Annotated in this window: 55 protein-coding genes and 1 tRNA gene (2 of these 56 running past the window's edge); 38 read left to right on the forward strand and 18 right to left on the reverse strand. The window is 70.7% G+C overall.

Going from position 1 to position 55,102, the window contains the following annotated elements; translation table 11 throughout:
* The 12 genes in view from ACLBWJ_RS10085 to ACLBWJ_RS10140 are tightly spaced (at most 53 nt apart) and all read left to right on the forward strand, a layout consistent with a single transcriptional unit that may run on beyond the window.
* On the forward strand, positions 1-208 hold the end of the coding sequence (locus tag ACLBWJ_RS10085; RefSeq protein WP_112617626.1) for an ATP-binding cassette domain-containing protein. It extends 683 nt beyond the left edge of the window; the window shows 208 of its 891 coding nt (coding positions 684-891); the start codon falls outside the window, past its left edge; it ends in the stop codon at positions 206-208.
* Positions 205-1,494, forward strand: a complete 1,290-nt coding sequence (locus tag ACLBWJ_RS10090) for an alpha/beta fold hydrolase (RefSeq protein ID WP_274179469.1) — start codon at positions 205-207, stop codon at positions 1,492-1,494. The genes ACLBWJ_RS10085 and ACLBWJ_RS10090 overlap by 4 nt, the downstream gene beginning before the upstream one ends.
* Positions 1,491-2,933, forward strand: a complete 1,443-nt coding sequence (locus tag ACLBWJ_RS10095; protein ID WP_447660236.1) for an aminopeptidase P family protein — start codon at positions 1,491-1,493, stop codon at positions 2,931-2,933. Before ACLBWJ_RS10090 ends, ACLBWJ_RS10095 begins: the two co-directional genes overlap by 4 nt.
* A complete protein-coding gene (locus tag ACLBWJ_RS10100; protein ID WP_404568517.1) occupies positions 2,930-5,683 on the forward strand; it encodes a beta-L-arabinofuranosidase domain-containing protein in 2,754 nt (917 codons plus the stop codon). Before ACLBWJ_RS10095 ends, ACLBWJ_RS10100 begins: the two co-directional genes overlap by 4 nt.
* Complete coding sequence (locus ACLBWJ_RS10105; RefSeq protein WP_112617629.1) at positions 5,680-6,582, forward strand: dihydrodipicolinate synthase family protein; 903 nt, start codon at positions 5,680-5,682, stop codon at positions 6,580-6,582. The genes ACLBWJ_RS10100 and ACLBWJ_RS10105 overlap by 4 nt, the downstream gene beginning before the upstream one ends.
* Before the next feature lie 53 nt (positions 6,583-6,635).
* A complete protein-coding gene (locus tag ACLBWJ_RS10110) occupies positions 6,636-7,637 on the forward strand; it encodes a proline racemase family protein (RefSeq protein WP_274179465.1) in 1,002 nt (333 codons plus the stop codon).
* Positions 7,634-8,611, forward strand: coding sequence for an ornithine cyclodeaminase family protein (locus ACLBWJ_RS10115; RefSeq protein ID WP_282501663.1), 978 nt, complete (start codon positions 7,634-7,636; stop codon positions 8,609-8,611). Before ACLBWJ_RS10110 ends, ACLBWJ_RS10115 begins: the two co-directional genes overlap by 4 nt.
* Positions 8,608-9,318 carry a GntR family transcriptional regulator gene (locus ACLBWJ_RS10120; protein ID WP_112617632.1) on the forward strand — a complete coding sequence of 237 codons (711 nt, stop codon included), beginning with the start codon at positions 8,608-8,610 and terminating at the stop codon, positions 9,316-9,318. Before ACLBWJ_RS10115 ends, ACLBWJ_RS10120 begins: the two co-directional genes overlap by 4 nt.
* Complete coding sequence (locus ACLBWJ_RS10125; RefSeq protein ID WP_404568518.1) at positions 9,315-10,481, forward strand: NAD(P)/FAD-dependent oxidoreductase; 1,167 nt, start codon at positions 9,315-9,317, stop codon at positions 10,479-10,481. The genes ACLBWJ_RS10120 and ACLBWJ_RS10125 overlap by 4 nt, the downstream gene beginning before the upstream one ends.
* On the forward strand, positions 10,478-10,786 hold the full coding sequence (locus ACLBWJ_RS10130) for a (2Fe-2S)-binding protein (RefSeq protein WP_404568519.1): 309 nt from the start codon (positions 10,478-10,480) through the stop codon (positions 10,784-10,786). Before ACLBWJ_RS10125 ends, ACLBWJ_RS10130 begins: the two co-directional genes overlap by 4 nt.
* Entirely contained in the window at positions 10,783-12,390 is a 1,608-nt protein-coding gene (locus ACLBWJ_RS10135; protein ID WP_404568520.1) for an FAD-dependent oxidoreductase, read from the forward strand. The genes ACLBWJ_RS10130 and ACLBWJ_RS10135 overlap by 4 nt, the downstream gene beginning before the upstream one ends.
* Positions 12,387-13,880, forward strand: a complete 1,494-nt coding sequence (locus tag ACLBWJ_RS10140; protein WP_404568521.1) for an aldehyde dehydrogenase (NADP(+)) — start codon at positions 12,387-12,389, stop codon at positions 13,878-13,880. Before ACLBWJ_RS10135 ends, ACLBWJ_RS10140 begins: the two co-directional genes overlap by 4 nt.
* A 96-nt stretch (positions 13,881-13,976) precedes the next feature.
* Here the strand turns inward: ACLBWJ_RS10140 and ACLBWJ_RS10145 are convergent, their stop codons facing one another.
* Positions 13,977-14,846, reverse strand: coding sequence for a MurR/RpiR family transcriptional regulator (locus tag ACLBWJ_RS10145; protein WP_274179459.1), 870 nt, complete (start codon positions 14,844-14,846; stop codon positions 13,977-13,979).
* 126 nt (positions 14,847-14,972) lie between these two features.
* On the opposite strand from ACLBWJ_RS10145, the gene murQ reads away from it, so the two are divergent.
* From murQ to ACLBWJ_RS10165, 4 genes are all read left to right on the forward strand, one after another.
* A complete protein-coding gene (gene murQ, locus ACLBWJ_RS10150) occupies positions 14,973-15,878 on the forward strand; it encodes an N-acetylmuramic acid 6-phosphate etherase (protein ID WP_404568522.1) in 906 nt (301 codons plus the stop codon).
* Between the two features lie 69 nt (positions 15,879-15,947).
* On the forward strand, positions 15,948-17,483 hold the full coding sequence (locus tag ACLBWJ_RS10155; protein WP_114588747.1) for a PTS transporter subunit EIIC: 1,536 nt from the start codon (positions 15,948-15,950) through the stop codon (positions 17,481-17,483).
* 15 nt (positions 17,484-17,498) lie between these two features.
* Positions 17,499-18,581: a MupG family TIM beta-alpha barrel fold protein gene (locus tag ACLBWJ_RS10160; protein WP_404568524.1), complete on the forward strand. Its 1,083-nt coding sequence runs from the start codon at positions 17,499-17,501 to the stop codon at positions 18,579-18,581.
* Between the two features lie 121 nt (positions 18,582-18,702).
* Positions 18,703-19,701 carry a LacI family DNA-binding transcriptional regulator gene (locus ACLBWJ_RS10165; RefSeq protein WP_447660237.1) on the forward strand — a complete coding sequence of 333 codons (999 nt, stop codon included), beginning with the start codon at positions 18,703-18,705 and terminating at the stop codon, positions 19,699-19,701.
* Positions 19,702-19,769: 68 nt separating this feature from the next.
* Here the strand turns inward: ACLBWJ_RS10165 and ACLBWJ_RS10170 are convergent, their stop codons facing one another.
* A complete protein-coding gene (locus ACLBWJ_RS10170; RefSeq protein ID WP_447660238.1) occupies positions 19,770-20,924 on the reverse strand; it encodes a DUF4232 domain-containing protein in 1,155 nt (384 codons plus the stop codon).
* Entirely contained in the window at positions 20,921-22,435 is a 1,515-nt protein-coding gene (locus ACLBWJ_RS10175) for an alanine/glycine:cation symporter family protein (protein ID WP_447660239.1), read from the reverse strand. Before ACLBWJ_RS10175 ends, ACLBWJ_RS10170 begins: the two co-directional genes overlap by 4 nt.
* Positions 22,436-22,705: 270 nt before the next feature.
* Between ACLBWJ_RS10175 and mbhE the strand changes: the two genes are divergently transcribed.
* The 7 genes from mbhE (at position 22,706) to ACLBWJ_RS10210 (ending at position 28,944) form a co-directional block, all read left to right on the forward strand.
* On the forward strand, positions 22,706-25,483 hold the full coding sequence (gene mbhE / locus ACLBWJ_RS10180) for a hydrogen gas-evolving membrane-bound hydrogenase subunit E (protein ID WP_447660240.1): 2,778 nt from the start codon (positions 22,706-22,708) through the stop codon (positions 25,481-25,483).
* The gene (locus ACLBWJ_RS10185; RefSeq protein ID WP_447660241.1) at positions 25,480-25,869 is read left to right on the forward strand and encodes a sodium:proton antiporter; all 390 of its coding nucleotides are present in this window, start codon (positions 25,480-25,482) and stop codon (positions 25,867-25,869) included. The genes mbhE and ACLBWJ_RS10185 overlap by 4 nt, the downstream gene beginning before the upstream one ends.
* Positions 25,866-27,386 (forward strand): monovalent cation/H+ antiporter subunit D family protein, encoded by a 1,521-nt coding sequence (locus ACLBWJ_RS10190; RefSeq protein ID WP_447660242.1) that lies wholly within the window; start codon positions 25,866-25,868, stop codon positions 27,384-27,386. Before ACLBWJ_RS10185 ends, ACLBWJ_RS10190 begins: the two co-directional genes overlap by 4 nt.
* Positions 27,383-27,745 (forward strand): Na+/H+ antiporter subunit E, encoded by a 363-nt coding sequence (locus ACLBWJ_RS10195; protein ID WP_282501651.1) that lies wholly within the window; start codon positions 27,383-27,385, stop codon positions 27,743-27,745. Before ACLBWJ_RS10190 ends, ACLBWJ_RS10195 begins: the two co-directional genes overlap by 4 nt.
* A complete protein-coding gene (locus ACLBWJ_RS10200) occupies positions 27,742-27,999 on the forward strand; it encodes a monovalent cation/H+ antiporter complex subunit F (RefSeq protein WP_023953776.1) in 258 nt (85 codons plus the stop codon). Before ACLBWJ_RS10195 ends, ACLBWJ_RS10200 begins: the two co-directional genes overlap by 4 nt.
* Positions 27,996-28,325 (forward strand): cation:proton antiporter, encoded by a 330-nt coding sequence (locus ACLBWJ_RS10205; protein ID WP_282501650.1) that lies wholly within the window; start codon positions 27,996-27,998, stop codon positions 28,323-28,325. Before ACLBWJ_RS10200 ends, ACLBWJ_RS10205 begins: the two co-directional genes overlap by 4 nt.
* 169 nt (positions 28,326-28,494) lie before the next feature.
* On the forward strand, positions 28,495-28,944 hold the full coding sequence (locus tag ACLBWJ_RS10210; protein WP_447660243.1) for a hypothetical protein: 450 nt from the start codon (positions 28,495-28,497) through the stop codon (positions 28,942-28,944).
* A gap of 92 nt (positions 28,945-29,036) precedes the next feature.
* On the opposite strand, the gene ACLBWJ_RS10215 is transcribed toward ACLBWJ_RS10210, so the two are convergent.
* Both ACLBWJ_RS10215 and ACLBWJ_RS10220 read right to left on the reverse strand, forming a co-directional pair.
* A complete protein-coding gene (locus tag ACLBWJ_RS10215; RefSeq protein ID WP_282501648.1) occupies positions 29,037-29,444 on the reverse strand; it encodes a GNAT family N-acetyltransferase in 408 nt (135 codons plus the stop codon).
* The gene (locus ACLBWJ_RS10220) at positions 29,441-30,004 is read right to left on the reverse strand and encodes a pyridoxamine 5'-phosphate oxidase family protein (protein WP_282501647.1); all 564 of its coding nucleotides are present in this window, start codon (positions 30,002-30,004) and stop codon (positions 29,441-29,443) included. Before ACLBWJ_RS10220 ends, ACLBWJ_RS10215 begins: the two co-directional genes overlap by 4 nt.
* Before the next feature lie 152 nt (positions 30,005-30,156).
* Here ACLBWJ_RS10220 and ACLBWJ_RS10225 point away from each other — a divergent pair, with 152 nt between their 5' ends.
* Positions 30,157-30,558 carry an arsenate reductase ArsC gene (locus ACLBWJ_RS10225; protein WP_447660244.1) on the forward strand — a complete coding sequence of 134 codons (402 nt, stop codon included), beginning with the start codon at positions 30,157-30,159 and terminating at the stop codon, positions 30,556-30,558.
* Positions 30,559-30,654: 96 nt separating this feature from the next.
* Here ACLBWJ_RS10225 and ACLBWJ_RS10230 read toward each other — a convergent pair whose 3' ends face one another.
* Entirely contained in the window at positions 30,655-31,170 is a 516-nt protein-coding gene (locus ACLBWJ_RS10230; protein ID WP_447660245.1) for a septum formation family protein, read from the reverse strand.
* 86 nt (positions 31,171-31,256) lie between these two features.
* Positions 31,257-31,640 (reverse strand): DUF4406 domain-containing protein, encoded by a 384-nt coding sequence (locus ACLBWJ_RS10235; RefSeq protein ID WP_447660246.1) that lies wholly within the window; start codon positions 31,638-31,640, stop codon positions 31,257-31,259.
* 45 nt (positions 31,641-31,685) lie between these two features.
* On the opposite strand from ACLBWJ_RS10235, the gene ACLBWJ_RS10240 reads away from it, so the two are divergent.
* From ACLBWJ_RS10240 to ACLBWJ_RS10250, 3 genes are all read left to right on the forward strand, one after another.
* Positions 31,686-32,441: a DeoR/GlpR family DNA-binding transcription regulator gene (locus tag ACLBWJ_RS10240; protein WP_447660247.1), complete on the forward strand. Its 756-nt coding sequence runs from the start codon at positions 31,686-31,688 to the stop codon at positions 32,439-32,441.
* A 116-nt stretch (positions 32,442-32,557) separates the two neighbouring features.
* Positions 32,558-33,442, forward strand: a complete 885-nt coding sequence (locus tag ACLBWJ_RS10245; RefSeq protein ID WP_447660248.1) for an SDR family oxidoreductase — start codon at positions 32,558-32,560, stop codon at positions 33,440-33,442.
* Between the two features lie 105 nt (positions 33,443-33,547).
* Positions 33,548-34,048 (forward strand): DUF1269 domain-containing protein, encoded by a 501-nt coding sequence (locus ACLBWJ_RS10250; RefSeq protein WP_404568528.1) that lies wholly within the window; start codon positions 33,548-33,550, stop codon positions 34,046-34,048.
* A gap of 46 nt (positions 34,049-34,094) precedes the next feature.
* Here the strand turns inward: ACLBWJ_RS10250 and ACLBWJ_RS10255 are convergent, their stop codons facing one another.
* Genes ACLBWJ_RS10255 through ACLBWJ_RS10270 form a run of 4 tightly spaced genes read right to left on the reverse strand, consistent with a single transcriptional unit; the run spans position 34,095 to position 36,347 of the window.
* Positions 34,095-34,325 (reverse strand): helix-turn-helix domain-containing protein, encoded by a 231-nt coding sequence (locus ACLBWJ_RS10255; protein ID WP_323986791.1) that lies wholly within the window; start codon positions 34,323-34,325, stop codon positions 34,095-34,097.
* The gene (locus tag ACLBWJ_RS10260) at positions 34,322-34,936 is read right to left on the reverse strand and encodes a hypothetical protein (RefSeq protein WP_447660249.1); all 615 of its coding nucleotides are present in this window, start codon (positions 34,934-34,936) and stop codon (positions 34,322-34,324) included. The genes ACLBWJ_RS10255 and ACLBWJ_RS10260 overlap by 4 nt, the downstream gene beginning before the upstream one ends.
* Positions 34,936-35,586: a hypothetical protein gene (locus ACLBWJ_RS10265; RefSeq protein ID WP_447660250.1), complete on the reverse strand. Its 651-nt coding sequence runs from the start codon at positions 35,584-35,586 to the stop codon at positions 34,936-34,938. Before ACLBWJ_RS10265 ends, ACLBWJ_RS10260 begins: the two co-directional genes overlap by 1 nt.
* Positions 35,586-36,347 carry a hypothetical protein gene (locus ACLBWJ_RS10270; RefSeq protein WP_447660251.1) on the reverse strand — a complete coding sequence of 254 codons (762 nt, stop codon included), beginning with the start codon at positions 36,345-36,347 and terminating at the stop codon, positions 35,586-35,588. The genes ACLBWJ_RS10265 and ACLBWJ_RS10270 overlap by 1 nt, the downstream gene beginning before the upstream one ends.
* A gap of 174 nt (positions 36,348-36,521) precedes the next feature.
* Between ACLBWJ_RS10270 and ACLBWJ_RS10275 the strand changes: the two genes are divergently transcribed.
* Entirely contained in the window at positions 36,522-39,047 is a 2,526-nt protein-coding gene (locus ACLBWJ_RS10275) for an ATP-dependent Clp protease ATP-binding subunit (protein ID WP_112617660.1), read from the forward strand.
* A gap of 168 nt (positions 39,048-39,215) precedes the next feature.
* The gene (locus tag ACLBWJ_RS10280) at positions 39,216-39,965 is read left to right on the forward strand and encodes a gamma-glutamyl-gamma-aminobutyrate hydrolase family protein (RefSeq protein WP_282501641.1); all 750 of its coding nucleotides are present in this window, start codon (positions 39,216-39,218) and stop codon (positions 39,963-39,965) included.
* A gap of 149 nt (positions 39,966-40,114) precedes the next feature.
* On the opposite strand, the gene ACLBWJ_RS10285 is transcribed toward ACLBWJ_RS10280, so the two are convergent.
* Entirely contained in the window at positions 40,115-40,999 is an 885-nt protein-coding gene (locus tag ACLBWJ_RS10285; protein ID WP_282501640.1) for a transglutaminase family protein, read from the reverse strand.
* A complete protein-coding gene (locus ACLBWJ_RS10290) occupies positions 40,996-43,515 on the reverse strand; it encodes a circularly permuted type 2 ATP-grasp protein (protein ID WP_447660252.1) in 2,520 nt (839 codons plus the stop codon). The genes ACLBWJ_RS10285 and ACLBWJ_RS10290 overlap by 4 nt, the downstream gene beginning before the upstream one ends.
* Before the next feature lie 68 nt (positions 43,516-43,583).
* Here ACLBWJ_RS10290 and ACLBWJ_RS10295 point away from each other — a divergent pair, with 68 nt between their 5' ends.
* From ACLBWJ_RS10295 to ACLBWJ_RS10305, 3 genes are all read left to right on the forward strand, one after another.
* Positions 43,584-44,096 carry an amino-acid N-acetyltransferase gene (locus ACLBWJ_RS10295; RefSeq protein ID WP_269268250.1) on the forward strand — a complete coding sequence of 171 codons (513 nt, stop codon included), beginning with the start codon at positions 43,584-43,586 and terminating at the stop codon, positions 44,094-44,096.
* 45 nt (positions 44,097-44,141) lie between these two features.
* Positions 44,142-44,810: a hypothetical protein gene (locus ACLBWJ_RS10300; RefSeq protein WP_282501638.1), complete on the forward strand. Its 669-nt coding sequence runs from the start codon at positions 44,142-44,144 to the stop codon at positions 44,808-44,810.
* 235 nt (positions 44,811-45,045) lie between these two features.
* Positions 45,046-45,453: a dehydrogenase gene (locus ACLBWJ_RS10305; RefSeq protein ID WP_323986785.1), complete on the forward strand. Its 408-nt coding sequence runs from the start codon at positions 45,046-45,048 to the stop codon at positions 45,451-45,453.
* 218 nt (positions 45,454-45,671) lie between these two features.
* Here ACLBWJ_RS10305 and radA read toward each other — a convergent pair whose 3' ends face one another.
* The 3 genes from radA to ACLBWJ_RS10320 all read right to left on the reverse strand — a co-directional run bounded on the left by radA (position 45,672) and on the right by ACLBWJ_RS10320 (position 48,967).
* A complete protein-coding gene (gene radA, locus ACLBWJ_RS10310) occupies positions 45,672-47,036 on the reverse strand; it encodes a DNA repair protein RadA (RefSeq protein WP_112617666.1) in 1,365 nt (454 codons plus the stop codon).
* Positions 47,037-47,198: 162 nt separating this feature from the next.
* A complete protein-coding gene (locus ACLBWJ_RS10315; protein WP_114588768.1) occupies positions 47,199-48,155 on the reverse strand; it encodes an L-lactate dehydrogenase in 957 nt (318 codons plus the stop codon).
* A gap of 32 nt (positions 48,156-48,187) precedes the next feature.
* Complete coding sequence (locus tag ACLBWJ_RS10320) at positions 48,188-48,967, reverse strand: SDR family oxidoreductase (protein ID WP_447660253.1); 780 nt, start codon at positions 48,965-48,967, stop codon at positions 48,188-48,190.
* A gap of 100 nt (positions 48,968-49,067) precedes the next feature.
* Here ACLBWJ_RS10320 and ACLBWJ_RS10325 point away from each other — a divergent pair, with 100 nt between their 5' ends.
* Positions 49,068-49,919: a helix-turn-helix transcriptional regulator gene (locus ACLBWJ_RS10325; protein WP_447660254.1), complete on the forward strand. Its 852-nt coding sequence runs from the start codon at positions 49,068-49,070 to the stop codon at positions 49,917-49,919.
* Positions 49,920-49,922: 3 nt separating this feature from the next.
* Here ACLBWJ_RS10325 and ACLBWJ_RS10330 read toward each other — a convergent pair whose 3' ends face one another.
* The gene (locus ACLBWJ_RS10330) at positions 49,923-51,311 is read right to left on the reverse strand and encodes an MFS transporter (RefSeq protein WP_447660255.1); all 1,389 of its coding nucleotides are present in this window, start codon (positions 51,309-51,311) and stop codon (positions 49,923-49,925) included.
* A gap of 71 nt (positions 51,312-51,382) precedes the next feature.
* Here ACLBWJ_RS10330 and ACLBWJ_RS10335 point away from each other — a divergent pair.
* Positions 51,383-51,473: transfer RNA gene (locus ACLBWJ_RS10335), tRNA-Ser, on the forward strand.
* A gap of 72 nt (positions 51,474-51,545) precedes the next feature.
* Here ACLBWJ_RS10335 and ACLBWJ_RS10340 read toward each other — a convergent pair.
* Positions 51,546-51,983 carry a hypothetical protein gene (locus ACLBWJ_RS10340; protein ID WP_323986727.1) on the reverse strand — a complete coding sequence of 146 codons (438 nt, stop codon included), beginning with the start codon at positions 51,981-51,983 and terminating at the stop codon, positions 51,546-51,548.
* 476 nt (positions 51,984-52,459) lie between these two features.
* Between ACLBWJ_RS10340 and ACLBWJ_RS10345 the strand changes: the two genes are divergently transcribed.
* The 4 genes from ACLBWJ_RS10345 to ACLBWJ_RS10360 all read left to right on the forward strand — a co-directional run.
* Positions 52,460-52,729, forward strand: coding sequence for a hypothetical protein (locus ACLBWJ_RS10345; RefSeq protein WP_282501629.1), 270 nt, complete (start codon positions 52,460-52,462; stop codon positions 52,727-52,729).
* On the forward strand, positions 52,729-54,477 hold the full coding sequence (locus tag ACLBWJ_RS10350) for a WXG100-like domain-containing protein (RefSeq protein WP_447660256.1): 1,749 nt from the start codon (positions 52,729-52,731) through the stop codon (positions 54,475-54,477). The genes ACLBWJ_RS10345 and ACLBWJ_RS10350 overlap by 1 nt, the downstream gene beginning before the upstream one ends.
* A gap of 77 nt (positions 54,478-54,554) precedes the next feature.
* A complete protein-coding gene (locus ACLBWJ_RS10355) occupies positions 54,555-54,935 on the forward strand; it encodes a hypothetical protein (protein ID WP_274179305.1) in 381 nt (126 codons plus the stop codon).
* Between the two features lie 38 nt (positions 54,936-54,973).
* On the forward strand, positions 54,974-55,102 hold the 5' end (the start) of the coding sequence (locus ACLBWJ_RS10360; protein ID WP_282501627.1) for a hypothetical protein. 336 nt of this gene lie beyond the right edge of the window; the window shows 129 of its 465 coding nt (coding positions 1-129); the start codon lies at positions 54,974-54,976; the stop codon falls past the right edge of the window.

A 55,102-nucleotide genomic window follows, 5' to 3' on the forward strand; every position in this document is an offset into this window, starting at 1 on the left:
CATCGCCGTGATGAGCCGCGGTTCCATCGTGGAGACGGGGGAGCGCGACCGCGTCTTCGAGAGCCCTCAGCACGAGTACACCCGTACGCTGCTCGCGGCGGTGCCCCGCATCAACCCCGAGTGGGACCGCCGCCGGCGCGCCGCCGAGAAGGCCCGCCGGGCCCGCGCGGCAGCCGCGGCATCCGATACCCAGACGGAGGCGTCATGACGAACGAGTACCACCTGCCCGGCATCCGCGTCGCGGAGCGTCGCATCGACGTCCCGCTCGACTGGAGCGGCGGCACAGCAGCGGCCGGCACGATCGAGCTGCTCGTCCGCGAGCTCGTCGATCCCGACCGCGCGCGCGACGACCTCCCGCTGCTCGCGTTCCTGCAGGGCGGGCCCGGCGGGGCGAACCCGCGGCCGCTGCGCCGAGACGGATGGATCGACGAGGCGCTGCGGGACTATCGCGTGGTGCTCGTCGACCAGCGCGGCACCGGGGGCAGCACGCCCCTCGAAGCCGTCGACGTGGCGGGGCTCGACGCCGCGGCCGGCGCTGACCTCCTCGCCCTCCACCGGGCCGACTCGATCGTCCGCGACCTCGAGCACGTGCGCGAGACGCTCTTCGGCGGTCGGCGATGGGCCACTCTCGGACAGAGCTACGGCGGCTTCCTGACCCTCACCTATCTGTCGCTCGCGCCCCAGGCGCTGACGGCCTGTTACGTCTGCGGCGGCATCCCCGGCACCCCGCCGCGCGCGGCCGAGGTCTATGCCCGCACTTTCGACCGCGTCGCGGCGAAGACGGCTGAGCTGTACCGGCGATTCCCCGAGGACGCCACGGCGATCGCGCGCATCGCCGACCGGCTCGCCGAGGGCGACGTGAGGCTCCCGGACGGTGACGTGCTGACCGTGCGCCGCTTCCAGTCGCTCGGGATCGACCTCGGGATGAAGCCCGGCCACGAGCGCCTGCACTGGCTCGTCGAGAAGGCGTTCGCCCGGCCGGGGCGGCTGTCGGAGGCGTTCCTCGCCGACGTGCAGTCGCTCAGCTCCAGCGCCGGCAACCCGCTGTTCTGGACCCTGCAGGAATCGATTTACGGCGACCCGGCCAGCGGGCCGACCGCGTGGGCGGCGCAGGCCGAGCGCGACCGTCGTCCCGAGTTCGACGAGGACCGGCGGCCGCTGCTGTTCACGGGCGAGATGGCCTTCCCCTGGATGTTCGACGAGGTGCGTCTGCTGCGGGGATTCCGGGATGCTGTCCACGCGCTGGCCGGCCGTGCCTCCTGGACGCCGCTGTACGACCTCGACCGGCTCGCCGCGAACGACGTGCCGCTCGCGGCGGCGGTGTACTTCGACGACATGTACGTCGATGCCGGGCTGCAGCTCGACACGCTGTCGCGCATCGGCAACGCCCAGTCGTGGGTGACGAACGAGTTCGAGCACGACGGCATCGGCTCCGGTCGCACGTTCACGCGACTGCGCGAGCTGGTCCGAGACCGCGGAGGAGAGAAGCGATGACTGCTGCCGACACCACCCGTCCCCCCTACGCCGGCACACGATACCCGCGCCTCGCGCAGGTACCGGCGTTCACCGAGTTCGTCTCGCGCGACTGGGCCGACGTGCCGACCAGACCGCACCTGCCCGCGGGCGCCGCGGCCGCGGCATCCGCTCATCGCGATCGCCTCAGCGCCGCCCTTCCCGGGCACGTGATCGTCGCTGCGGCGGGGCACGCGCCTGTCCGCAACGACGACGCGCACTACGGCTTCCGCGCCGACAGCGGCTTCGTCTGGCTGACGGCGTGCCAGGTCGAGGGCGCCGTGATCGTGCTGTGGCCCGCCGCCGGCGGACACGACGCCGTGCTGTACCTGCCGCCGCCGTTCCGCCCCGGCGATGCCGGGTTCTTCTCGGATGCGAACCACGGCGAACTCTGGGTCGGCCCGTCTGCCGGTCTGCCGGAGTGGGCCGACGCGCTGGGGATGACCGTCGAGCCTCTCGCTGCGCTGGAGCGCCGCCACTCCGAGCTGCGGGGCGCCTCGGCCGCGCGTTCGGCCGCCGCGCTCGCCGCCGAGGTCGGCGCGGAGGTGTCGGCCGAGCTCGAACGTGCGCTCGCCCGCCTGCGCATGGTGAAGGACGAGTGGGAGATCGGGCAGCTCCGCGCGGCCGTCGACGCCACGGTCGCCGGGTTCGGTGCGGTCGTGGCCGAGGTGCCGCGAGCCATCGCCGACGGCCTCGGCGAGCGGTGGCTGCAGGGGACGTTCGACCGGCACGCCCGCACGTTCGGGAACGGGCCCGGCTACTCCACGATCGTCGGGTCGGGAGCGCACGCGCCGATCCTGCACTGGGTGCGATGCGACGGCGACGTCGTGCCGGATGCCGCGCTGCTGCTCGACATGGGCGTCGAGGCCCGGTCGCTCTACACCGCCGACGTGACCCGCACGGTTCCCGCGAGCGGTACGTTCTCGGAGACCCAGCGTGCGGTGCACGACCTGGTCGAGAAGGCGCACCGCGCGGGACTCGACCGCATCCGCCCGGGCGTGGCGTATCTCGATTTCCACTTCGCCGCGATGGAGGTCGTCGCGCAGGGCCTGCACGACTGGGGGCTGCTGCCGGTCTCGGTCGACGAGGCCCTGTCGCCCGAGGGCCAGCAGCACCGGCGATACCTCGCCTGCGGGATCGGCCATCACCTCGGTCTCGACGTGCACGACTGCAGTCAGGCGCACTACGAGGACTACATGGGCGCGGCGCTCGAGCCGGGCGTCGTCATGACCGTCGAGCCGGGCCTGTACTTCCACGCGCATGACCTCACGCTGCCGCCCGAGCTGCGCGGCATCGGCGTGCGCCTCGAAGACGACGTGCTCGTGACCGACTCGGGCTCGGAGGTGCTGTCGGCGGCGCTCCCGATCTCCGCCGCCGAGGTCGAGGCGTGGACGCGCGCGCAGTGGACGGGCGAGCGATGACGGATGCCGCACCCCGCGCGCTGCCGTTTCCCTACGGGGCGGTGCGACTGCAGCCGACGAGCGCGTTCGCGCCGGCCCGTGACCGCATGCTGCACCTCGCCCGGGTCTACCCGATCGACCGGCTCCTCGCGGTGTTCCGGGCGGGTGCCGGGCTCGACACCCGCGGCGCGGAGCCCCCGGGCGCGTGGGAGGGTTTCGGCCATCCGGCGGAGGAGCCGTGGGGTGAGTACGACTATCCCGGTCGTGAGACCGCGCAGACGGCGAACCTGCTGCGCGGCCATTACGCGGGCCATTTCCTCTCGATGCTCGCGCTGGCCGCCGCGGGCGAGGACGACGACGAGCTGCGCTCGCGGGTCGACGAGCTCGTGGGCGGTCTCGCCGAGGTGCAGCAGGCGCTCGCCGCCACCGGGCGATATTCGCACCCGGGGCTGCTCTTCGCCTCGGGGGAGTGGCAGTTCGCGCGGCTGGAGCACTTCGCCCCCTACGGCGAGATCTGGGCGCCGTACTACACCTGTCACAAGCTCATGGCGGGGCTGCTCGACGCGTACGAGCTCGCGGGCAACAAGCAGGCGCTCGAGGTCGTCACGGGCATGGCGCACTGGATCTCGGGGCGACTCGAGAAGCTCGATCACGACCACCGCCAGCGCATGTGGTCGCTCTACATCGCGGGCGAGTTCGGCGGCATGAACGAGACCCTCGCGCGGCTCAGCGCCATCGTCGACGAGCCGCGCTTCCTCGCGGCGGCGCGAGCGTTCGATCAGGGAGACCTGCTCGAGGCGGGGTCGTCGGGCCACGACATCCTCGACGGCATGCACGCCAACCAGCACCTGCCTCAGCTCGTCGGCTACGTGCGCGAGTACGAACTGACCGGCGAACGCCGATATCTCGCCGCCGCGATCGGCGTCTTCGACCAGGTCGTGCCGGGGCGGATGTACGCGCACGGCGGCACCGGGGAGAACGAGCTCTGGGGCCCGCCGCGCACGGTCGCCGGCGACATCGGCCGGCGCAACGCGGAGACGTGCGCGACCTACAACCTCGTCAAGCTCGCCGAGGCGCTGTTCACTCATACGCTCGCGCCGCGCTTCCTCGACTACGCCGAGCGGGCGCGGCAGAACCACATCCTCGGCTCGCGGCGCGCGGTCGACTCCGACGACAGCCCCGAGGTGACGTACATGTTCCCGGTGCACGCCGGGGCGCTGCCCGAGTACGACAACGTCGGCACGTGCTGCGGCGGAACCGGGCTCGAGAACCACGTGGGTCACCAGACCGGGATCTTCTTCCGCGACACCGGCGCGGAGCCCGCGCTGTGGGTCGCCCGTTACACGCCCGCCGAGCTTCGCTGGGACGAGCGCGGCGTGAGCGTCGAGGTCGACCAGGAGCATCCCTTCGCTGATCGCGTCACCCTCCGGGTGCAGACGACGGCCGGCCGTCCCGTGCGGCTCGCGGTGCATCTTCGTGTCCCGGACTGGGTGGCCGGCGGGGCCGAGGTCGCCGTCGACGGACATCGGGTCGACGTCGATGCCGCGCCGGGCGGCTTCGTCACCATCGACCGGACCTGGCGGGGCGATGAGCGCATCGAGCTGACCCTGCCCGCCGTGCTTCGGTCCGAGCCGGCGATCGACGACCCGGGGCTGCGCAGCCTGAGGTACGGGCCGCATGCGCTCGTCGCCCGCGACGAGTCGACGACCCCGATCGAGCGAGCGTGGGATGCGCGTCGGATGCCGGGAGGCGCGACCCGAGCCGACCTCGACGATGTCTCCGCGGCGCTCGCCGCGACCGGCGCGGTATCGATCGCCGGGCTTCGCCACGAACCGGTCTGGAACGGCTCCGACGAGCGGTACCACCTGTACTCGCGAGCCGACGACCGCACGATCGGATTCGCCGGCGTCGAGACGGGGGTCCCTGCTCGGCGGCGCGCCGACGGGACCACACTGATCGACGCCCTGTGGGCCGAGCCCGCGCCGCAGGACGACGCCGAGCTGCTCGACCGCCTCGTCGCGGTGTGCCGCATCGGGATGGCGGACTCGCTCGTGAGTGCTTCCGAGGCGCGGGCCGTCATCGGCGCGGGGCTCGACGCCGGCCTCGGGATCGGCGGCGCGTCGGCCGCGACCGCGGATGCCGCGCGCCGCGCCCGGGACTTCGTCGGGGCGCTCACCACGACGCCGGATGCCGTCATGCCGCCGACCGTCGACATCGTGGTCTCACCCGCGCCGGCGGCCTCGGGCTGGTTCACCGCCCCGCCGACCGTCGAGGTGCGGGCCGCCGGCGTGACCAGCGACCGGTTGCGCCTCGAACTGCGCATCGACGACGGCCCCTGGCGCGCGGTCGACGGTCCCGTCGTCGTCGATCGCGAGGGTGTGGTGCGCCTCGCGGCGCGCGCGGTCGATGCCGACGGGCGGTCGAGTGCCGTACGACGCGAACTCGCGATCGACACCGAGCCGCCGCGGAGCGAGGCTCGGGTGAAGCAGCTCGGCGCCGCCGTCGAGATCACCCTCATCGCGGCCGACGACGTCTCCGGCGTCGATGCCATCCGCTGGGAAGGCGAGGGCACCTTCTGGGCGACGTTCCAGGAGGCCTTCGTGCGAGCGCTCACCGACCACGAGCAGGTGATCGAGTTCGCCGCGACCGACCGCGCCGGGAATGAGGAGGCCCGTCGCCGGATCACGCTTCCGCCCGCCTCGAAAATGGATACCATTGCAATTGCACTGAAATCGGCGCCTGATATCGCCAGATCGGAGAACGACTCATGACCGACCGCAAGCCCTGGCACGGCGTCAACCTCGCGACCACGCTGCCGTTCCACGACGACCTGTCCGTCGATTACGACGCCTACGCCGAGCTCGTGCGCTTCACGACGCAGAACGGCGTGACCGGCATCATCCCCAACGGCTCGCTCGGCGAGTATCAGACGCTCACTGAGGAGGAGCGCAAGCGCGTCTTCCTCACCGCCGTCGAGGCCGCGCCCGACGCCGCCGTCATCCCGGGCGTCGGAGCCTACGGCGCGCTCGAGAGCGTGCGCTTCGCCGAGCACGCCGCCGAGAACGGCGCGCCGGCCGTCATGCTGCTGCCGCCCAACGCCTACCGGGCGAGCGACGACGAGGTTGTCGACCACTATCGCCGGGTCGCCGCGGTCGGCCTGCCGATCCTCGCGTACAACAACCCGATCGACACGAAGGTCGACCTGCGTCCCGACCTGCTCGCGCGGCTGTTCGCCGAGGGGCTCATCGTCTCGGTCAAGGAGTTCTCGGGCGACGTCCGTCACGCCTACGAGATCCGCGAGCTCGCGCCCGGCCTCGACATCTCGATCGGGTCGGATGACGTCGTGTTCGAGCTGGGCCTCAACGGCGCCGTGGGCTGGGTCGCCGGTTACCCCAACGCGATCCCCGCGTCGACGGTCGAGCTCTACACGCTCTCCACCTCCGACGATCCGCAGGACTGGGTGCGGGCGCGCGAGATCTACCGCGACCTGCACCCGCTACTGCGCTGGGACTCGAAGACCTGGTTCGTCCAGGCGATCAAGCTCTCGCAGCAGGTCGCCGGCGTGCTGACGAGCACGACGACGCGTCCGCCGCGGCTGGCTCTGCCCGACGAGGTGGCCGCGCGTATCATCGCCGACACCGAGGCCGTGCTGAGCAAGGGCTACCGCTGACCCGCGGCATCCGCGCCCGCTGAACCCGCCGCCGACGATCGAAAGGCTCCTTCATGCGCACGAAGCGCGTCTTCCACGCCGTGGACTCCCATACCGAGGGGATGCCGACACGGGTGATCGTCGGCGGCGTCGGCACCCTGCCCGGCGCCACGATGGAGGAGCGGCGGCAGCGGTTCATGGCCGAGAACGACGGGCTGCGACGCCTGCTCATGAACGAGCCGCGGGGCCACAGCGCGATGAGCGGTGCGATCCTGCAGCCGCCCACCCGGCCGGATGCCGACTTCGGCGTGCTCTACATCGAGGTGTCGGGATGCCTGCCGATGTGCGGCCACGGCACGATCGGGGTCGCCACCGTGCTGGTGGAGACCGGCATGGTGCCCGTCGTCGAGCCCGTCACGACGATCCGGCTCGACACCCCCGCGGGACTCGTCGTCGCCGAGGTGGCGGTGTCGGACGGCCATGCCGAGCGGGTCACCATCCGCAACGTGCCCTCGTTCGCCGTCGGGCTCGGCCGCACGGTCGACGTCCCGGGGTTCGGTGCGGTGACCTATGACCTCGCGTTCGGCGGCAACTTCTACGCGATCGTGCGCCTCGACGACCTCGGTCTGCCGTTCGACCGGTCGCGCAAGGACGACCTGCTGCGCGCGGGGCTGGCGATCATGGCGGCGGTCGACGAGGCCGACAGCCCCGTTCATCCGGTCGACGGCACCATCCGCGGCTGCCATCACGTCTATCTCGAAGCGCCCGGATCGACCGCGCGGCACTCGCGGCACGCGATGGCCATCCACCCGGGCTGGTTCGACCGGTCGCCCTGCGGAACCGGCACCAGCGCGCGCATGGCGCAGCTCCACGCCCGCGGCGAGCTTCCGCTGCACACCGACTTCGTCAACGAGTCGTACATCGGCACCGCCTTCACGGGTCGCCTCGTCGAGCAGACCGAGGTCGCCGGCATCCCGGCGGTGATCCCGACGATCACCGGCCGCGCGTGGGTCACCGGCACGGCGCAGTACATGCTCGACCCGAGCGATCCGTTCCCCGAGGGGTTCGTCCTGTGAGCGCGGGATCGGTCGGCGTGCCCGTCGTCTCGGCGGCCGACATCGAGCGCGCGATGACGCCGGCCGCGGCCGTCGAGGCGATCGATGCGGCGCTGCGATCGGGGCTCGACGTCGAGGCCGACCACGAACGGATCTTCGCGCCGCTGACGGCGGGCGACTTCCTGCTGATGCCGTCGGAGTCACCGGATGCCGTCGGCATCAAGGTGGCGACGATCGCGCCCGGCAACACCCGGCTCGGGCTGCCGAAGATCAGTGCCTGGTACCTGGTGTTCGATCGCGAGACCTTGCAGCCTGCGGCGATCGTCGACGGCACGCGGCTGACGACGCTGCGGACGCCCGCGGTCACCGCCGTCGCCGTCCGCGACCTGCTCGCCGCCGACCCGCGCGGTGCCCGGCGGCGGATCGACCGTCTCGCGGTGCTGGGGTCGGGTCCCCAGGCGATCGAGCACGCGACGACGCTCGCGGCGATCCTGCCGGTCGGCGACGTGACGATCATCGGGCGGACGCCCGAACGGGTGGAGGATGCCGTCGTGACCCTTCGCGAGCGGGGTATCGATGCCCACGCCGGGACGCTCGCGGCTGCACGGGACGCGGATGTCGTCGTCACCGCGACCTCCTCGAGCACGCCGGTCGTCGATCTGGGAGACATCGCGCCGAGCGCCGTCGTCGCCGCCGTCGGGGCGCACGGGCTCGATCACCGTGAGCTCGGCGCCGACCTCGTGCGGGCCGCCGATGTCGTCGTCGAGGCCCGTGCCTCGGCCCGGCGCGAGAGCGGCAACCTCGCGGGCGCGGCTGGCGGCGCGCCGCTCGCCGAGCCCGCCAACCTCGCCGAGCTGGTCTCGGGCCGCGTCTCACGCCGGCCCGGAGCGCCCGCCGTGTACACCGGCGTCGGCATGGCCTGGGAAGACCTCGCCGTCGTGCAGGGGATCATGGAGGTCATGCGGCGGGGGTCCGCATCGGAGGAGACGACATGAGCACGCCCGAGTTCCGCAACGTGGTCCGGCTGGACAAGCAGCCCAGCATCCGCTCGACCGTCACGCGTGCGCTCCGCGCCGCTGTCATCAGCGGCGAGCTGCAGCCCGGCCGGGTGTACTCGGCGCCGAGCCTCGGTGAGCAGTTCGGCGTCTCGGCCACGCCCATCCGCGAGGCGATGCTCGACCTCGCCCGCGAGGGTCTCGTCGTCACGATCCCCAATCGCGGCTTCCAGATCACCGAGGTGTCCGAGCGCGACCTCCGCGAGGTGACCGAACTGCGCCTCATGCTCGAGCCGCCCGCCATGGAGCGCGCGACCCCGCTCATCCCGGCCTCGGCGCTGCCGGACCTCCGGCGCAAGGCCGCCGACATCGTCGCGGGCGCCCAATCGGGTGACCTGGTGGAATACCTCGCCGCCGACAGCGACTTCCACCTCGCGCTGCTGCAGTACGCCGGTAATGCCCGGCTCGTCGACCTCGTCGCGGGGCTCCGCTCGCAGACGCGCCTGTTCGGTCTGGCGAACCTGCACGAGCAGGGGCGGCTCGTCGCCTCGGCCCACGAGCACGACCTGATGCTCGACGCGATCGAGGCGGGCGATGCCGCGGGCGCTCGCGACCTCGTCCACCGCCACATCGAGCACGTGCTGACCGACTGGTCGGGCGAAGCCCCCGCACGCTCGGATGTCGCGGACGGCGGTGTCGGCACGTGACGGAACGTCCCGGGAATCCCGACGTCCTCGTCATCGGCGCGGGCATCGTCGGCGCGGCGGTCGCCCGTGCGGCGGCGGAGGCCGGGTTCTCGGTGACCGTCGTCGAGCGAGGAACGATCGCGGCCGGCACGACGAGCCGGTGCGAGGGCAACCTCCTCGTCTCCGACAAGGAGGTCGGACCCGAGCTCGAACTCGCTCTCCACTCGCAGCGCATCTGGCGCGGCGAGCTCGCCGAACACGCGTCGCGGTGGGAGTTCGAGGCCAAAGGCGGACTCGTCGTCGCGGCGAGCGAGGGCGGCAAGACGGCCCTCGACGCGCTCGCCGAACATCAGCGCTCGCTCGGCATTCGGGCCGACGACGTGCCCGACATCGCGGCGCTGCACGACATCGAGCCGTACCTGAACCCCGCGATGGCCGGTGGCGTCTACTACCCCGACGACGCCCAGGTGCAGCCCGTGCTCGCCGCGCATCATCTGCTGCGGCTCGCCCGCGACCGCGGCGCCCGATTGCTGACCGGCGTCACGGTCACCGGCATCCGCACCCGCGCCGGACGTGCGATCGGCATCGATTCCTCCGCGGGCGCGATGGACGCGGGTGTCGTCGTCAACTGCGCCGGGCCATGGGCGGGCGAGATCGCCGCGCTCGCCGGGCTCGAGCTGCCCGTCCTGCCCCGGCGCGGCTTCGTGCTCGTGACCGAGCCCGTCCCCGTGACCGTGCGACACAAGGTGTACGCGGCCGAGTACGTGCAGAACGTCGCGTCGTCGGATGCGGGGCTCCAGGTCTCTTCGGTCGTCGAGGGGACGCCGAGCGGCACGATCCTCATGGGGGCGAGCCGCGAACGCGTCGGCTTCGACACGTCGTTCTCGGCCGAAGCCGTCGGACGCGTCGCGCGCGCGGGCGCCGAGCTGTTCCCGGTGCTCGCCGACGTGCAGATCCTTCGCACGTACTCGGGTTTCCGGCCGTACTGCCCCGACCACCTGCCGGTCATCGGTCCCGACGCCCGGCTTCCGGGTCTCTGGCACGCCGCGGGGCACGAGGGCGCGGGCATCGGACTCTCCGTCGGCACGGCCGCCCTCATCGTGCAGGCGCTTCGCGGCGAGCCGACCGACCTGCCGCTCGACGCCTTCCGGCCCGAGCGCTTCGCGGAGCGGGTCGCGGCATGAGCGCGGACATCACGAGCAACGAGACCTTCCGCTTCGACGGGGCGCCGGTGCCGTTCCGCCCCGGCCAGACCGTGGGTGGCGCGCTCGCGGCATCCGGCGTCGTCTCGTGGCGGGCCACGCGGGGGAGCGGCGAGCCCCGCGGGCTCTTCTGCGGCATCGGCGTCTGCTACGACTGCCTGCTGAGCGTCGATGGACAGCGCTCGCAGCGCGCCTGCGTCACGCCCGCACGGGCCGGGCAGGACGTCCGCAGCGACAATCCGGACGCGCCCCTGCCGCTGCCCGCGCCGGAGGGGGCTGAGCCGTGAGCGTCGAGAATCGCGCCGACCTCGCCGTCGTCGGGGCCGGACCGGCGGGCCTGTCGGCGGCCGTCACTGCGGCCGAGGCCGGGTTGCGGGTCGTCCTCGTCGACGCGGGCACGCAAACGGGCGGCCAGTACTGGCGGCATCCCGACGAACGGCACCTCGATGCCTTCGCCGATCCCGAGCACACGGGGCACCACCACTGGGAGCACTATCGCGGGCTGCGCGATCGGCTGCGGCGTCAGGTCGAGACCGGAGGCGTCGTCCACCGCGCCGGCCGGCAGGTGTGGCGGATCGACCGCGAGGCGGCCGGCGGGTTCCTGATGCGGACGACCGCCGTGACCGGGGTGGATGCCGCGGCAGCGGCCGATCGCGCGATCCGCGCTGCGCGCGTGGTGCTCGCGCCCGGAGCCTACGACCGTCAGCTGCCCGTGCCGGGCTGGACGCTGCCCGGCGTCATGGCCGCCGGCGGCGTGCAGGCGATGCTGAAAGCGAACCAGGTCGCGGCCGGCCGTCGCGCCGTCGTCGCGGGAACCGGGCCGTTCCTCCTGTCGGTGGCGGCGGGACTCGCGCGAGCGGGCGTCGAGGTCGTGGCCGTCTGCGAGGCGAACGCGCTGTCGCGCTGGGCCGCGACGCCGCTGCGGGCGCTGCAGGAGCCGGGCAAGCTCATCGAAGGGGTCGGCTATGCGACGACCTTCGTCCGCGAACGCATCCCGCTCCGCACCCGCACGATCGTGACGTCCGTCGCGGGGGAGGGGCGAGTGACCGGCGCGACGGTCGCCCGGGTGGATGCCGCCGGGCGCGTGCGTCCGGGGACGGAGCGCACCCTCGACGTCGATCTCGTCGCCTTCGGCTGGGGCTTCACCCCGCAGATCGAGCTCGTGGTCGGTGCCGGGGCGGAGACCCGGATCGACGTCGACGGGTCGCTCGTCGCGGTCGTCGACGGCGACCAGCGCACGAGTGTTCCCGGTCTTTACGCAGCCGGCGAGGCGACCGGCATCGGCGGCGCCGTGCAGTCGTGCGCCGAGGGTGAGCTGGCAGCCCTCGCGGCGGCCGTCGACGCGGGTCTCGCGGTGCCGATGGCATCGGCCCGGCGTCTGCGGAGGCGGATCGCGCGCGGTCGGAGCTTCGCGGTCGGGATGCATCGGGCGAGCCCCGTGCCCGAGCAGTGGGCGACCTGGCTCCGCGACGACACCCTCGTCTGCCGGTGTGAGGAGGTGCCGGTCTCGGCCGTCCGCGACACGGTGACCGACCTCGCCGCCGACGACGCCCGGGATGTGCGCGTGACCGCGCGCCCCGGAATGGGGATGTGCCAGGGGCGCGTGTGCGGCTTCGCGCTCTCGTGCCTCGTCGGCCAGGAGACCGGACGTCCCCGGCGGGCCGCCGATGTCGAGCCCCTCGTGCGCCGGCCGATCGGTACGCCCCTCCGCGTCGCAGATCTCGCCGAGCTGGCCGAGCCCGCGGCGCAGGCCGAGCCCCCGGGTTCCGCCGACCTCGCGGGCTTCGCCGGTCCCGCCGGGTTCACCGCCGCCGCCGACCCCGCAGACGTCACCGACCCCGCAGACCTCCCCGACTCCGCAGACCTCTCTCCCCGGAAGGAACGCTCATGACCACCGCAGCATCCCCCGCCACGGCGACGCCCGTCGCCGACACCCCGATCGCCGAGGTCGACGCGTTCGTCGGGCTCGCCGCCGAGGCGTCATCGGCCTGGCGAGCGGCGTCGATCGCCGTCCGGGGCGAGGCGCTGCGCGCGGTGGCCGACGGGCTCGACGCGCGTGCCGACGACCTCGTGCTCCTCGCCGGCCGTGAGACGCATCTCGCCGAGGCGCGGCTGCGCGGCGAGCTGAAGCGCACGACGTTCCAGCTGCGCCTGTTCGCCGAGGTGCTCGCCGAGGGCTCCTGGCTCGATGCGCGCATCGACCACGCGGTCGCCGACTATCCGATGGGGGCACCGCGCCCCGACATCCGGCGTCAGCTCGAGGGCATCGGCACGGTGCTGGTGTTCGCGGCGAGCAACTTCCCCTTCGCGTTCTCCGTCGCCGGCGGCGACACCGCCAGCGCGCTCGCGGCGGGGAACGCCGTCGTGCTCAAGGCGCACCCGGGCCACCCGCACCTGTCGCAGCTGACCGGCGAGATCGTCACGGCGGCCCTCTCGGCGGCGGGCGCGCCCGCGGGTATCTTCACGGTCATCCACGGGACGGATGCCGGGGTGCACGCGCTGCGGCATCCCGAGGTCCGTGCCGCCGCCTTCACCGGGTCGATCGCCGGCGGCCGCGCGCTGTTCGACATCGCGATGTCGCGGCCCGAGCCGATCCCGTTCTACGGCGAGCTCGGCAGCGTGAACCCCGCGTTCGTCACGCGCGGTGCCGCCGAGTCGCGGCCGGCGGAGATCGCCGAGCAGTTCGTCGCCTCGGTCGTCGGCAGCGCGGGGCAGCTGTGTACGAAGCCCGGCCTGCTGCTCGTGCCCGCCGGGTCGGGAGTCGTCGACGCGCTCGCCTCGATCGTGCTGCCGGGGCCTGCGCCGCTGCTCAACGATTCGATCGCGTCGGGCTTCCGCCGGGCGTTCGACGGCGCCGCGCAGCACGACGGGGTCGACGTGCTCGTCGGGGCTCCCTCGTCGGACAGCGACACGCCGCCCGCGCCCGCCCTGCTGCGGACGACCGCCGCCGCGGTGATCGCCGACCCCGACGCCCTCGTGTCGGAGATGTTCGGGCCGGCGGCCCTCGTCGCCGAGTACGACGACGATGCCCAGCTCGTTGCGGTCGCGAAGCTGCTCGAGGGTCAGTTGACCGCGACGATCGTCGCCGAGGAGGGCGACGCGGTGGCGGCCGAGCTGCTGCCGGTGCTCGCGACGAAGGCCGGCCGCGTGCTGTGGAACCAGTGGCCGACCGGTGTCTCCGTGACGTGGGCGCAGCAGCACGGCGGCCCGTACCCCGCCACGACAGCGGTCGGGACGACGTCGGTCGGAACCGCCGCGATCACCCGCTTCCTGCGGCCGGTCGCGTATCAGAACGTGCCCGAGGCGCTGCTGCCCGCCGCCTTGCAGGAGGCCAACCCGCTCGGCATCCCCCGCCGCGTCGACGGCATCCTGCAGCCCTGAACCGCCCCTGCTCTTCCACGTCGAGTCGCCAGGGAATGCGGATGCTGGCATCCTCGCATCCGCACTCTTTGGCGACTCGACGGGGATGGGCCCGGGTCACCGGGTCAGGTGCTGGGTGCCGACGGCGGCGCGGGTGGCACTGAGGGCGGCGTCGAGGTCGGGGTAGCGCAGCTGGGCGACCCGGATGAAGACGAAGTCCGCGACGGCGAGCTGCGCCATCCGGCTCGCGAGCGCTGCAGCGCGCAGGGTCGCCTCTCGAGCGGGGGTGCGCAGGGTGGCGGATGCCGCAGCGGCGAGGGGCGAGTCGGTGTCGTTGGTGATCGCGACCGTGAACGCTCCGGCGTTCGAGGCGATCTCGACGGCGCGCAGTACATCGATCGTGCCGCCGCTGAACGAGAACGCGATCGCGGTGGTGCGTTCGTCGGCGAGCGCGGCGTGCACGAGCTGAACGTGCGTGTCGTGGGAGCTCAGGCACATGATGCCGATGCGCTGCAGCTTCTGCGCGAGGTCGGCCGCGGCGAGGCCCGACGCGCCGACGCCGAAGGTGACGACCCGCTCGCTGTCGGCGATCGCTCGGGCGATGCGTTCGAGGGCGTCGAGATCGAGCATCCGGCCGGTCTGCTCGATCGTCCGCGCCTCGTGGAACGCGACCTTCGCGACCATCTCGGCGGGGGAGTCCGACGGGTTCAGCTCGCCCTCAGCGATGTTCGAGCGCTCGAGCTCGATCGCTCGCCGTGAGACCTCCTGGGCGAGCTCGACGCGGAACGAGGGATACCCCGCGAATCCGAGGCTCTTCGCGAAGCGGACGACCGACGCCTGCGAGACCGACGCGCGCTCGGCGAGTGTCGTGACGGTCGCGGTCACGGCGAAAGCGGGGTCGTCGAGCACCGCGCGAGCCACCTGCACCTCGGCCGGGCGCAGACGGGGGATGATCGCGCGGGTCGCTTCGAGGACGTCGCCGTCCATGTGCCTCCTCGGGAAGTCGGTTCAGTCTTCCACAAATCTTGACAAAAGTTGCCGCCAAGAGCACCCTGTGTGAAACAAAGTGCCACGCGCCCATCGGCGTGCGCCGCACCCCGACGAGGAGCATCCGTGACCACCCCGCACCCGACCCCCGCCACCGAGACGCCCAACCCGCTGACGGGCGAGCTCGACGCGATGTCCGTCGATGAGATCCTCCGCGTCATGAACGACGAGGATGCCGGGGTGGCCGGGGCCGTCGCGGCCGCGATCCCCGCGATCGCCCGAGCCGTCGATCTCGCCGTCGCCGCGCTCTCGTCCGGCGGGCGCCTCGTCTACCAGGGGGCGGGCACGAGCGGCCGTCTCGGCGTCCTCGACGCGGCGGAGTGTCCGCCGACGTTCGGCACCGACCCCGCCCAGGTCGTCGGCCTGCTCGCCGGCGGTAACGAGGCGATGTTCCGCGCGATCGAAGGTGCGGAGGACTCCCGCGAGCTCGGCGCTGACGACCTGACCGGCATCGGACTCACCGAGCGCGACGTCGTCGTCGGCATCGCGGCATCCGGTCGCACGCCCTACGTCATCGGCGGACTCGACGAAGCCCGTCGAGTCGGCGCCGCGACGGTGGCGATCTCGTGCAGCCCGAACGCCGAGATCAGCGCCCACGCCGACGTCGCGATCGAGGTCGACAACGGTCCCGAGGTGCTCACCGGCTCGACCCGGCTCAAGGCGGGCACGAGTCAGAAGCTCGTCCTCAACATGATCTCGACGGCGACGATGGTGCGTCTCGGCAAGGTCTACGGCAACCTCATGGTCGACGTGCGCCCGAGCAACGAGAAGCTCGTCGCCCGCGCCGTCCGCATCGTCCAGGCCGCGACCGATTGCGATACCGCCACCGCCCGCCGCGCGCTCGACGAGGCCGATGGTCACGCCAAGACGGCGATCGTCGCGATCCTCTGCGACGTCGACGCGGCGACCGCCCGTGAGCGGCTCAGCGCGGGCGCGGGCTTCGTCCGCGAAGCCGTGCGCGGCCGCGCCTGACGCGCCGCCCGCCCGTACCCCCGAACCCAGCACCCGACACCCGAACCCCGTCCGCCGGAAGGAATCACCGTGGATTACCCCGAACTCAGCGAGGAGATCCTGCCGCTCGTCGGCGGCTCGCAGAACATCGCCTCGTACACGAACTGCATGACGCGCCTGCGGCTGAACCTGCACGACCCGTCGAAGGCGGATGTCGCGGCGCTCCGGCGCCTCGACGGCGTCATGGGCGTCGTCGACGGCCCGCAGCTGCAGGTCGTCGTCGGTCCCGGTCACGCGCAGCGCCTGCGCGACGCCTTCGCCGAGGTCGTCGACGCTCCCGCCGAGGCTCCTGTCGACGATCCCGCGGACGAGGTCGCCGACATCGCGGCGGCCGCGGCGGGGAGCCGGGCCGCGGGCGCGCGAGCAGCCGGCGGCGGCGAGCCCGTCGACGCGGCGACCGACCTGCGCACGCTGCAGCAGCAGAACACGCAGAAGGTGAAGTCGCGGCACACCTCGCGGGTGCACGGGCTGTTCCGCCACATCGCGAACATCTTCGTGCCGATCATCCCCGGGTTCATCGCCTGCGGACTCGTCGTGGCGATCGGCAACATCTGGAAGCTCATCGACCCGAGCGTCACCGCCAACCCGTGGTTCCTGGTGTTCGCGGCCCTCGGCACGATCGTCGTCACCTCGCTCAACCTCATCGTGGGGCTCAACACGGCGAAGGAGTTCGGCGGCACCCCCGTGCTCGGCCTCATCGCCGGCGCCATCTCATACCTCCCCGCGCTCGCCGGCATCGCCGCGACGACGGCCGCCGACGGCACGGTCACTCCGGCTCAGCCGCTCGTGCTCCCGCTGTTCGGCGAACTCAAGCCCGCGCTCGGCGGCATCATCGGCGTCATGGTCACGGCGTGGCTGTTCACGGTCATCGAGAAGTGGATCCGCAAGCGCGTTCCCGCCTGGGCCGACCTCTTCGTCGTGCCGGTCGTGACGCTTCTCATCGGCGCCGTCATCTGCATCTTCGTGATCATGCCGATCTCGGGTCTGCTCATGCAGGGCATCAACTGGCTGCTCATCGACTTCGCCCTCGAGCGGGGCGGCGTCATCGGCGGATACCTGCTGTCATCGCTGTTCCTCCCGCTCGTCATGCTCGGCATCCACCAGGGCCTGACGCCGATCCACGCGCAGCTCATCACCGACCACGGCTTCACGGAGCTGCTGCCGGTTCTGGCGATGGCGGGGGCGGGCGAGGTCGGCATGGCGATCGCGATCTTCCTGAAGACCAAGAGCACCCGGCTTAAGAACATCATCCGTGCGGCGCTGCCCATCGGCGTGCTCGGTGTCGGGGAACCGCTCATCTACGGCGTCTCGCTGCCCCTCTTCTACCCCCTCATCACGGCCTGCCTCGGCGGTGGCTTCGGCGGCGCGTTCGTGGCCTTCGGCATTCAGGCCAGCGGCGGGTTCGGCGCCGGTGCCCTCGGGCTCTCGGGCGTGCTCATGACCGCCGTCATCACCAACGGCGCGTGGCTCTGGTACGTCGGCGGCCTCGTGATCTCGTACATCATGGGCTTCGTGCTGACCTGGTTCTTCGGCTTCAAGGAGCACATGGTCGAGCGGCTCGGCTGAGACAGGAGCGCCCCGATGCTGTTCTCCATCTACCCCACGGATGCCGCCGAGACGCGGCGGACCGTCATCGATCAGGTGCTCGCGACGGCGCCGTCGTCCTCGCCGGCGCCCGGCGCGTCCGGCGACTCCGGCGATGAGCGGATGCTGTTCACCTCGCTGCACATGGTCGACACCGGCGAGCTCGCCGCGTTCGGCGAGGTGCTGCGCGCGGCGCACGACGATGACGGCGTGACCTTCTGCGCCGACGTCTCGCCCGTCGCGCTCGAGTACGTCGTGGCCGGCGACGAGGGGTGGGGCTGGCTCGCGCGCCGCGGCATCACGATGCTGCGACTCGACTACGGCTTCGACGCCGATGAGATCGGCCGGGTCGCCGAGGCGTCGGGATGCCGCATCGCCGTCAACGCCAGCACGGTCGACGTGGCGTTCCTCGACGAGCTGGCGGGGCTGCCCGTCGTGGGCTGGCACAACTTCTACCCGCGGCCCGAGACGGGCCTGACGGCGTCGTTCCTCGTGGCGCAGTCGCGGCTGTTCCTCGACCGGGGGATGCCGGTGCTCGCGTTCATCCCCGGCGAACGGGAGCTGCGTGCGCCGCTGCACCTCGGCCTGCCGACGCTCGAGGTGCAGCGGCACCACAACGCCTGGCGTTCGTACCTTCAGCTGCGGCGGCTCGTTCCCGAGGCGGTCGTCGTCTGCGCCGAGGGCGCTGTGGCCGATGACCACGCCGCCTGGATCGCGGAGTTCGAGGCGACCGGCACGGTCACGCTGCCGGTCGTGGGACTGGATGCCGCGGCATCCGTGCTGCTGGAGCGGCCCTGGCGGCTGCGGGTCGAGGAGGCGGCGGCATCCTTCCGGCTGGACGAGACGCGCGGCGGCATCCGCCCCTCCCGCATCCGCAACGCCGATGCGCGTGAGCGCGGCAGCCTGCAGGTCGACCTCGACGCCTACGGGCGGTATCGGGGCGAGGTGCACCTCATGCGGGCCGATCGCCCGCTCGATGCAGGCCAGGCGCGCATCGGCGAGGTCGCCGCGCCGTACCGCGGCATCGTCGACGACCTCCGCCCCGGGCAGACCGTCCGCCTGATCCCGCTGCCTTCCTGACCCCTGCGACGGGGGCGGGGAGAGGGACCGATTCTTGCTACGTACTACTAATACGTAGTATCAATCGCAGGAGGCCGTCCGTGGGGAAGGCCGGTAAAGTCACATGCCAAGAAAGGCAGTCATGGGGAAACGGCCCACGAGCCGCGACGTCGCCGCCCGCGCGGGGGTCTCGCAATCGACGGTCTCGCAGGTGTTCACGGGGCGCGCGGGTATCTCCGCGGCCACCCGGGAACGGGTCTTGGAGGCCGCGCGCGAGATCGATTACCGGCCGAACCTGGCCGCCCGCTCGATGCGCACGACGCGAACGGGCCGTCTCGCCGCAGTGCTGCCGATCACCGCGTTCCACTCGGCTCCGCTGATCGCCGGCACGATCGAACGGGCCCGTGCCGCCGGGTACGAGGTCGAGGTTCAGAGCATTCCCAACGCGCCGGACCAGCGTCGACCGCGACTGCTCGAGATGATCGATTCCCGTCAGTTCGAGGGCATCCTCTGTTACGCACCCGTCCCCGGTGGCGACCTCGCGCGGGTCGACCCGAACGTGCCGGTGCTGACGCTCGAGGAGTTCGACGACGACATGCGCGTCTCGGGCGAAATGCTCGACGTCCACCCACTCGAGAGCATGGTCGAGCGGCTCGCCGAGCTCGGGCACCGGAGGTTCCTGCACATCACCGGCGCGCGCAGCTACCCATCGGCGGATGCACGACGTCGTGCCTATGAAGCGACGGTCGCTCGCTTAGGCGTGCAGTCCGTCGGCGTCGTCGAGGGCGATTGGAGCGCGCAGTCGGGCCTCGACGCCATCCGTTCGCTCGATGGCGACTCACTGCCGCTCGCCGTCATCGCGGCGAACGACTTCATCGCGACGGGCGTCGTCCGGGGCGCGCTCGAGCGAGGCTGGACCGTGCCGGGGGATGTCAGCGTGACCGGGTGGGACGATTCGCCGACGAGTGCGTTCCAGGTGCCGTCGCTCACGAGCGTGTCGATGGACTACGTCGAGCTCGGCCGCCGCACCGCCGACCGGCTCATCGCCCTCATGCGGGGCGAGCAGGCGCCGTCTCCCACCGAGCCGCTGCAGCACGTGGTCTGGCGGGAGTCGACCGCCGCTCCCGCCTCCGCCTCCTGACGTCGAGTCGCCACGATCTGCGGGTCCCGGGCCCCGGCATCCGCGTTCCCTGGCGAGTCGACCGCCGGCTACTCCTGGCCGGTCGGGGTGGTATCCAGCTCCCAGGCGGTGACGGCCACGGTGGAGCCCTCGACGATGTCGAGCTCGATCGGCCACGAGCCGCGCGTCATGCCCGGGCTTGCAGCGGCGTAGACCCGCTTCGTGACGAGCGCTCCGTGAGTCGAGGCGCCGTCCCAGCCGAGGAACGCCACGGCGTACCCGCCCGCCGGCACCTCGATGCGTTCTGGCCCCGGATCCTGCGCCATGAAGGAACTGCCAGGGGTGAGCTCGACCGTCAGCAGATGCTCGTTCTGGTCGCCGAACGCGACGTCGGGGTATCCCTCGATCACGCACGATTCCTCTGAGAAGTTCATCAGCCGGATGGGCATCCCGCGGTGACCGGTGGCGGCATCCGGTTCGCCCTTCAGGACCATGGCCCGGTCTTCCGTGCACCATCGCGGATCGGTCGGCGCGGAGGTCCCGGATGTCTCGGGTACCGGCACCCCAGGCGCGGCGGGATCGGGCATCGCCCCGAACGTCACGGCGGCCTCCGCCTCTTGCTGAGCGGCGACTTCGTCGTTGACGGCGGCGGTTCGTGCAGCATCGCTTCCCGCGCCGAGGCCGGCCGCCGCAATGGTGGCGACCGCGGCGGCGGAGCCGATCCACAGCAGGGGCCGCGATCGCGGTGTTGCGACGTCTGCCGGCATGCGTGCGTCCGGCATGCGAGTGTCCCGAGTGCGGGCGACGAGGCCGGGCAGCCACCCGACCGCGAGCCCCCACAGAGCGCCGGATGCCGAGGCCGCGCCGAACTCGCCCACGACGAGCCCCCGCGGGCCGAACATCGCGAGCGAGCTCCACGCGGCACCGAGGTCGAGCGCGAGTCCGACCAGCGCCCCTGCCGCGACCGCCGCGAACCACGCCGCGAGGAGCAGGCTGCTGCGCGTGTGCATGAGGGTCGTGACCCAGAGGAACACGAGCCCGACGGCGACCGCGCCGATGGCGACGCTCAGGACCAGCCACGGACCGCTGTCGCCCCACATCAGACCCGCGGGCACGACGGGGGGCACGAGGTTCGCGAGTTGCGCGGCTCCGCTCGGGATTCGCGAGAAGCCCCAGCGGGTCAGCGCGACGGCCGCCCAGAGCGCCGCGGCGAGCCCGCCGGCGGCGACGAGTCGCCGGGTCATCGGCGGTCGTGCAGGTGGTCGCGGTGCTTGGCGGCCTGGCGTGCACGCACGGGCAGGTCGATGGGGCCGGTGACGGTGAGCTCGTCCTCCCAGCACTCGATGCCGCGCACGTCGGGCAGCCGTTCCCGCGTGAACACGGGGTCGAGCCCGGCGCGTCGCTGCTCGGTGTAGTCCTTGAGAAGGCGGAACGCGATGCCCGACAGCAACGCGATCGCGATGAGGTTCGTCAGCGCCATCAGCCCCATCACGCCGTCGGCGAAGTTCCACACGAGGTCGGCTCCGACGACCGATCCGCCGAGGACGGCGGCGACGACGAGCACGCGGTACCCCGTCAGCACGGCGCGGTTGGTCGAGATGAACTCGATGTTCGATTCGCCGTAGTAGTAGTTCCCGAGGATCGACGAGAACGCGAGCATGAAGATGATGATGCTCAGGGCGATGTTCGACCACTCACCGAGGGTGTCGACGAGGGCTCCCTGGGTCAGGTCGATTCCCCGTGTAGCTCCGGCCAGATCGGGGACGGAGACCAGGATGATGAACGCGGTCACCGAGCACACGAGGAATGTGTCGAAGTAGACGCCGAGGGTCTGCACGAGGCCCTGCTTCACCGGATGAGTCACGGCGGCGCTCGCGCCGGCGTTCGGAGCCGAGCCGAGCCCCGCCTCGTTCGAGAACATGCCGCGCTTGACGCCGGTGAGGACGATGTATCCGAACGCGGCCCCGACGACCTCGTTGAAGCCCCAGGCCGACGTGAAGATCTCGGCGAACACCGGCCCGATCCGATCGAGGTGCAGCGCGACGACGATCACGCCGAGCACGAGATAGGCGAGCGCCATGATCGGCACGAGCACCTGCGTCACCGAGGCGATGCGGCGCACCCCGCCGAACACCACGAGCCCGGTGAGGAGCGCGATGCCCGCCCCGATGATCCACGGCAGCCAGGGCAGATCGCCCCCGACACTCGAGCTGATGGTGGCCGAGATCGTGTTGGCCTGCAGCGAGCTGAACGCGAAGGGGAAGCAGACGATCAGGATGACGGCGAAGAGGATGCCGAGCCACCGGGCGCCCAGCCCGCGCTGCATGTAGTACGCCGGGCCACCGCGGAAACTGCCGCGGTCGCGCGTCTTGAACAGCTGCGCCAGCGACGACTCGATGAAGCTCGACGCTCCGCCGACGAACGCCATGACCCACATCCAGAACACCGCGCCCGGGCCGCCCACCGCGATGGCGGTGCCGACGCCGGCGATGTTCCCGACTCCCACGCGGGAGGCCGCGGAGATCGTGAAGGCCTGGAAGGCGGAGACCGACTGCGGCTTGCCGTCCGCGGTCTGCGGCGTCTTGTCGGTCAGCGTGCGGAACATCTCGGGGATCAGACGGAACTGCACGACGCCCGACCGAACGGTGAAGTAGAGCCCGAGGAGGACCACGACCGGGAGGACGATCCAGGTCCAGAGGTGGTCGCCCCACGTGAGCAGCCAGTCGTTCACGGCATCCATGCCCGTCGAATCCATGCTCGCCAGTATGACGACTCGACGACCCCGTGCGAGGCGGACGCGTCTGATCAGCTCGGAATGGCCGGTGAGAAATGACTCATGACCGCGTTGTCAAGCATCCGCGCGCACCTGATTTCCCCAGGTGGCCCCCGGTACGCTGTCAGCTGGTGAGCCGGGAAGTCTGGTCGGCACGTAGTCGTCGATCGAACCCGGAGAATCCGTGCTCACTGTCCTGCCTGCCCTCTGTTGCCGCGCGCCCGCGAACGCCCTGACCGGGCGGCGGCGCGCGTGACCCTCCTCGTCGCGGTCGCCGCAGCCTGGTTGCTCGTGGCGCTCGCCCCCGCGTTCGTGCGGCTGACCGGACGGCACGCGGGGTGGCCTCTGGCCGCCGGCATGCTCGCGGTGCTCGGGCTCGTCATCTCGGTGTGGAATCCGCAGCAGGTCGTCCGCGAATCACTGCCGTGGATCCCGGCACTCGATGTCGCGCTACGCCTGCGGCTGAACGGGCTCGCGCTGCTGTTCGCCGTGGTGGTGCTCGCGATCGGCGCGGTGGTGCTCGTCTACTCGTCCTCGTACCTGCGTCAGCCTCGCTCGCCGGGCTTCTACGGCCTGATGACGGCGTTCGCGGCGGCGATGCTCACCCTCGTCCTCGCCGACGACCTCGTCGTGCTCTTCGTGGCGTGGGAGCTGACGACCCTGTGCTCGTACCTGCTGATCCTCCGTTCGGGCCCCGCGGCGAAAGAGCCCGCGACGCGCACGCTGCTCGTCACCGCCGCCGGCGGTCTCGCCCTGCTCGCCGCCGTCGTGACCCTGATCGCGCGCACCGGCACGACCGAGCTCACCGCCGCCCTCGCCCACCCGCTGTGGCGCGAGGACCCGGGATTCGCGACCGTCGTCGCGGTGCTCGTCGCCCTCGCGGCCATGACGAAATCGGCGCAGTTCCCGTTCCACTCCTGGCTTCCGGATGCCATGGTGGCGCCCGCCCCGGTGAGCGCTTATCTGCACGCGGCGGCGATGGTGAAGGCCGGGATCTTCCTGCTCATGCTCTTCGCGCCAGCCGCGTCCGCGGCGGCGATCTGGTCGCCGCTCCTCGTGGGCGTCGGGCTCTGGACAGCTCTCATGGGGGCGTTCTTCGCGGTTCGCCGCGCCGACATGAAGGAGCTGCTGGCGTACTCGACAGTCAGTCAGCTCGGCCTCCTGGTCGCGGTGATCGGCGTCGGCACGCCGACGGCGATGCTCGCGGCGAGCGCGCATGTGGTCGCTCACGCGCTGTTCAAGTCCGCCGGCTTCATGGGCGTAGGACTGGTCGAGAAGCGCACCGGGACCCGGATCCTGACCGAGCTCCGCGGATCGTGGGGGATGCTGCGCTGGGATGCCGCGATGCTGATCCTCGCGGCGGTCAGTATGGCCGGCATCCCTCCGATGCTCGGTTTCATCAGCAAGGAGCTGCTTCTCGACTCGTTCCTCACGGCGGCTTCGCCTGCGCTGTCATGGACGCTCGCGATCGTGGCCACCGCTGGAGCCGTGCTGACGGTGGCGTACAGCCTGCGACTGGTGCTTCCCCTGCTGCCCGGTCGCCTCGGTGCCGCTCAGCCCGGTGAGCACGGGCCGCAGGCACGCGCCTGGCGCGACACGCGAACGATGTCGGTCGCGGTATCCGTCCCGGCGATCCTGGGGTTGGCTCTCGGTGCGGGCGCACCGCTGCTCGACCCCCTCGTGCGACCCGCGGCAGCGGGGGCGGCGCGCGTCGACGCGGTATCCGTCTCGGGCATCTACCTCTGGCACGGTGTGAACGCGGCTCTGCTGCTGTCGGTGACGGCGATCGTGCTCGGAACGCTGGTCGGCCTCCGGCTGCGCGGTACGCCCGTGCCGCCGACACCGCAGCGGTGGTCAGGCGTCCTCGCCGTCCAGTATGCGCAGCGGGGCATCATCGCGCTCGGCCGTCGTGTCGGCGACCTGACGCGCTCCGACGCCCCCGCCGCGAACCTCGTGGTGCCGATCGTGCTGATCGGTGCCGCCGCCGCAGCGCTTCCCGCGATGTGGCGCGGCTGGCCGCGCTACGACGAGCCGTTCCTCGTGCTCGATCTGCTCCTGCTCCTCCTCGTCGCGGCCGGGGTGATCGCGGTCTCGGTCGCCACCCGCCGCCTGACCGCGATCATCAGCGTGGGTGTGGCCGGGTTCGCCGTCGTGCTGTGGTTCCTGGTTCTGGGGGCCTCGGATGTCGCGGTGACGCAGCTCCTCGTCGAGATCCTGACCGTCGTCGTGATGGTGCTCGTACTGCGCCGGATGCCGCGCCGCCTGCGCCCGTCGCGCCCGCGGCGACGCGTGCTCGCGGTCATCGCCGCGCTCGCCGCCGGGGCGACCGCGACGCTCGCCGCGCTCGTGTTCACCGGACACCGCGAGATCTCGGATGTCGCCGCCTTCTTCCTCCGCGAGGCGAAGGAGCTGACCGGCGGCACCAACATCGTGAACACGATCCTGGTCGACTTCCGAGCGCTCGACACGCTCGGCGAGCTCGTCGTCCTGGGTATCGCAGCGGTATCGATCACGGCGCTTCTCGAGGCACGTCGAGCCGTTGACCGCCCGGTGCGGGAGGGAACCTCCGCCGCGCTCTCCAACGCCCGCGCCAACGCGGTCTTTCTCACCACTGTGGGACGCATCGTCGCCCCCGTGATGGTGGTCGGGTCGGCCTACGCGCTGCTGCGCGGTCACAACGACCCGGGCGGCGGCTTCATCGCGGCCCTCATCGGCGCCGCGGCCATCGCGCTGATCTACCTCGCCGCCCCGAGCGACGAGATCCCGCGGATCGAGCGTTCGTACCTGGCGATCGCCGGAGCGGGCGTCGTCATCGCGGTCGGCACCGGTCTGCTGGGGCTTCTCGACGGCTCGTTCCTCCGGCCGCTGCACTTCGACATCGGCAGCCTGCACCTCACCACGGCCCTCGTCTTCGACCTGGGTGTGTATCTCGCGGTCTTCGGGGTCATCCTCGCCGCCATCAATCGCCTCGGTCTGTCTCCCGCCGAAGCGGTCCGAACCGACCGTTCGTCAGAAAGGAGCGTCCGGTGATCCTCGCCCTCACCATCGGTGTGCTCGTCGCCGGAGCGGTCTACCTGCTGCTGCAGGAGGACCGGCTGCGCGTCATCCTCGGCTTCGTGCTGCTCTCGCACGCGGTCAATCTGCTGCTGTTCAGCGCCGGCGGCATCGACTCGCGCGAGGAGCCGCTCGGCGAGGCGCTGGATCCGGCGACCACGGCCGATCCGCTGCCGCAGGCGTTCGTCCTGACCGCGATCGTCATCGCCTTCGCGATCACCATCTACCTGCTCGTCCTCGCCGTCACGGGCAACCCGTCCGAAGACGCCGGGCTCGAGGATGCGGGCGCCGACGATGCAGGGCCCGACGATGCGAAGGCCGCGGCCGCGGCCCCGGCCCCGACCCGAGGAGGACGCCGATGAACGACGCTCTGCTTCCGCTCATCGTCGCGGTGCCTCTGCTCGCGAGCGGTGTCGCCGCGTTCGCGCGCCATCGTCATCGGTGGGCGATCGTCCTGCTCCTGACCGTCCTGACGGCGAACCTCATCGCGGCGGCCGGGCTCGTGTGGGCCACAGCCGACGGATCGGTCGTCGCCCACGGGATCGGCGGATGGCCCAACGGCATCGCCATCCCGTTCGTCGCCGACGCCTTCTCCGCCCTCATGCTCACGGTCGCGGGGCTGCTCACCCTCGTCTGCGTCGTCTTCGCGATCGTCGCGGACACCGGTCGCAACCGGCTCTTCCCCGCACTGGTCCTCGTGCTGACGGCGGGCGTGAACGGCGCGCTCCTGACGGCCGATCTGTTCAATCTCTTCGTCTTCATCGAGGTCATGCTGCTGCCCTCGTACGGGCTGCTGGTGCTCTCGCGGCGCGGTCGCGGCACCGACGAGTCGGTCACCGGCTCGCGGCTCTACGTCACCTTCAACCTGTTCGTCTCCACGGTCTTCCTGGCCGGGGTGGCGCTCGTCTACGGCGTGGCGGGCACGGTGAACCTCGCCGAGCTCGCCGGCGCCGCTCAAGAGTCGCCTCTGGTGGCGGCAGCGCTGGGGGTCTGCCTCTTCGCGCTCGCGATGAAAGCCGCCGTGGTCCCCGTGCACGGATGGCTCGCCCGCGCATACCCGTCGACGTCGCCGGCCATCACCGCGATGTTCTCGGGTCTGCACACGAAGGTCGCGATCTACGCCATCTACCGCATCTACGCCGTCGGCTTCGAGGGTGACCAGACCTACCTCTGGATCGGCGTCGCCGTCTTCAGCGCCACGATGCTGATCGGTGTGCTCGGCGCGGTGGGGGAAGACCGGATGCGGTCGATCCTCGCCTTCCACATGGTCAGCCAGATCGGCTACATCCTGCTCGGCGTCGCGCTGTTCACGCCCCTGGGACTGGCCGCCGGCATCTTCTACCTGCTTCACCACATGATCGTGAAGGCATCGCTGTTCCTGTCTGCGGGCGCGATCGAGACCCGATTCGGGACGGATCGCCTCGACGACCTGCGCGGTCGGGTGGGCCGGGAACCCGTGCTGATGGTCGCCTTCGGGGTCGCGGCGCTGTCGCTCGCCGGCATCCCGCCGTTCTCGGGCTTCTTCGCGAAGCTCATGCTGCTCGTCGCGGCGATCGAGGACGGACAGGTCGCGGCGGCAGTGATCGCGATCGTGGTGAGCCTGATCACCCTGCTGTCGATGCTGAAGATCTTCAACGCCGTCTTCGCCCGCACGGTCACCGGTGGTGAGCCGGGTGAGCCGGGCGATCCGGTCGGGCGCGGGGGGCTCGCGGTGGCGCAGCGAACCACGACCCGCGCAGCGCTCGCGGCGCCTGCTGTCGTGCTCGCCGCGGCGACCCTGGCCCTCGGGCTCGGTGCGCAGGGGCTGTTCGCCCTCGCGGAGGTCGCCGCCGCCGGCCTGCTCGATACGACCGCCTACGTCGGGGCGGTGCTGCCGTGATCCTCAGCATCCTCACTCTGCCCTTCCGGTTCGCGGCCTTCGTCTGCTGGTTCGCCGCGCAGCTGACGCTGACATCGGTGAGGGTGCTCGGCGACATCCTCAGCCCGGGGCTGGCCGCAACGCCACGCGTCGTGCGGCTTCCGCTGGGGCCTGCGGGTGACCTGCACGTCACCGCGATCAGCGTCCTCATCACGCTGACTCCCGGCACGCTGGCCCTCGGCGCGGCACGCGATGAATCCGGCGCGCGCTTCGTCATCGTGCATTCGCTGTACCACCGCGACCCCGATTCGGCGCTGGCCGACTTCGCCGACATGGACCGCCGGATGACGCGCGCGGTCGCACTGGGAGGACCGAGATGAACCTGCTGGACCTCGCCGCGGCGGGATGCGCGATCGCGATGATCGCGTCCGTCGTGCACATCCTGCGCGGCCCGACCCCCGCCGACCGCGTCATCGCCGCCGACCTGCTCACCTTCAGCCTGGTCGGGCTCGTGGCGCTCGTCGGCGTACGCCTGGCGCGTGAGGGCACGTTCGACCTCGTGCTGGTCGCGACCCTCGTCGCCTTCCTCGCCGCGGTCTCGCTCGCGCGCGCGCTGACGGGAGGACGTCGATGACGATCCTCGAGCTCATCGGTCAGATCATCGCCCTGCTGGGCGCGCTCATCTTCGTCGTCGCCGCCGTCGGCCTGCGCCGCTTCCCCGACCCGTACGCGCGCATCTCGGCCGTCGCCACCGCCGCCGGCTTGGGCGTCGCGTTCATCACGGTCGGCGCGGTGCTGCAGGTTCCGACCGTGGACAACGTCGTCAAAGTCGTGCTCGCCGTGCTCCTGCAGCTGATCACCTCGGCGGTGGCGGCCATCGTCATCGCCCGCGCCGCGGTCAGCTCAGGGCATCGGTTCACCGAAGGCACCGATACCGCGGCTCTCGATGAGGACGGATGACACGCGCGGTGCGGCGGCCCGGGGTGCGGGCGCCGTGGCATATGGTGAGGGAGTTCGGCCGCGAGGCCGAGCAGGTGCGCCGGGAAGTCTGGTCGGCAAGACGATGACCGCTACCCGAAGGGCCCCCGTGAACCCCCGCATCGCTGTCGCCGGTGACCGACCAGAACCGATGGCGGCAGCTATCGCGTCCCTCGCCACGGAGGGGGAGCCCACCTGCCTGGTGTGGACGGTGGATCTGGAGGCGGAGCCGACGGTCCGCCGCTCGCGCGCTGAGCTCAAGCAGCGCTACGAATCCCTCCTCGCTCACGCGTCGGGTCTCGTCGCCCTGCGCAACCTGGTCGTCCTGCTGCGGCACGCCGACCGCATCCCCGAACGCAAGATGCATGCCGCTGCTGCCGCGCTCGCCACCCGGCTGCACGCCGACCTCGAACGGGCGCGCGGCCGCTACGTGGATGTCGCGGTCGTCGACATCAGCTCGTGCACCGACACCCGGCGTCTGCTCGACCGCGTCGAAGAGGTCGCGGGAACGGCGGCCGGCCCGGTCGGGAACGTCGCGCTCACCTGGCACGAGATCCGCGACCGCAGCATTCACGCCGCCGCTGCCGCGTCGCAGTTCTGAGCGCCGCCACCGTCAGTCGAGTCGCCACGATGTGCGGATCCGGCACCCCGCGCATCCGCAGCTTTTGGCGAGTCGACCGCTCGGCGGAGGGGTCAGCCGTCGGCGACGACGTCCATGCCCGGGCCGTCTGCCGGGCGCGGCGCGAAGCCGTGGCGCTCGTAGAACCCCGCGCGGCCGCGAGCGGCGAAGAGCTGGATGTCGTCGACGCCGCGCCGCCGTGATTCGTCGACCAGCATGCGCAGGATCTCGCTCCCGATGCCGCCGCCCCGCGCCGATTCCGCGACGATCATCTCGGTGACGAACGCGTGCAGCGCACCGTCGCTGATGAGGCGCCCGATGCCGACGAGCCTGCCGTCGTCGTCACGCGCCGAGCACACGACCCAGCTGCCCGCGAGGGCCCGTTCGAAGGTCTCGGGTGACCACTCGGCCCAGCCCGTCTCGGCGTAGAGCGCGGCGAACTCGGCGGCCGTGGGCGGCGTGAGCGAGTAGTGGAGGGTCACGCTGCACCTCCGAGGAGCGTGTGCCGCCAGGTCGTCCCGTCGGGTTCGTAGACGACGCGGGTGTGGCGACGGTCGAGCGATCCCTGCCAGAACTCCACGCGGGTCGCCTCGATGCGCCAGAGCGCCCAGTCGCCTTCCGCGACGTCCCGGCGTGCCGCCTCCGACCGTGCCGCGAGGTCGGCTGCGGTGTCGTCCGCGCTCGCCTCACAGACCGACCCGCGCACGCGCACCGCCCGCATGACCGGCTGCCACCAGAACGCGAGGGCTGCTGCGGGCTGCGCTGCGAGCTGCCCGCCCTTCGCGGACGATCGTGTGCTCGCGAACGCCCAGCCGCGGTCGTCGACGTCTTTGACGATCAGCGTCCGGGCATCGGGGATGCCGTCGGCGTCGACCGTCGCGAGGGTCGCGGAGTGGGGCTCGGCGACACCCGCGGCCGCCGCCTGGTGGATCCACTCCTCGAACAGCGTCACCGGCGATGCGGGGAGCCGGTCGGTGTCGAACACCGGAGGTGTGCCCGTCAGCGAGGGCTGCGAGCGTAGCCACTCCCGCAACGCGCTCATGCCGCGAGCCACGCGACGTCGGCGAAGAGCTCGCGCAGGTCGAAATGCCGCCGGCGCGGCCAGGTGTCGAGGTCGATGGGGATGGCGTCGTCCATGACCTCATCCTCCCAAAGTGGCCTGTCGCGGCGCAGATGCGGGAGAGTAGAGGCATCATGACCGACGCCACGCCCTCCGTCCTCTTCGTCTGCGTGCACAACGCGGGACGCTCGCAGATGGCCGCGGGGTTCCTCCGCGACATCGCGGGTGATCGCATCGAGGTCCGCTCGGCCGGGTCCATGCCCGCCGATCGGATCAACCCGGTCGCGGTCGAGGCGATGGCCGAGCTCGGCATCGACATCACCGCCGAGCAGCCGAAGGTCCTCACGACAGAAGCCGTGCAGGCGTCCGACGTCGTCATCACGATGGGATGCGGGGATGCCTGCCCGTTCTTCCCCGGCAAGCGCTACGAGGACTGGAAGCTCGACGACCCCGCGGGGCAGGGGATCGATGCCGTCCGCCCGATCCGAGACGACATCCGCGAACGCATCCGTGCGCTGGTCGACGAGCTCATCTGACGGCGCCCTCCCGCCGGAAACGACGATCGCCCGCCAGGGACGGATGTCCACAGCGGGCGATCGCGCCGGCCGCTTCGAGGGCGGGGGCGGAAAGCGTCAGCGCGCGGCGCCGGCGAGGGTGCCGGTCACCTGGCCCTGCGGGTCGCCGATGAGGCAGAGGATCTCGCGGTCGCCGGCGTCCCAGCTGCCCTGGGTGGGGACGTAGTAGTTGTACCCGAGGACCGACTCCTCGTACGAGATGCCGACGAACGGCGCGAACGCGTCGTAGCAGACCTGCTCGGCTTCGGTCTGCGCCGCCTCGATGCCGGGGAACTCGTCGGCCTCGATGTCCTGCGCGTGGTAGGCCTCGAGGTCGTGGGCCGCGCCGCAGGGGACGGTCGGGGTCTCGGTGACCTCGGTGTCGGCCGTGCCCGAGTCGAGCATGCAGTCGCCCACGCGGATCGCGAAGACGTCGGTGCTCTCGTTCGACTCGGCGATCGCGCCCGACTCGTCGCGGACGGGGGCGGCGGCTCCGCCACCGGTGAAGGCGTTGAGCGTGGAGCAACCGGTCGCGAGCAGAGCGACGGTCAGTGCGGCGGCGGGCAGGACGAGGAGTCGACGAGGAGCGTTCACGTCGAACGACTCTAGCCAGTTTCGGCTGTTTCTGGGAAACCCTGATGATTTTCCTGAGTATTCATCCGGGGGATGCATGAAACGCTTCACGCCACGCCGGGCACATCGCGGAGGGCCGTGTAGACCGGGATGCCGCGCTCTCGGGCGATCGCGACATCCTGATCCGCGCCGCGCGATTCTCCGGGCAGGCGGAGAACCGCGTCGCAACGCCGCAGCAGGCGATGGGCGACCGGGTACATCACCTTCTCGGCGAGCGGGTCGGTGGGGCCCGAGGCTCCCGCGCTCGCGAGGACGGGCAGCGCGACCCACTCACCGATCATCGGGATGTGTCCGGCCTCGAAGAGCGGCCATGCCGCCTCTTCCAGGCGGTCGAGGTTGCGCCGCATCAGGGCGGGATCGCCGCCGGTGCCCGAGGCATAGGGTCCGGCGATGAGGATCATGAGGGAATCGGTCGTGGCGTGAACCGTCATGCCTCGATAGTATGCATAAACGTGCACAAACATGAAGGAGTCGGAATGCTCGCTGCATCGCGGAAGGACCTCCTGCTTGCACGGCTGCGCGCCGACGGCCGCATCGTCGCGAAGGAACTGGCAGCCGAACTAGGGGTGTCCGAAGACAGCATCCGCCGCGACCTTCGGGAGCTGGATGCTGCCGGCCTCGCCGTGCGCGTCTACGGGGGCGCAGTTCCGGCGTCGCCGGCCGTCGCCGACTACGCGTCTCGCCAGGCGGTCGCTACCGAGAGCAAGCAGCGCATCGCCCGCTTCGCCGCGAGCCTCATCGAACCGGGCAGCACGGTGATCGTCGATGGCGGCACGACCGCCCTCGCCACGGTGCGGGCGGTCGATCCCGCGTTGATCTGCACGATCGTCACCCATAGCCCGACCGTGGCGGGGGCGCTGCTCGACCACGCGGCCGACGTCATCATCATCGGCGGGAGGCTCTTCAAGCACTCGGCGGTCGCCAGTGGCGCGGCGGCGGTCGAGGCCGCCCGGATGGTGCGTGCCGACCGCTTCCTCCTCGGAGTCACCGGCATCCACGCCGACGCAGGCCTGACCACCGGTGATGCCGACGAAGCGGCGATGAAGCGCGTGCTCGCCGAACGCGCTGCCGAGACCTACGTCCTCGGCAGCGAGGAGAAGATCGGTGCGGTGTCGCCGTTCGCGGTGCTGCCGTTCGACGAGGTCACGGGGGTCATCGTCGATCTCGCGGCTCCGGCCACCAGCCTGGAGGCCCTCGACCGCCGCGGCGTTCCGTTGCTCCGCGCCGGGTGACACGCGCCGAGTGACGCCGTCGCGGCTGCTCGCTAGGCTGAGCCGCATGCAATGCCGGTGAACCGCTTCCGATCCCCATCCACGCGTCGAGGACGACGCGATCGAAAGGTTCACCCATGCACGCTTCTTCTTCTGCACGCGCTCTTCCACTGAGCGGTAAGACCGCCCTGGTCACGGGCGTCTCTCGCCGTCGGGGCATCGGCTTCGCCGTCGCCACGACTCTCGCCGGGCTCGGCGCGAACGTGATCGCGCACCATCACCGGCCTCACGACCTCGACCTGCCGTGGGGTGGCGACGACCTCGACGCCGTGCGCGCCGGCATCCGTTCCCACCTCGTGGGCGATGCTCGCTTCGCCGACATCGCCGGGGATCTGAGCGTCGCGACGGCAGCGGCCGACCTGATCGACGAGGCGGCTACGGTGACGGGCGCGCTCGACATCCTCGTCTGCAACCACGCCAAGAGCGGCGGTGACGGCAGCATCCTCGATATGACGCCGGAGCGTCTCGACGCGTTCTGGGACGTCAACACCCGCGCCACCCTCCTCCTCACCGCGGCATTCGCGCGCCGCTTCGCGGAGACGCCCGCGACGCCGCGCCGGCCGGGTGACCGGATCGCGGGCGCGAAGCCCTATGACGCGCCGCAGGGGCACGTCGTGTGGATGACGTCCGGACAGATCCACGGGCCGATGATCGGCGAGGTGGCGTACGCCACGAGCAAGGCCGCCCTCGCCGGCGTCACGAAAACGGTGGCCGCCGAGCTGCTCGAGCTCGGCGTCGTGCTCAACACCGTGAATCCCGGACCGGTCAACACCGGCTACCTCGATCCCGACACGACCGACCGCTCGCTCGACGACTTCGACGCCTGGCTGAGCACGACGGCGTTCGGGCGCGTGGGCCGTCCGCAGGACCCCGCGGAGCTCATCGGGTGGCTGTGCAGCCCCGCAGGCGCGTGGATGGTCGGTCAGGTGCTCACGAGCGACGGCGGCTTCAGCCTGAGCTGACCGGTCGCAGAGGGGCCTCGCGCGTCGGCGGCCCCCCTTGTTGCTCCTCACGTGCCGGGATACCGTCGGCCTCGAGGGGACAGACAACACGAAACGAGGGATTTCATGGCCGATTTGATCGTGATTGCATTCGACAGCGAAGCGGACGCCGAAGCCGCGTACAACGAAATCCAGGTGCTCCAGAATGACCTCGTGGTCGAGCTCGCCGGGCTGGCTCTGGTCAAGGTCGACGACGAGGGAAAGACGAAGGTCGAATACCCCGGCGTCGTCGGCAAGGTCGGCGCGGGCGCGGCGGGCGGAGCGCTGTTCGGCGCTCTGATCGGCATCCTCTTCTTCGTCCCGATCGCGGGGCTCGTCTTCGGCGGGTTGTTCGGGGCCCTGTTCGCCGGCCTCGACAAGACGAACCTGGATGCCGAATTCCGCGACCGCGTGAAATCGGCGGTGTCCGCCGGAAAATCGGCGGTCGTGCTCTATGCCACCAAGATCACGACGGACAAGTTCGCATCGGCGCTCGCCGGTTACCACGGCACCGTCGTGCAGACCTCGCTCTCGGAGAAGGACGAGCGGGAGCTGATCCACGACCTCAGCGGCACGCGGCAACCGTGAGCAGAGGGCCGGGGTGCCGTTCGCCGCACCCCGGCCCTTTCGCTGCTCAGTCGGCGCGCACCAGCAGGTCGCCGATCTCGCAATCGAGCGCTCGGCAGATCGCCGACAGGGTCGAATAGCGGATGGCGCGGGCTCGGTCGTTCTTGAGCACCGAGAGGTTCACCACCGAGACTCCGACGATCTCGGAGAGGCGGGTCAGCGTCATTCCGCGCTCGGCGAGCAGCTCGTCGAGGCGGCAATGGACCCCGCTCGGTCCGTCATCGTCGGCCGCGCTCATACGAGTCCCTCGGTGTCGCGCTGCAGTCGTACGCCGCGGCGGAACGCGATCGCGATCAGGCCGACGGCCACGCCGATCGCCCAGGCCGGCGCGTAGGCCCAGAAGTCGAGGAAGTGCAGCGGCTCGACGTCATCGACCCCGAGAGCGGCGAGGATGCCGTTGCGCCCGATGTTCTCGAGGACCAGGATGACCAGCGCGCCCGAGACGATCGACCACCCGATGACGTCGAAGGCCTGTGCCGTGGCGGGAACGAAGAGCCGCCCGCGCAGGAAGCTCCGCGCGACGTACATCACCGCGGCGATCACGACGAGCGATGCGACGCCCCACGCGATGATCGAGCCGGCGAGCGCGACTGCCGTGCCGCCGTCGACCTCCGGTGCGATGACGAGCGCGTTCTCGACGATGCCGTCGACGTATCCCGCGCCCGACCCGACGGAGGCGGAGAACGGCTCGTCGTCGATGTCGATCCTCCAGGCGACGCCCGCTTCGCGGAAGACGTTCATAAAGCGCGCGATGACCGTGAGCACGACGGTGATCGCGGCGCCGAGGCCGAGCATCAGGACGGCGATGGCGTCGGCGGCATCCGAGCGGGGTCCGCGGGTGCGGGGCATCAGACCAGTCCTTCCGTGTCGCGCTCGAGACGTTCCATCCGTCGCAGCAGAAATCCCAGGCAGATCACGCTGACTCCCACGATGGGCAGCGCCATTCCCCAGGTCGAGGCGCTGAATCCCGGGAGGAGGAGGTCGTCGAAGGCCGGACCGAACTGGAACGCCGCCTCCATGGATGCGAAGCCGGCGAGCGACGTGCTCACGGCGGGGCCCAACAGCAGCGCGCACCCGGCGATCGTGCAGAAGCGGCGGAGGGCCGGGCGCAGTGGACGCTCGGCGCTGATCGAGAGGAGGAACCAGGAGAGCGCCGCCGCGACGAGGACCGCGGTGATCCCGAGGGCGATCGAACCCGCGGCGAAGAGGGCTCGCGTCGACGATGCGAGTTCGCTTGCCTGGAGTGCGACGCTTGTGATGTTCGCCGTCGCGACGCCTCGGCCGGCGACCACCGGGAGCTCCTGCTGGGCGAGGAGGGTCAGCGTGACGTCGGGCGACCAGGCGTACGTCACGGCCGCACGGATCTGACCCGCCGCGAGTGCGACACCCATCAATCCGGCCAGCACCGCCATCGTCCGCGTCGCCCACCGATCGCCGCGCGGCATGTCGTACATCGACGTGGTCGGCGGCATGTTCCTCTTCCCGATGGTGCCTGCCATCAGACCAGTCCCTCCGTGTCGCGCTGCAGTCGTGAGCCGTATCGGAACACCGCGGCCAGCGCGGCGAGGCCGAGGCCGGCAGCGATCGGCCAGAACGGCAGAGTGACGTTGAGCGTCGCTTCCGGCCACCAGGCGAACGGATCGTCGACTCCGGGGATCTCGGTCCACCGCGCGCTTTCCCGGGCGAAGAGCTCCTGCGAGGCCATGCTCCCGGCGATGTCCGAGAGCAGCTGTGCGGCCGTCCCGCCGGCAGCGACGATGACGGCGGTCGCCATCGTCATGCGAACGATGATCCGATCGAAGGTGCGCCCGGCGAGCAGCTGGAAGCAAGCCACGGCGATGAGCGCCGCGATCGCCGCGGGGATCAACGACCACAGCGCCTGCCCGGTCGTCCACAGCGCTCGCGCCAGCGGACTGACCCCCGCCACGTCCACCTCGGCGAACATGAAGCCGCCGCCGACGACCTCGGCCGTCGGGCCGGTGTCGATCGTGACACCCGGAAGCAGGTCAGGCCAGAATGGCGCGACGGGAACGCTCATGCGCGGCGCGTCTGCGGCGAGATTCTGAATCACCGAGATGACGGCGCCGAGCAGGCTGAATGCAGCCCAGGCGGCAGACAGCGAGAGCGCGAGGCTCACGACCGGCGACGCGTCCCCGCGACTACGCGCGCGGCGCGTCGCCCTGATGAAGAGCACGGCGGCGACGACGAGCGCCACCGCAGCGATGATCACGATCTGACCGACCGCCCACGTGTTCGACATCCGCATCCTCTACTTATCGATAGTCGTTGTTATCGACAAACGTTATGGTCTGGCCCTGCCGAGCGCAACCCCGCGTAACGCTATGCCGACGGCGAACACGGGCATACCCGTATCCACGCCTGGTTACTCTCTTTCGTAAGCGCCCGGAGTCCCGGCGCTCAAAGGAGGCTGACGATGTTCGAGAGATTCACGGATCGTGCCCGTCGCGTGGTCGTGCTCGCCCAAGAAGAGGCGAAGATGCTCAACCACAACTACATCGGGACCGAGCACATCCTCCTGGGTCTGATCCACGAGGGTGAGGGCGTCGCGGCCAAGGCCCTCGAGAGCCTGGGCATCTCGCTCGACGCGGTGCGCGAGCAGGTGCAGGACATCATCGGTCAGGGGCAGCAGCAGCCGACCGGTCACATCCCGTTCACGCCGCGCGCGAAGAAGGTCCTCGAGCTGTCGCTGCGCGAAGCGCTGCAGCTCGGACACAACTACATCGGCACCGAGCACATCCTCCTCGGCCTCATCCGCGAGGGCGAGGGTGTGGCGGCTCAGGTGCTCGTCAAGCTCGGCGCCGACCTGAACAAGGTCCGCCAGCAGGTCATCCAGCTGCTCAGCGGCTACCAGGGCAAGGAGCCCGCCGGCGCGACCGTCGGCGCGGGCGAGCAGGCCCAGGCGCCGCAGGGCGGTTCGGCCGTGCTCGACCAGTTCGGGCGCAACCTCACGCAGGCCGCGCGCGACAACAAGCTCGACCCGGTGATCGGCCGCGAAAAGGAGATCGAGCGGGTCATGCAGATCCTCTCGCGTCGCTCCAAGAACAACCCGGTCCTGATCGGCGAGCCCGGCGTCGGCAAGACCGCCGTCGTCGAGGGTCTCGCCCAGGCGATCGTCAAGGGCGATGTGCCCGAGACGCTCAAGGACAAGCAGGTCTACTCGCTCGACCTCGGATCGCTCATCGCCGGTTCCCGCTACCGCGGTGACTTCGAGGAGCGCCTGAAGAAGGTCACGAAGGAGATCCGCACCCGCGGCGACATCATCGTCTTCATCGACGAGATCCACTCGCTCGTCGGTGCCGGTGCGGCCGAAGGCGCGATCGACGCGGCGTCGATCCTGAAGCCGCTGCTCGCCCGCGGCGAGCTCCAGACGATCGGTGCCACGACGCTCGACGAGTACCGCAAGCACTTCGAGAAGGATGCCGCCCTCGAGCGCCGGTTCCAGCCGATCCAGGTCGGCGAGCCCAGCATCCCTCACGCGATCAACATCCTGAAGGGTCTGCGCGACCGGTACGAGGCGCACCACAAGGTGCAGATCACCGACGGCGCGCTCGTCGCCGCGGCGAACCTCGCCGACCGGTACGTCAGCGACCGCTTCCTGCCCGACAAGGCCATCGACCTGATCGACGAGGCCGGCGCCCGCCTGCGCCTGTCGATCCTGTCGTCGCCGCCGGAGCTGCGCGAGTTCGACGAGAAGATCGCCAAGGTCCGCGAGGACAAGGAGCGCGCGAGCGAGGAGCAGGACTTCGAGAAGGCCGCGTCGCTCCGCGACGAGGAGAAGTCGCTGCTCGCCGAGCGCCTGCGTCTCGAGAAGCAGTGGCGCTCGGGCGACGTCGCGTCGCACGCGGTGGTCGACGAAGGCCTCATCGCCGAAGTGCTCGCCCAGGCCACCGGCATTCCGGTGTTCAAGCTCACCGAGGAGGAGACCAGCCGTCTCGTCTTCATGGAGAAGGCGCTGCACCAGCGCGTCGTCGGACAGGAAGAGGCCATCGCGGCGCTCTCTCGCACGATCCGTCGTCAGCGTGCCGGTCTGAAGGACCCCAAGCGCCCCTCGGGCTCGTTCATCTTCGCCGGGCCCACCGGTGTCGGAAAGACCGAGCTGGCCAAGGCGCTCGCCGAGTTCCTGTTCGACGACGAGGGCGCGCTGATCTCCCTCGACATGTCGGAGTTCGGTGAGAAGCACACCGTCTCGCGTCTGTTCGGTGCCCCTCCCGGATTCGTCGGATTCGAAGAGGGCGGCCAGCTCACCGAGAAGGTGCGCCGCAAGCCGTTCTCGGTCGTGCTCTTCGACGAGATCGAGAAGGCCCACCCCGACATCTTCAACTCGCTGCTGCAGATCCTCGAAGAGGGTCGCCTGACCGACGGTCAGGGCCGCATCGTCGACTTCAAGAACACCGTGATCATCATGACGACGAACCTCGGTTCGTCGGCGATCGCCGGTGGTCCGGTCGGCTTCCAGGTCGAGGGCAACGCGCAGACGAGCTACGAGCGGATGAAGGGCAAGGTCGACGAGGAGCTCAAGCGGCACTTCAAGCCCGAGTTCCTCAACCGCGTCGACGACGTCATCGTCTTCCCGCAGCTGAACAAGGCCGAGCTTCGCCAGATCGTCGACCTGTTCACGAAGCGGCTGAGCGACCGGCTGCTTGACCGCGACATGACGGTGGAGCTGTCGGATGCCGCCAAGGACCGCCTCATCGAGATCGGGTTCGACCCGACGCTCGGTGCCCGGCCACTGCGCCGTGCGATGCAGCGCGAGGTCGAGGACCAGCTCAGCGAGAAGATCCTGCATGGCGAGCTCAACGCGGGAGACCACGTGAAGGTCGACACCGAGGGCACGAAGTTCGTCTTCGAGACCGCTCCGCGTGAGGGCAAGGTCGCGGTCGGCGTCGGCGCTGCCGGCGAGATCGCCGCGACCCCCGACATCGCTGCGAGCGGCGACTGACCGGGATCGCGCGAGCGACGAGTCGTACGGAGGGGCGGATGCTGCGGCATCCGCCCCTCCGGCGTTTCCGGGGCCTGTCGGCGGGACACGCCGCACGACGCAGCCGGAGGGCTGTGGGCTGCTGCGGCGTGTGATCGGCGCGAAACACGACGGCTCTACGATCGGCGCGTGAGCAGCGAAGACGCGACGACGGCGCCCCGACCCGTCATCGGCTTGACGACCTACCTCGAGCGCGCGCAGCAGGGGGTGTGGGACGTGCGGGCGAGCTTCCTACCGCAGCAGTACTTCGACCGGGTCGCGTCCTCGGGCGGCGCGGCGGTGCTGCTGCCGCCGCAGCCCTCGCCCGGGCCCGCCGCCGACGTCGTGCTCGACCGGCTCGACGGGCTCGTGCTCACGGGCGGCCTCGACGTGCAGCCCGAGCTGTATGGGGCCGCGCGGCATCCTCTGACGGATCCGGCGCGGCCTGACCGCGACGACTGGGAGCTCGCTCTGCTGCGGGGTGCCCGCGAGCGCGGCATCCCGGTCCTCGGCATCTGCCGCGGATTGCAGCTCATCAACGTCGCCGCGGGGGGCACGCTCCATCAACACCTTCCGGACGTGCTGGGCACCGACCGGTACCAGCTCGGCGGCGGTGTCTTCGCGCGGAACGGGGTCTCGGTGTCGGCCGGCACGATGCTGTCCGAGCTCGTCGGCACGGGTTCGCTCACCGTGAGCAGCTACCACCACCAGGGCATCGACCGACTCGGCGAGGACCTCGTGGTCTCGGCACGCAGCGGCGAGGGGCTGCCGCAGGCGATCGAGTCGCCGGGTTCGGACTTCCTCGTCGCCGTGCAGTGGCATCCCGAGGAGGAAGCCGCCGACCGACGGCTCTTCCTCAGCCTCGTCGCCGCCGCGACGGAGTACGCCGCACGCCGCTGATCCCGCCGGCATCCGTGGTCGGTCGGCGTCCGCCGGCGTGCCGGGATGCAAGCGATCGTGGCCGACACCCCGGAGATGGATGCCTCGACCCGGGGTGTCGCCGCTGATCCCTCGCATCCGCGCACGGCGCGCGCAGCTCACCCGGCGGGTCAGGGCTCGAGCGGGGCGACGTCGACCGAGACGCGGAGGGTCGAGGTCTTCGCCTCGGTGAAGATGATGCCCTTGACGGGCGAGACGTCGCCGTAGTCGCGGCCCCACGCGACCGTGACGTAGCGGTCGTTGGCCCACTGGTCGTTCGTCGGATCGATCGCGAGCCACTGGTCGGTGCCCGGGAGCCAGACCGCGAGCCACGCGTGCGAGGCGTCGGCGCCGAAGACCCGCTCCTTGCCGGGCGGTGGCTGCGTCGCGAGGTAGCCCGAGACGTAACGGGCCGCGACGCCGTGCGAGCGCAGGCACGCGAGGGCGACGTGGGCGAAGTCCTGGCAGACGCCGGCCCGCTTCTCGAGCGCATCGGCGACGGTGCTGGTGACGGTGGTCGCGGTGCTGTCGTAGTCGAAGTCGGTGTAGATGCGGTGCATCAGGTCGGTCGCGGCTTCGCCGATCGGGCGCCCCGGGGTGAGCGAGATCGCGCCGTAGGCGGCGGTGGCCTCCGACTGCGCGACGCGGGGCGAGGGCATCGCGAACTCCGCCGCGCGCCACGCTCCCTCCTGGTCGGGATGCCGCAGCGGCCGCGCCGTCTCCCAGGGAAGCGCGAGCGCAGCGGCGTCGTACTCGGGAGCGGTGACCGCGACCTCGCTCGACGCCTCGATCGACAGCGCCTCATGCGCGTCGGTGACGTGGAAGTACGTCGACCAGTTGCCGAAGTAGTCGGAGTCGCGACGCATGTCACCCGGGGCGGGGGAGACGACGACCTCCGCCTCGCGCACCCGCTGCCCGGGCAGCTCGCGTGGGATCAGGTGGAACTGCCCGACGCTGTCTTCGACGGGATCGCTGTAGGTGTAGGCGGTGCGATGCCAGACGCGGTACTGCTTCATGCGCGAGCCTCCATCAGTTCCTCGATGAGGGCGAGCGACGACAGCGCGACCGGGGGCGGTCCGCTCTCGAAGTGCAGCTCGTCGATCGCGTCGCCCAGCTGTTCGAGCTGCGCCGTGAGGTCGTCGAGCAGCTCGGCGAGGGACGATCGGATGCCGTCGACGGCATCCCCCAGCGCGTCCGTGTCGATCGCATCGACGAGATTCTCGAGGTCGTCGACCAAGCGCTCGGGGCGTGTCGACCCCGTCGACGCGGGGGCTGCGGCGAGATGCGTGCGCAGCTCGGCGAGGCAGAACGCGAGCGAGCGGGGGTTGTCGGGGTCGCGCAGCAGCAGGTCGAGCACGTCGCCGAGGCGCACCGCGCCACGGAACCGGCGGCGGTGGGTGACGATGCTCTCCGACGCGGTGAGCAGCGCCTCGAGCACGGCCCGCTCGGTGCGTGCGTCGCGGCGGTCGACGACGACTCGCAGGATGTGGCACACCTGAAGCGCGCGCTCGAGGAAGCGTCCCGCCTCGATGAAGTGCCAGCCGGTGTCGCGCATCATGTTGGCGGTCACGCCCTGCAGCGACAGCACGACCGTGAGCATGCGTCCCGCCGACTCGGCCGTGCGGTGGGCGTGCGGCGACGCCCGCAGGGCGCGGGAGGCGCGTTCGATGCCGGCGAAGACGCGCCACGTGTCGCCGGACAGCTGGTCGCGGACACCGTCGAGCGCGTCGCGCAGTCGGCTGAGCGCGTGGGCGGTCGACCCGACCCGAGCCGCGTCGAGCAGCAGCGACCGGAAGTCGGCGTCAGCGGCATCCGGTCCGGGACCGGCGAGCCGGTGGATGGCGTCGCGCAGGACGCGGGCGCTCGTGTGGCTGGCGCGGCCGGCGCCGGCGAGGTCGAGCTGCTGCTGCGCCGTGAGCACGAGCCGCAGCAGGTCTTCGGCCCGTTCGGCGTATCGCCCCGACCAGAACATGTCGTCCAGGGCACGCGGTGCGATGCTCGGAGCACTGCGGCCGCCCGGGAGCGGACCGATCTCGACGAGGCCCTGGTCCGCGTCGCCCTCGGCGGCCTTCAGCACCCAGACGTCCTTCGTGGTCGGGGCTGCGTCGGGGCTCTCTCGCACCGTCGCGAGGCCGCCGAGAAGCGGGCGATAGGCCGAGCCGTGGCGCAGGGTGAACGCGCGGAAGATCAGAGCCCGGGCACGCGCGCCCTCGCCGGTCCAGACCGGGGCCTGCGAGAGGGGCAGCAGCTCCTGACCGACGTATCGGTGCGGGTTCGCCTCGATGCGGTCGGCGATGGCCGCGGCATCCAGCCCCGTGAGATCCCGGCGTGACCCGTCGAGCGTACGCACGAGCACGGAGTCATCGCCGGCGCGGACGCGTTCGAGCACGACGGCGCGCGCCGCCTCGTCGCCGCACCACCACGTCGGGACCGCCGAGAGGCGGAGCTGTTCCCCGAGCAGGGCTTCGCACGCGGCCGGGAGGTAGGGCAGGAGCGCCGGGTTCTCGAGGACGCCCGCCCCGAGCCCGTTGACCAGTCGCACGGTTCCGCGGCGCACCGCCTCGGTGAGGCCCGCGACACCCAGGCGCGAGTCGGACCGCAGCTCGAGGGGGTCGCACCATTCCGCGTCGACGCGGCGCAGGATGACATCGACCTGCTCGGTCGGTTCGCGGCGGGGCCAGCCGGTGGGCTTCATCCACACCCGCCCCCCGCGCACGACGAGGTCGCTGCCCTGCACGAGCGACAGGCCCAGGCCCCGGGCGAGGAAGGCCTGGTCGAAGGCGGTCTCGGAGTGTGGCCCCGGCGTCAGGACGACCACGCGCGGCTCGGTGACGCCCTCGGGCGCCGACGCGGCGAGCGTCGCGTGCAGCGCCGAGAAGTAGGGCTCCATGCGGTGCGGATCGCTCTGCTGGTATAGGTCGGGCAGCACCTGCGAGATGACGCGGCGGTTCTCCATCGCGAACCCGAGCCCAGACGGGGCCTGCACGCGGTCGGCGAGCACCCGCCATTCGCCGTCGGCGTCGCGTCCGAGGTCGGTGCCCGACAGCAGCAGCGGATGCCGGTCGGCCGCGGTCGCTCGCGCGAGGGGGCGGAGGAATCCCGCGTGACCGAGCACCGCGGCGGCGGGGACGATCCCCGACGAGAGCAGGGTCTGCGGTCCGTACAGGTCGGCGAGGACGGCGTTCAGCAGCTCGGCGCGCTGCGCGAGGCCCGTCTCGAGCGGGGCCCAGCTGGCCGCGTCGACGACGAGCGGAACGGGGTCGAGCTGCCAGGGCTGGGCGCCGCTGTCGGGCCGGACGTAGGTCACACCGTCGTCGGCGAGGAAGCGGGTGATCTCTCCCTCGACGCGCGAAAGTTCGGACGGCGTCAGGGCCAGCGCGAGGCCGGCGAGCGACTGCCACGCGGGGCGGAGGCCGCCGTCGGCATCGACCACCTCGTCGTACCGCGAGAGGTCGGCCGGGCCGTGGGGAAGCGACGACAGAGGCAGTGTCGGCTGGGACACTGCGGCGGCGTAATCACGGAGCACGCTCACGTCGGCACTCCAAGGCGGGAGGGATCTCGGGCTGAGGCAACCTTACCGGCGCGGACTATCGTTGAGGCGTGAGCTCAGACGACCCGGCCTTCGTCGTCCGCCCCGCGAAGGCAAGCGACGTCCGCGGCATCCGCGAGATGCTGGACCCCTGGGTGCAGCGACGAATCCTGCTCGGCAAAGACCTCGTGGTGCTCTACGAGTCGGTGCAGGAGTTCGTCGTCGCCGAGGCCGACGGGCAGCTGATCGGATGCGGCGCCCTTCACGTCATGTGGGAGGACCTCGGCGAGGTGCGCACCCTCATCGTCGTGGACGAGTGGCTGCACCGTGGGGTGGGCGGCGCCATCGTCGACCGGCTCGAGCAGGGCGCTCGCGAGCTCGGTCTCTCGCGCCTGTTCTGCCTCACCTTCGAGGTCGACTTCTTCGCGCGGCGCGGGTTCGAGGCGATCGGCGAGCAGATCGTCGACGCCGATGTGTACTCGCAGCTGCTGCGAAGCCCCGATGAGGGCATCGCCGAGTTCCTCGACCTCGCGCACGTCAAGCCGAACACCCTGGGCAACACCCGGATGCTCAAGCACCTGTAGGCGTGCCGCCCGGGCGGCATCCGACCTGCGGCCTACCCTGGCTTCATGACCGACACGCCGCCCCGACGCCGTCATTCGCCCGCGGTCTACCGCCGGCGACGTCTCGTGCTGCTGCTCGTCGTGCTGGTGCTCATCGCCGCTGTCGTGCTCGCGTTCTGGCGACCGTGGGAGGGATCGGCAGCGGACAGCACTCCCGCTCCGGCTGGGTCGTCGGATGCCGGTGAGGCACCGGCGTCACCGCCCGCGGATCAGCCCACGCCCGCGGCATCCCCCAGTGCGCCGCAGCCGTCGTCGGACGCGACGCCGGCCGAGGTCGAGGCGTGCTCCGCTCGTTCGGTCCAGGTCTCGGCGGTCACCGACAAGGAGTCCTACGGAGCCGGCGAACTGCCGCAGCTGTCCATCTCGCTCACGAACTCCGGCTCGGCTCCCTGCCTGCTCAATGTGGGCACGGCGACGCAGAAGCTCACGGTCGCGAGCGGACCCGACGTATGGTGGCGTTCGACGGACTGCCAGAGCGAGTCGAGCGATCAGGTCGTGCAGATCGACCCCGGCCAGACGGTGTCGAGCGTGACTCCGATCACCTGGGACCGCACCCGCTCGTCGGTCGACACGTGCGACGCGGAGCGTCCGGCAGCGCCCGCGGGCTACTTCAACCTGGCAGTTGAGATCGGCGGGCTGGCTGCGCAACAGGAACGTCAGTTCGTGCTGCGCTGACGCGTTCACCGACGTGAGACTTTTCTCACCGGAGAGAGGGCGACAGGCGGCGAGCCCGGCCGTAACCTGGATGCAGTTCCCCGAGGACCCCCGCTGTCCCCAGCAGCGAGTAGTCGCGAAACCCCCCAGAATCGCGACGACGGATCCCCACCTCGGGTGAGCGATGGGCCCTCTCGATTTCCTCAGTCCCCAATGAAGAGTTCGAGAGGGCCCCTTCTCTCTCTAGGCTGAGGTGATGGCTGGAAAGAAGCGCGGCGCGAAGAAGCCGCTGCCCGAGTTCCGCAACCCGCAGCTCGCAGACGCCCTGCAGACGCAAGACATGGCTGCCCTCGCATTCGCGTTGCGGCACGGTCCGACGGTGGTGCCGCTCATGCGACCCGGGAACCGTGACGATCCGCGCGACGTCGGTGAGATCTGGACGTATCGCGATCCGAACACCGGCGATGTCGCGCTGCTGCTGTTCAGCGATGCGGCGCACAAGCCGGCGGCGCTTCCCGCCCACGTGGCGTTGCAGTCGCCCGGGGGCCTGCGCGCCTTCCTCGGCGTGCACGAGGCCGAGATCAGCACCGTGTTCTTCGACATCGCCGGCCCGCACCCGATGCAGGCTGCCCCCCAGGACGTGATCGCCGCCCTCGACGCCTAACCTCGGGCTCGTGGTTTGGGCTGGGGCTGGGGCTGGGGCTGGGGCTCCGAGTTTGGGTTGGCAGTTGGTGCCCCCTCGGCGCGTGGGTGGGGGCGTGAGCTGCCAGGTGAGTCGGGGTGGGTTGGGGCTCCGAGTTTGGGTTGGCAGTTGGTGCCCCCTCATCCCTGGGGTGGGGGCGTGAACTGCCAGGTGAGTCCAGGTGAGTCGGGGTGGGCGGGTCAGAAGCCGGCGTCGGCGGCGGATGCCGCGGGCTGGCGCACCTGCAGGTCGCGCATCGCACCGCCGATCGTGCGGGATGAGGCATCCACCACCGCGGTATAGCCCATGCGCTTCGCTTCGGACTGCCGCTGGTTCGACTGGGTGACCGGGCGGATCTCTCCGGCGAGGCTGAGCTCTCCGAAGGCCGCCACCTGTCGCGACACGGCCCTGCCGCCGACGGCGCCCGCGATGGCGATGGCGATGGCGAGGTCAGCGGCGGGCTCGACGAGGCGTACACCTCCCACGGTGGAGACGTAGACGTCCTGGTCGCTCGTGACGGCGACGCCGCGCTTCTCGAGCACGGCGAGGATCATCGCGACGCGCGCGCTGTCCACTCCGCTGACGACACGTCGAGGGTTAGGGGCGCCGGTCTTGAGCGTCAGCGCCTGAACTTCGACCGGCAGGGCACGACGCCCCTCGAGCGCGATCGTGACGCACGTGCCCGGCACGGGGTCGCCGTGCCCGAGGAACAGGGCGCTCGGATCGGGCACCTCCGCGATGCCGTCGCCCGTCATGTCGAAGCATCCGACCTCGTCCGTTGGCCCGAAGCGGTTCTTCAGCGCCCGGACGAAGCGCAGCGAGGTCTGGCGGTCGCCCTCGAACTGGCAGACGACGTCGACGAGGTGCTCGAGCACCCGTGGGCCGGCGATCGACCCGTCCTTCGTGACGTGTCCGACGATGAGGACGGGGAGGTCACGCTCCTTCGCGACGCGGATGAGCGTCGACGCGACCTCTCGCACCTGGCTCGGCTGGCCCGCGACCCCGTCGGACAGCGACGACGACACCGTCTGCACCGAGTCGACGATGAGCAGGTCGGGACGCACCTCATCGACGTGGCCGAGCACCGTGGCGAGGTCGGTCTCGCTCGCGAGGTAGAGGGCGTCGTGCAGCGCGCCGGTGCGCTCGGCTCGCAGACGGACCTGACCGAGCGATTCCTCCGCGCTGACATACAGCACTCGTCGCCCCGAGCGGGCGGACTGTGCGGCGACCTCGAGGAGCAGGGTCGACTTTCCGACGCCCGGCTCGCCCGACAGCAGGATCGCCGCCCCGGGGACGACGCCACCGCCGAGCACGCGGTCGAACTCGCCGACGCCGCTCGAACGTCGAGGCGCCTCGGTCGTGTCGATCTCGGTGATCGGACGAGCGGCGCGGGCAGCACCGGGACTCACTGCCGTCACGGTCGACGTGATGCCGGTCTGCGTCGCCGCCTCGACGACCGTGCCCCACTGCTGGCACTCACCGCATCGGCCGACCCATTTGGCCGTCGTCCACCCGCACTCGGTGCACTTGAAGGCCGAGGTGGCAGCGGGACGTCGAGAGGCCATGCGTCCAGGGTAGGCGCGACCTCCGACATCCCTCGGTCACCGGCCCCCCGCGAGCCTCGCCCCGATACAACTGTCGGATCGGTGGTGCGGATGTCGTCTTCCCGGGGCTCCGGGACGACACCAGCACCGCCGGTCCGACGGATGTATCGGCGTACCGACTGATCAGCCGCGCAGGGAGGTCGCGACCTCGCTGAGCGCCGCGGCCGAGTGCTGGAACAGCTCGAGCTCGCGCTCGGAGAACTCGATCTCCCGCACGGGGAACGCGCCCCGGCGGTTGACGACCGACGGCACGGACAGCGCCATGCCGTCGACTCCGTGGAAGTCGCGCAGCACTGTGGAGACGGGCAGCACGGCATCCTCGTCACGCAGGATCGCCTCGACGATGCGCGCGCTCGAGAGGCCGATGGCGTAGTTCGTCGCGCCCTTGCCCTGGATCACCTTGTAAGCGGCGTCGCGGACGTCGATGGCGATCTGGTCGAGCTCCTCCTTCGTGAACTTGGGCTGACCGTCGAGCGGCACCCAGTCGAGGATCGGCACCGTGCCGATGGTGGCGTGCGACCACAGCGGGAACTCGGTGTCGCCGTGCTCGCCGACGATGTACGCGTGCACGCTCGAGATCGAGACGCCGGCGCGACGCGCGATCTTCCAGCGCAGGCGCGAGGTGTCGAGCACGGTGCCCGAGGCGAAGATGCGCTCGGGCGGCAGGTCGGTGGCCTCGTGCGCCAGGACGGTGAGCACGTCGCAGGGGTTGGTCACGATGACGAAGGTCGCGTTGGGGGCGACGTCGAGCAGCTGCGGCATCATCGAGGCGATGATGCCCGCGTTCACGCCCGCCAGCTCGGTGCGCGTCTGCCCGGGCTTCTGCTTCGCGCCCGCGGTGATGACGACGACGTGCGAGCCCTCGGCGACCGAGATGTCGGACCCGCCGATGATGTCGCTCGAACCCGTGAACTGTGCCCCGTGCGCGAGGTCGAGCACCTCTGCCTCGGTCTTCTCGGTCGCGATGTCGTAGAGGGCCACGTGACGGGCCGATCCCCGGATGAGGGCCGCGTAGGCCACGCTGGATCCGACGGCGCCCGCGCCGACGACGGTGAGTTTGGAGTTCTCGATCGCGCTCATGATCTCAGTCTGGCAGGGGCGAATGAGAGTCGCTACCGGCCCCCTCGCTGCCCCGCGTGCGGGTCGCTCGCGTTGAGTGCGCGCACGACGTCGGCGTAGTCGCCGCGCGCTTCGCCGTGGCGCAGGAACTCGACGCGCTCGACGAGCACCTCGCCCACGTCGGCATCCCGCTCGAGGATCGACATGACCTCGTCGACGAACTCGTCGAGCGGCTGCGCCTGCGGGTTCTCGGCGTGACCGGGCATGAGGTCGGTCTGCACGGCGGGCGGCACGAGCTCCACGATCGACACCGGCGATCCTGCGTACTGCAGTCGCAGTGATTCGCTCAGCATGTGGACGGCGGCCTTCGTCGCGTTGTAGCTGGGGGTGGCGGCGAGCGGAGCGAAGGCCAGGCCCGACGAGACGGTCATGATCGTGGCGGCGGGGCGTGTCAGCAGGTGCTCGATGAACGCGCCGATCAGCCGGATCGGTCCCAGCAGGTTCGTGGTGACGGTGCGTTCCGCGCTGTCGACGAAGCCCGCGGGAGAGGTCCAGTCCTCGGCGTTCATGATGCCCGCCATCGTGACGAGCACGTCGAGATCGGGATGCCGTCTCAGAACCTCGGCGGCGGCACGGTCGATGGATGCGGCATCCGATGTGTCGATCTCGACGCCGTCGAGGCCGGGGTAGGAAGAGCGCAGGTCGTTGATGAGCTCGCGACGGCGCCCGCCGACGATGACCGTGTTGCTGCGCTCGGCGAGGGCGATGGCGAGCGCCCGGCCGATGCCGCTCGTCGCGCCGGGGATGAAGATGGTGCGTCCGGTGATGTCCATGCCCCGACTCTCGTCGCGGCATCCTGGTGCATCCAGGCACGCCCGAACGGGGGAGCGGCGGTCCCTGGCTCGGGCGGGTCGCCGCGTTCACAATGGATGCGTGGACCGTGCCGCTCTCGCCCGATTCCTCCGCGCGCGCCGCGAGCGACTGCGTCCGGAGGATGTCGGGCTGCCGTCCGGAGAGCGCCGCCGTGTGGCGGGGCTCCAACGCGAGGAGGTGGCGCAGCTCGCCCTGATGAGCGCCGACTACTACACGCGCCTCGAGCAGGAGCGCGGGCCGCAGCCGAGCCTGCAGATGCTCGCCTCGCTCACGCGGGCGCTGCGGCTTTCGCGTTCCGAGCGCGACCACCTGCACCGCCTCGCTGGGCACACGCCGCCCGAGCGTTCCGGAGCCGCCGATCACGTCGCGCCGGCGCTGCAGCGGGTGCTCGATCGGCTCGACGACATCCCGGCGCTCGTGATCACCGAGCTCGACGAGACTCTCGCGCAGAACGATCTCGCGCGGGCTCTGTTCGGCGCGCGTGAACGGCGCATCGGACCCGAACGCAGCGGTGCCTGGTGCTGGTTCGTGCATCCCGTCAGCGAGCGGGCGGTGTACCCGGCATCCGATCACGACCGGCAGAGCCGGGCGATCGTGGCGAACCTGCGCGCCGTCGCGGGCCGGGGTGGCGCAGGGTCGCGGGCCGCGCGTCTGGTCGATGACCTGCGCGAGCGGAGCGCCGAGTTCGCGCGGCTCTGGGACCTCGAGGAGGTCGCCGAGCGCTTCGCCGATCACAAGGTCGTCGTGCATCCGGCCGTCGGCGAGATCGAGGTCGACTGCCAGGTGCTGTTCACGGAGGACCGCTCGCAAGCCCTCCTCACCCTCACCCCGGAGCCCGGGTCGGAAGCGGCGGAGAAGCTGCGGATGCTGTCGGTGCTCGGGCCGCTCGCGGCGGAGCGCTCGCCGGCCTGAGCGTCAGTCAGCCGCGGACGGGGTTGCTGCAGCTGAGGGTGCGCTGTTCCGGATGCCGGTGAAGGCGATGAGCCCGCCCGCGGCCATGAGCGCGGCGGTGACGATCGCTGCTCGGTGGAATCCATCGAGGTCGAGCGCGCCGCCCACGATGGGTGCGAGGAAGGCGATGACCACAAGGCCCGCGACCCGCGCGACGGCGTTGTTGACCGCCGAGGCGATGCCCGAGCGCTCGGAGTCGATCGCGCCGAGGATCGTCGAGGTCAGCGGCGAGACGGTCACGCCGAGCCCGAGTCCGAACACGACGAGGCCGGGCAGCACCTGCCACCGGTAGTCGAAGCGCTCGCCGACGAGCAGCAGCATCAGTGCGCCGCCGGCCATGACGAGCGGGCCGACGGTCATGAACAGGCGTCCGCCGAGGCGTTCCGCGAGCGAGCCGGCCCACGGGCTCAGCACGATCAGCAGCACCGTCGTCGGCAGGCTCGCGAGGCCGGCCAGAGTCGCGCTGAGGCCGGCGCCCTCCTGCAGGTAGACGCCGACGACGAAGCCGTTGAGCGAAAGGGCGGCGTAGACGAACAGGGTCGCGAGGTTTCCGGTCCAGTAGTTGCGAGTCCGGAACAGCCCGAGCGGAAGGATCGGATGCCGCGACGTGCGCTGCCGCAGCAGGAAGGCCGCGAACATCACGGCGCCGCCGGCCAGCGGCATCCAGATCGCGGGGGAGGCCCAGCCGAGGTTCGGCTGCTCGATCAGTGTGAAGACCATGCCGCCCAAGCCCGCCGTGCACAGGACCGCACCGAACCAGTCGATGCCCGCATCGGCTCGGCGTTCGTCGTGCACGGGGAGTCGTGCGACGAGCCACAGCGTGACGGCCACCGGCAGGACGTTGATGAGGAACGCGTAGCGCCAGGACAGCAGGTCGACGAAGAGGCCGCCGAGCAGCGGCCCGACGAGCGAGGCACCGGTCGTGAAGGCCGTCCACAGGCCGATGGCGCGAGAGCGCTCGTGGCCCTGGAGGAGCGATGTGATGAGGGCGAGCGAGCTCGGCACGAGGAAGGCGCCCGCCGCGCCTTGGACGGCGCGTGCGGCGATGAGGAAGACCGGATCCTGCGCGAGTCCCACCGCGACCGAGGCGACACCGAAGCCGACCAGCCCGATGCGCAGCACGAGGAGGCGCCCGTAGGCGTCGCTCACGGAGCCCGCGAGCAGGATCAGCGACGACAGCGTCAGCAGGTACGCGTCGACCGCCCACTGCTGCGTCGCGAGACCGCCGCCGAGCTCGCGTTCGATCGCGGGGAGCGCGACGTTCACGATCGTGCTGTCGAGGAACGCGACGGATGACGCGAGCGACGCGATCGCGACGATGAGAGCTGTCTGCGGGGCCGATGATCGCGTCACAGACACACGCTACGCCCGGCCGGGGACGCCGTGGTTCGCAGCATCGCCTCGGATGTCGTAAGCTGGTCGGCGGTGACGTGTCCGAGCGGCCGAAGGTGCAACTCTCGAAAAGTTGTGTAGGGTAACCCCCTACCGTGGGTTCAAATCCCACCGTCACCGCCAGTGAAAACCCCCGGTTACCCGGGGGTTTTCTGCATGTGTGGGGCGTGTGTGGTGCGGATCTGGGTCGTGCTGTCAGCCGCGGTTCTGCGGCGAGCCCGGCCATGGCTGCGGCGGGTATCGCTTGTAGTAACGCTTCCAGGCGAACACGTTCGCAGCACCTGCGAGAGCTACCCACAGCCCCAGGAGTACCCAGGGCAACGGGGCGCCGGGCTCGCCGAGCGCATGTAGCAGCAACAGTCCCGCCACGGGGTAGCAGAGAACGCCCGCGATCATGAGCTGGTGGTTTCGCCGACGAGCTGCAGGATCCGTCGGTGGCTGAGGTGTTTCCATAGTTCGATGCGCCTCCGAACCCATCATCGGGGTAGGGCCGCGACCGTGCATAGGCTCGGCGGCCAGCGCGGCACTGACTGTCGGAATGCTCGTCTCGTGGGCGTTCGCTGCCTTCGGGTCGCTGACGAGATCGACGACGAGCTCCGGCAGCGCGCTCGAGAGGGCCTGCTGTTGCAGCATCCCACTGTGGAGGCGCTCAACACGCTGGGAACCCTGGAGCTAGAGGATGAGGCGCGACGACTGCGACGCCTGAACTCGTCTGGCGGAGTCGATCCGTGCGGGCACGCGCGTCGAAACTGGGCAGGCGATTCCAACTCCTGATTGCGGCATTCCTGCTGGTCGTGGTCCTCGGACTTGTTCGTATGATCTGGGCGATTGCTCTGGGGCAGGAGTTCTGGTCAGGGCTGATCGGCGGCGTCGGTGGAGGGGCGGTTCTCTTCGTCATCCTTTCCTCCCTGCACCGACGCCAAACTCGCGACGAGCCGCCTGCGGGAGGCTGAACCGATCCGGCTAGGGTCAGGTACACCCGCAGCACCAGCTGCGACCGGGGCTTCTGCGTTCGCGCTGGCGAGCCTTGGCCGAGGAATTCTCATCCGTTTGGGCGATTCGCTTCTTCGACTGCGCTCATAGGCTGGCCATGCCTTGAGGAGGGTGGCATGACCGACGTTTCCGTGCATTTCGACACGCTTCGCTCGTCGGCAACCACGATCGGTGCGGCGGGCCGCGCTGTGAGGAACTCCGGCGAGCTCGGATACGTCAGCGAGAGCGTGATCGGGTCGAACGAGGTCGCGTCTGTTCTGCAGGATGTCGCTACCGAGCACAGCATTCGTGCGGCGGTCGCGAGCGAGACGTTGGTGACCGTTGGTCGGCGCCCGGAGGCATCGGCGAACGAGTTCACTCAGCTCGACGGAGTCATGGCGTACTGATGGTCGACCGGAATGACCCTGGCGCCGGCGACCCTTCCGCGATGGCTGCCATGGCCGACGACTGGGGAGAGCGGGCAGAGAGCATCCGTTCGTCGCAGACGAGCGTTCGTTCCGCAGCGGAGGCGGCATCCGGTTCGTGGTCGGGCGAAGCTCACGATGCTTTCCAGCGCCAGGTGGCGGCGGTGGAGCCCGATCTGCTGGTGCTGGCGACGGGCATGAGCGCCGCGGCCGGTGCGCTGAGGGGATATGCGGAGGTGGTTCGCGCGATCAAGGACGAGCAGGACTCGCTCGCCCGGCGCCGCGCTGTTGTCGCGGATGAGCGCGAGGAGCTCCGTGGCCAGCTGCGGGTTGCGCGGGCGGAGTCGTCGAACAATTACGTCTCGTTTCCCGAGCCTGTTGCTCGCGCTCGTGCGTTGGAGATCGAGCTCGGCGACGCCCGGGATGCTCTCGACGCCGTGGAGGCGGAATGGGATGCGCTGTGCGAGAGGCGTGCCGCGGCCGACGACGCGCTGATGTCCGCGCTGTCATCCCGAGACGTTCGAGGCGCGCTGGGAGTGTTCGCTCGCGGGGGTGCTGCGGCTATCCCACGCGGCGGGCTGCTGACGCTGGTCGCGTCGCTGTCGGAGGCGGACCTTCGGGCGCTCGTCGCCGTGCACCCGGAAGTCCTCGACCTGATCCGCAGTGTCCCTCCGGCGGAGGTCGCGACCTGGTGGGGCGCGCTCGTCGACGGAACCCGGACCCTGCTGGTGAACGGTATCCCCGAGTTGATCGGAACCCTCGGTGGCATCCCGGCTGTCGTTCGCGAAGCGGCGAATCGTCTCGTGGCCGCGGCGAATCTGGAGGGCCTCCTGCGGGAGCGAACCCTGCTCACCGGTGAGGGGCCGCCGATCCTTAGCCCTCTCTCCAGGCTGGCCGACCCGTGGTTGTTGAGGCAGATCATCCACCAGTTCAACGAGCAGCAGTACGTTGATCGCCTTGCCGCTCTTGACTCCGAGATCGCCTACCTCGAGCGCGTGGTGGCAGGAGACGTGTCGCTCTACCACTACGACCGGGACCGGCAGCAGATCATCGAGATGTTCGGTGACGTCGGGAAAGCGGATGTCATCATGAGTTTCATGCCCGGGACCAACACGACGATGGAGAGCTTCTACTCCTCCACTGGTGAGGAAGGGATCACCGCGCTCACCGAGCTGGTTGTTGACGAGGGGCCCATCGGGGTTGATGTCGCCGGATTCGTTCTGAAGCAGGGATTCTTCCCCCACCTCGCGCCCGAGACAATTGTCACGCAGGGACCACAGGTGAACTTCTGGGCGCTTCCTCTCGGCAGTCGGTACGCAGCTTTCGAGAACGAGCTCGACGTCGTCGTGGGCGACACGCCGTTGATGTCGCTAGAGCACTCCTTCGGGACCGCCATCGGCGGTGCGGCGGAATCTGCGGGCGCCGATTTTCAGGCACGCGTGCTGCTAGGTGGGATCGGGATGCTGGAGGGTTGGGAAGCCCGCGACGGCACTGAGTACTACGCCATTCAAGGCCCCCATGACGTCAACCGTTATCTCGACGGCGTGCAAGTCGGCCCGCTGGGGTATGCCATCGCCCCATCGCATGAGAATGGCATCACTGAGCTCGATTCCGGGATAACCGCGGGGGATCCCATCGAACAACATAACTGGCTATTGTCAACAGACGCGCAGCTCAATCCGCGCACGCGCCGTGAGGTCAACCGAATCTTGTACGAGCTAACACGATGAGCCGCCGTCGGGCCGTCGGAGTTGCCCTCGGGATCCTGACAGCGCTGCTCATAACGGGCTGTACATCAGGAGAGCAGATGACACTCGACGAGGCACGCGCAATGACCGAGACGGTGATGCAAACGATCGCTGATGAAGTTCCAGGCGGCACTATCGAGGATTTCTCCGCAGAATCGCCCTACCTGGCCTGCGGAGAAGGCGCATACATCTACAGCGCCCGGTGGGGGGTGACGCCAGACCGGCCCTTCGATGGTGCGGATTTCGTTCGCGACCTCCCCGACCGTCTGGGCGAAGATTTCGTCGTCGACGAGAAGGTCGTCGACATTTCGTTCCCGGCGGTCGCTCTGAACCATGCGAGCGGGATCATCCTGGATGTCATCGTCGCCGGCGTCGATGGGGCCGAGGTCGTTGACGTCTACGCGATCGCTCCATGTGCAAGAGGTGAGCTGCCGGGGTGAACCGCGGGCTTCCCGGTCCTCGCGGAAGCGGCGGGGCGTTGAGAGGGCTCAAGAATGTCGCGGCCACGGCGATCCTCATTTTGGCTGCAACGACGATGACGGGGTGCGTGATGGCAAGTGGGCCGACGATCGATGAGGTGCGTGCTGATACGGACGCGATGATGCAG

The sequence above is a fragment of the Microbacterium sp. M4A5_1d genome, from assembly GCF_053345465.1.

Bases quoted from the DNA above. Each gene is read 5' to 3' on its own strand.
- ACLBWJ_RS10340 (WP_323986727.1), bottom strand. From the start codon at position 51,983: ATGCTGCAACAGCAGGCCCTCTCGAGCGCGCTGCCGGAGCTCGTCGTC.
- ACLBWJ_RS10190 (WP_447660242.1), top strand. From the start codon at position 25,866: ATGAACGACGCTCTGCTTCCGCTCATCGTCGCGGTGCCTCTGCTCGCG.
- ACLBWJ_RS10350 (WP_447660256.1), top strand. From the start codon at position 52,729: ATGGTCGACCGGAATGACCCTGGCGCCGGCGACCCTTCCGCGATGGCT.
- ACLBWJ_RS10100 (WP_404568517.1), top strand. From the start codon at position 2,930: ATGACGGATGCCGCACCCCGCGCGCTGCCGTTTCCCTACGGGGCGGTG.
- ACLBWJ_RS10355 (WP_274179305.1), top strand. From the start codon at position 54,555: ATGACACTCGACGAGGCACGCGCAATGACCGAGACGGTGATGCAAACG.
- ACLBWJ_RS10220 (WP_282501647.1), bottom strand. From the start codon at position 30,004: ATGAGCGCGTTGCGGGAGTGGCTACGCTCGCAGCCCTCGCTGACGGGC.
- ACLBWJ_RS10110 (WP_274179465.1), top strand. From the start codon at position 6,636: ATGCGCACGAAGCGCGTCTTCCACGCCGTGGACTCCCATACCGAGGGG.
- ACLBWJ_RS10305 (WP_323986785.1), top strand. From the start codon at position 45,046: ATGGCTGGAAAGAAGCGCGGCGCGAAGAAGCCGCTGCCCGAGTTCCGC.
- ACLBWJ_RS10210 (WP_447660243.1), top strand. From the start codon at position 28,495: ATGGCGGCAGCTATCGCGTCCCTCGCCACGGAGGGGGAGCCCACCTGC.
- ACLBWJ_RS10105 (WP_112617629.1), top strand. From the start codon at position 5,680: ATGACCGACCGCAAGCCCTGGCACGGCGTCAACCTCGCGACCACGCTG.
- ACLBWJ_RS10225 (WP_447660244.1), top strand. From the start codon at position 30,157: ATGACCGACGCCACGCCCTCCGTCCTCTTCGTCTGCGTGCACAACGCG.
- ACLBWJ_RS10245 (WP_447660248.1), top strand. From the start codon at position 32,558: ATGCACGCTTCTTCTTCTGCACGCGCTCTTCCACTGAGCGGTAAGACC.
- ACLBWJ_RS10120 (WP_112617632.1), top strand. From the start codon at position 8,608: ATGAGCACGCCCGAGTTCCGCAACGTGGTCCGGCTGGACAAGCAGCCC.
- ACLBWJ_RS10255 (WP_323986791.1), bottom strand. From the start codon at position 34,325: ATGAGCGCGGCCGACGATGACGGACCGAGCGGGGTCCATTGCCGCCTC.
- ACLBWJ_RS10095 (WP_447660236.1), top strand. From the start codon at position 1,491: ATGACTGCTGCCGACACCACCCGTCCCCCCTACGCCGGCACACGATAC.
- ACLBWJ_RS10315 (WP_114588768.1), bottom strand. From the start codon at position 48,155: ATGAGCGCGATCGAGAACTCCAAACTCACCGTCGTCGGCGCGGGCGCC.
- ACLBWJ_RS10205 (WP_282501650.1), top strand. From the start codon at position 27,996: ATGACGATCCTCGAGCTCATCGGTCAGATCATCGCCCTGCTGGGCGCG.
- ACLBWJ_RS10250 (WP_404568528.1), top strand. From the start codon at position 33,548: ATGGCCGATTTGATCGTGATTGCATTCGACAGCGAAGCGGACGCCGAA.
- ACLBWJ_RS10130 (WP_404568519.1), top strand. From the start codon at position 10,478: ATGAGCGCGGACATCACGAGCAACGAGACCTTCCGCTTCGACGGGGCG.
- ACLBWJ_RS10300 (WP_282501638.1), top strand. From the start codon at position 44,142: ATGACCGACACGCCGCCCCGACGCCGTCATTCGCCCGCGGTCTACCGC.
- ACLBWJ_RS10165 (WP_447660237.1), top strand. From the start codon at position 18,703: ATGGGGAAACGGCCCACGAGCCGCGACGTCGCCGCCCGCGCGGGGGTC.
- ACLBWJ_RS10175 (WP_447660239.1), bottom strand. From the start codon at position 22,435: ATGGATTCGACGGGCATGGATGCCGTGAACGACTGGCTGCTCACGTGG.
- ACLBWJ_RS10200 (WP_023953776.1), top strand. From the start codon at position 27,742: ATGAACCTGCTGGACCTCGCCGCGGCGGGATGCGCGATCGCGATGATC.
- ACLBWJ_RS10345 (WP_282501629.1), top strand. From the start codon at position 52,460: ATGACCGACGTTTCCGTGCATTTCGACACGCTTCGCTCGTCGGCAACC.
- ACLBWJ_RS10240 (WP_447660247.1), top strand. From the start codon at position 31,686: ATGCTCGCTGCATCGCGGAAGGACCTCCTGCTTGCACGGCTGCGCGCC.
- ACLBWJ_RS10235 (WP_447660246.1), bottom strand. From the start codon at position 31,640: ATGACGGTTCACGCCACGACCGATTCCCTCATGATCCTCATCGCCGGA.
- ACLBWJ_RS10140 (WP_404568521.1), top strand. From the start codon at position 12,387: ATGACCACCGCAGCATCCCCCGCCACGGCGACGCCCGTCGCCGACACC.
- ACLBWJ_RS10160 (WP_404568524.1), top strand. From the start codon at position 17,499: ATGCTGTTCTCCATCTACCCCACGGATGCCGCCGAGACGCGGCGGACC.
- ACLBWJ_RS10260 (WP_447660249.1), bottom strand. From the start codon at position 34,936: ATGCCCCGCACCCGCGGACCCCGCTCGGATGCCGCCGACGCCATCGCC.
- ACLBWJ_RS10170 (WP_447660238.1), bottom strand. From the start codon at position 20,924: ATGACCCGGCGACTCGTCGCCGCCGGCGGGCTCGCCGCGGCGCTCTGG.
- ACLBWJ_RS10275 (WP_112617660.1), top strand. From the start codon at position 36,522: ATGTTCGAGAGATTCACGGATCGTGCCCGTCGCGTGGTCGTGCTCGCC.
- ACLBWJ_RS10270 (WP_447660251.1), bottom strand. From the start codon at position 36,347: ATGTCGAACACGTGGGCGGTCGGTCAGATCGTGATCATCGCTGCGGTG.
- ACLBWJ_RS10145 (WP_274179459.1), bottom strand. From the start codon at position 14,846: ATGGACGGCGACGTCCTCGAAGCGACCCGCGCGATCATCCCCCGTCTG.
- ACLBWJ_RS10320 (WP_447660253.1), bottom strand. From the start codon at position 48,967: ATGGACATCACCGGACGCACCATCTTCATCCCCGGCGCGACGAGCGGC.
- ACLBWJ_RS10265 (WP_447660250.1), bottom strand. From the start codon at position 35,586: ATGGCAGGCACCATCGGGAAGAGGAACATGCCGCCGACCACGTCGATG.
- ACLBWJ_RS10285 (WP_282501640.1), bottom strand. From the start codon at position 40,999: ATGAAGCAGTACCGCGTCTGGCATCGCACCGCCTACACCTACAGCGAT.
- radA (WP_112617666.1), bottom strand. From the start codon at position 47,036: ATGGCCTCTCGACGTCCCGCTGCCACCTCGGCCTTCAAGTGCACCGAG.
- ACLBWJ_RS10090 (WP_274179469.1), top strand. From the start codon at position 205: ATGACGAACGAGTACCACCTGCCCGGCATCCGCGTCGCGGAGCGTCGC.